53 protein-coding genes, 1 tRNA gene and 1 pseudogene (2 of these 55 cut by a window edge) are annotated in these 57,671 nt (G+C 41.0%); 24 read left to right on the forward strand and 31 right to left on the reverse strand.

Annotated features, from left to right (window positions below):
* Together M1F03_RS16085 and M1F03_RS16090 are read left to right on the forward strand one after the other, a co-directional pair.
* Positions 1–786, forward strand: the final stretch of a protein-coding gene (locus M1F03_RS16085) for a zinc/cadmium/mercury/lead-transporting ATPase (protein WP_251464692.1). The gene continues 1,647 nt to the left of window position 1, outside the view; only the last 786 of its 2,433 coding nucleotides appear in the window; its start codon lies beyond the left edge, outside the window; the stop codon is at positions 784–786.
* 271 nt (positions 787–1,057) lie between these two features.
* A complete protein-coding gene (locus M1F03_RS16090; RefSeq protein ID WP_251464693.1) occupies positions 1,058–1,990 on the forward strand; it encodes an Rpn family recombination-promoting nuclease/putative transposase in 933 nt (310 codons plus the stop codon).
* Between the two features lie 65 nt (positions 1,991–2,055).
* Here M1F03_RS16090 and tusA read toward each other — a convergent pair whose 3' ends face one another.
* Positions 2,056–2,310: a sulfurtransferase TusA gene (gene tusA / locus M1F03_RS16095; RefSeq protein WP_251464694.1), complete on the reverse strand. Its 255-nt coding sequence runs from the start codon at positions 2,308–2,310 to the stop codon at positions 2,056–2,058.
* Positions 2,311–2,481: 171 nt separating this feature from the next.
* Here tusA and M1F03_RS16100 point away from each other — a divergent pair, with 171 nt between their 5' ends.
* The 3 genes from M1F03_RS16100 (at position 2,482) to dhaL (ending at position 5,120) form a co-directional block, all read left to right on the forward strand.
* Positions 2,482–3,150, forward strand: coding sequence for a 7-cyano-7-deazaguanine/7-aminomethyl-7-deazaguanine transporter (locus tag M1F03_RS16100; RefSeq protein ID WP_154622028.1), 669 nt, complete (start codon positions 2,482–2,484; stop codon positions 3,148–3,150).
* Between the two features lie 218 nt (positions 3,151–3,368).
* Entirely contained in the window at positions 3,369–4,439 is a 1,071-nt protein-coding gene (dhaK, locus tag M1F03_RS16105; protein ID WP_318840006.1) for a dihydroxyacetone kinase subunit DhaK, read from the forward strand.
* Positions 4,440–4,499: 60 nt separating this feature from the next.
* Positions 4,500–5,120 (forward strand): dihydroxyacetone kinase subunit DhaL, encoded by a 621-nt coding sequence (gene dhaL, locus M1F03_RS16110; protein WP_163863055.1) that lies wholly within the window; start codon positions 4,500–4,502, stop codon positions 5,118–5,120.
* A 43-nt stretch (positions 5,121–5,163) separates the two neighbouring features.
* Here dhaL and M1F03_RS16115 read toward each other — a convergent pair whose 3' ends face one another.
* From M1F03_RS16115 to glpA, 4 genes are all read right to left on the reverse strand, one after another.
* Complete coding sequence (locus M1F03_RS16115) at positions 5,164–5,682, reverse strand: GNAT family N-acetyltransferase (protein ID WP_154622031.1); 519 nt, start codon at positions 5,680–5,682, stop codon at positions 5,164–5,166.
* A 130-nt stretch (positions 5,683–5,812) separates the two neighbouring features.
* Complete coding sequence (gene glpC, locus M1F03_RS16120) at positions 5,813–7,006, reverse strand: anaerobic glycerol-3-phosphate dehydrogenase subunit GlpC (RefSeq protein ID WP_154622032.1); 1,194 nt, start codon at positions 7,004–7,006, stop codon at positions 5,813–5,815.
* Complete coding sequence (glpB, locus tag M1F03_RS16125; protein ID WP_154622033.1) at positions 7,003–8,298, reverse strand: glycerol-3-phosphate dehydrogenase subunit GlpB; 1,296 nt, start codon at positions 8,296–8,298, stop codon at positions 7,003–7,005. The genes glpC and glpB overlap by 4 nt, the downstream gene beginning before the upstream one ends.
* Entirely contained in the window at positions 8,288–9,943 is a 1,656-nt protein-coding gene (gene glpA / locus M1F03_RS16130) for an anaerobic glycerol-3-phosphate dehydrogenase subunit A (protein WP_318840007.1), read from the reverse strand. The genes glpB and glpA overlap by 11 nt, the downstream gene beginning before the upstream one ends.
* A gap of 432 nt (positions 9,944–10,375) precedes the next feature.
* Here glpA and glpT point away from each other — a divergent pair, with 432 nt between their 5' ends.
* Together glpT and glpQ are read left to right on the forward strand one after the other, a co-directional pair.
* The gene (glpT, locus tag M1F03_RS16135; protein ID WP_163863061.1) at positions 10,376–11,725 is read left to right on the forward strand and encodes a glycerol-3-phosphate transporter; all 1,350 of its coding nucleotides are present in this window, start codon (positions 10,376–10,378) and stop codon (positions 11,723–11,725) included.
* A gap of 99 nt (positions 11,726–11,824) precedes the next feature.
* Complete coding sequence (glpQ, locus tag M1F03_RS16140) at positions 11,825–12,901, forward strand: glycerophosphodiester phosphodiesterase (RefSeq protein ID WP_154622036.1); 1,077 nt, start codon at positions 11,825–11,827, stop codon at positions 12,899–12,901.
* 212 nt (positions 12,902–13,113) lie between these two features.
* Here the strand turns inward: glpQ and epmA are convergent, their stop codons facing one another.
* Complete coding sequence (gene epmA, locus M1F03_RS16145) at positions 13,114–14,091, reverse strand: elongation factor P--(R)-beta-lysine ligase (RefSeq protein ID WP_163863651.1); 978 nt, start codon at positions 14,089–14,091, stop codon at positions 13,114–13,116.
* Positions 14,092–14,890: 799 nt separating this feature from the next.
* Here epmA and frdA point away from each other — a divergent pair.
* Genes frdA through frdD form a run of 4 tightly spaced genes read left to right on the forward strand, consistent with a single transcriptional unit; the run spans position 14,891 to position 18,193 of the window.
* Positions 14,891–16,687 carry a fumarate reductase (quinol) flavoprotein subunit gene (gene frdA / locus M1F03_RS16150; RefSeq protein ID WP_163863066.1) on the forward strand — a complete coding sequence of 599 codons (1,797 nt, stop codon included), beginning with the start codon at positions 14,891–14,893 and terminating at the stop codon, positions 16,685–16,687.
* Positions 16,680–17,414, forward strand: a complete 735-nt coding sequence (locus M1F03_RS16155) for a succinate dehydrogenase/fumarate reductase iron-sulfur subunit (protein ID WP_154624539.1) — start codon at positions 16,680–16,682, stop codon at positions 17,412–17,414. The genes frdA and M1F03_RS16155 overlap by 8 nt, the downstream gene beginning before the upstream one ends.
* 14 nt (positions 17,415–17,428) lie before the next feature.
* A complete protein-coding gene (gene frdC / locus M1F03_RS16160; protein WP_004925800.1) occupies positions 17,429–17,824 on the forward strand; it encodes a fumarate reductase subunit FrdC in 396 nt (131 codons plus the stop codon).
* 15 nt (positions 17,825–17,839) lie between these two features.
* The gene (gene frdD, locus M1F03_RS16165; protein WP_004925804.1) at positions 17,840–18,193 is read left to right on the forward strand and encodes a fumarate reductase subunit FrdD; all 354 of its coding nucleotides are present in this window, start codon (positions 17,840–17,842) and stop codon (positions 18,191–18,193) included.
* 580 nt (positions 18,194–18,773) lie between these two features.
* On the opposite strand, the gene M1F03_RS16170 is transcribed toward frdD, so the two are convergent.
* From M1F03_RS16170 to M1F03_RS16180, 3 genes are all read right to left on the reverse strand, one after another.
* Entirely contained in the window at positions 18,774–19,019 is a 246-nt protein-coding gene (locus tag M1F03_RS16170) for a cupin domain-containing protein (protein ID WP_231131814.1), read from the reverse strand.
* A 110-nt stretch (positions 19,020–19,129) separates the two neighbouring features.
* The gene (locus M1F03_RS16175; RefSeq protein ID WP_154624541.1) at positions 19,130–20,428 is read right to left on the reverse strand and encodes an MFS transporter; all 1,299 of its coding nucleotides are present in this window, start codon (positions 20,426–20,428) and stop codon (positions 19,130–19,132) included.
* Positions 20,429–20,498: 70 nt separating this feature from the next.
* The gene (locus M1F03_RS16180; RefSeq protein ID WP_318840008.1) at positions 20,499–21,659 is read right to left on the reverse strand and encodes a mandelate racemase/muconate lactonizing enzyme family protein; all 1,161 of its coding nucleotides are present in this window, start codon (positions 21,657–21,659) and stop codon (positions 20,499–20,501) included.
* A gap of 240 nt (positions 21,660–21,899) precedes the next feature.
* Here M1F03_RS16180 and M1F03_RS16185 point away from each other — a divergent pair, with 240 nt between their 5' ends.
* Positions 21,900–22,631, forward strand: coding sequence for a GntR family transcriptional regulator (locus tag M1F03_RS16185; protein ID WP_163863070.1), 732 nt, complete (start codon positions 21,900–21,902; stop codon positions 22,629–22,631).
* A 282-nt stretch (positions 22,632–22,913) separates the two neighbouring features.
* Here the strand turns inward: M1F03_RS16185 and sugE are convergent, their stop codons facing one another.
* Positions 22,914–23,228 (reverse strand): quaternary ammonium compound efflux SMR transporter SugE, encoded by a 315-nt coding sequence (gene sugE / locus M1F03_RS16190; RefSeq protein WP_154624543.1) that lies wholly within the window; start codon positions 23,226–23,228, stop codon positions 22,914–22,916.
* Positions 23,229–23,496: 268 nt separating this feature from the next.
* Between sugE and M1F03_RS16195 the strand changes: the two genes are divergently transcribed.
* The 3 genes from M1F03_RS16195 (at position 23,497) to M1F03_RS16205 (ending at position 27,359) form a co-directional block, all read left to right on the forward strand.
* Positions 23,497–24,405, forward strand: coding sequence for an EamA family transporter (locus M1F03_RS16195; protein ID WP_154624544.1), 909 nt, complete (start codon positions 23,497–23,499; stop codon positions 24,403–24,405).
* A gap of 344 nt (positions 24,406–24,749) precedes the next feature.
* Positions 24,750–26,843 carry a pyruvate/proton symporter CstA gene (cstA, locus tag M1F03_RS16200; RefSeq protein ID WP_154624545.1) on the forward strand — a complete coding sequence of 698 codons (2,094 nt, stop codon included), beginning with the start codon at positions 24,750–24,752 and terminating at the stop codon, positions 26,841–26,843.
* Positions 26,844–27,161: 318 nt separating this feature from the next.
* Positions 27,162–27,359, forward strand: coding sequence for a YbdD/YjiX family protein (locus tag M1F03_RS16205; protein ID WP_251464697.1), 198 nt, complete (start codon positions 27,162–27,164; stop codon positions 27,357–27,359).
* Positions 27,360–27,441: 82 nt separating this feature from the next.
* Here M1F03_RS16205 and efp read toward each other — a convergent pair whose 3' ends face one another.
* Entirely contained in the window at positions 27,442–28,008 is a 567-nt protein-coding gene (gene efp / locus M1F03_RS16210) for an elongation factor P (protein ID WP_154624547.1), read from the reverse strand.
* Positions 28,009–28,052: 44 nt separating this feature from the next.
* Here efp and epmB point away from each other — a divergent pair, with 44 nt between their 5' ends.
* Positions 28,053–29,081, forward strand: a complete 1,029-nt coding sequence (epmB, locus tag M1F03_RS16215; protein WP_196713648.1) for an EF-P beta-lysylation protein EpmB — start codon at positions 28,053–28,055, stop codon at positions 29,079–29,081.
* 48 nt (positions 29,082–29,129) lie between these two features.
* Here epmB and M1F03_RS16220 read toward each other — a convergent pair whose 3' ends face one another.
* From M1F03_RS16220 to M1F03_RS16235, 4 genes are all read right to left on the reverse strand, one after another.
* Positions 29,130–29,474, reverse strand: a complete 345-nt coding sequence (locus M1F03_RS16220; RefSeq protein WP_154624549.1) for a DUF4156 domain-containing protein — start codon at positions 29,472–29,474, stop codon at positions 29,130–29,132.
* Between the two features lie 638 nt (positions 29,475–30,112).
* Positions 30,113–31,756, reverse strand: coding sequence for a chaperonin GroEL (gene groL, locus M1F03_RS16225; protein ID WP_154624550.1), 1,644 nt, complete (start codon positions 31,754–31,756; stop codon positions 30,113–30,115).
* Positions 31,757–31,807: 51 nt separating this feature from the next.
* On the reverse strand, positions 31,808–32,101 hold the full coding sequence (locus M1F03_RS16230; protein WP_008914587.1) for a co-chaperone GroES: 294 nt from the start codon (positions 32,099–32,101) through the stop codon (positions 31,808–31,810).
* Between the two features lie 164 nt (positions 32,102–32,265).
* Complete coding sequence (locus M1F03_RS16235) at positions 32,266–32,778, reverse strand: FxsA family protein (protein WP_163863074.1); 513 nt, start codon at positions 32,776–32,778, stop codon at positions 32,266–32,268.
* Between the two features lie 531 nt (positions 32,779–33,309).
* Here M1F03_RS16235 and aspA point away from each other — a divergent pair.
* Positions 33,310–34,734: an aspartate ammonia-lyase gene (aspA, locus tag M1F03_RS16240; RefSeq protein WP_154624551.1), complete on the forward strand. Its 1,425-nt coding sequence runs from the start codon at positions 33,310–33,312 to the stop codon at positions 34,732–34,734.
* A gap of 145 nt (positions 34,735–34,879) precedes the next feature.
* Complete coding sequence (locus tag M1F03_RS16245; RefSeq protein WP_154624552.1) at positions 34,880–36,202, forward strand: anaerobic C4-dicarboxylate transporter; 1,323 nt, start codon at positions 34,880–34,882, stop codon at positions 36,200–36,202.
* Between the two features lie 138 nt (positions 36,203–36,340).
* Here the strand turns inward: M1F03_RS16245 and M1F03_RS16250 are convergent, their stop codons facing one another.
* The gene (locus M1F03_RS16250; protein ID WP_251464698.1) at positions 36,341–37,489 is read right to left on the reverse strand and encodes a glycerate kinase; all 1,149 of its coding nucleotides are present in this window, start codon (positions 37,487–37,489) and stop codon (positions 36,341–36,343) included.
* A 202-nt stretch (positions 37,490–37,691) separates the two neighbouring features.
* Here M1F03_RS16250 and dicD point away from each other — a divergent pair, with 202 nt between their 5' ends.
* The 5 genes and pseudogenes from dicD (at position 37,692) to M1F03_RS16275 (ending at position 41,201) form a co-directional block, all read left to right on the forward strand.
* Complete coding sequence (gene dicD / locus M1F03_RS16255; protein WP_318840009.1) at positions 37,692–38,270, forward strand: division control transcriptional repressor DicD; 579 nt, start codon at positions 37,692–37,694, stop codon at positions 38,268–38,270.
* Positions 38,271–38,396: 126 nt separating this feature from the next.
* A tRNA-Phe gene (locus tag M1F03_RS16260) sits at positions 38,397–38,472 on the forward strand.
* A gap of 195 nt (positions 38,473–38,667) precedes the next feature.
* Complete coding sequence (locus tag M1F03_RS16265) at positions 38,668–39,942, forward strand: tyrosine-type recombinase/integrase (protein WP_251464700.1); 1,275 nt, start codon at positions 38,668–38,670, stop codon at positions 39,940–39,942.
* A gap of 157 nt (positions 39,943–40,099) precedes the next feature.
* A pseudogene (locus M1F03_RS16270) lies at positions 40,100–40,279 on the forward strand (integrase); the annotation flags it as partial.
* 196 nt (positions 40,280–40,475) lie between these two features.
* Entirely contained in the window at positions 40,476–41,201 is a 726-nt protein-coding gene (locus tag M1F03_RS16275) for a DUF2157 domain-containing protein (RefSeq protein WP_251464701.1), read from the forward strand.
* Between the two features lie 372 nt (positions 41,202–41,573).
* Here the strand turns inward: M1F03_RS16275 and M1F03_RS16280 are convergent, their stop codons facing one another.
* The 11 genes from M1F03_RS16280 to hdeA form a co-directional block, all read right to left on the reverse strand.
* Positions 41,574–41,831, reverse strand: a complete 258-nt coding sequence (locus tag M1F03_RS16280) for a hypothetical protein (protein ID WP_251464702.1) — start codon at positions 41,829–41,831, stop codon at positions 41,574–41,576.
* A 182-nt stretch (positions 41,832–42,013) separates the two neighbouring features.
* Positions 42,014–42,733, reverse strand: a complete 720-nt coding sequence (locus tag M1F03_RS16285) for a hypothetical protein (protein ID WP_251464703.1) — start codon at positions 42,731–42,733, stop codon at positions 42,014–42,016.
* Positions 42,724–43,140, reverse strand: a complete 417-nt coding sequence (locus tag M1F03_RS16290; RefSeq protein ID WP_251464704.1) for a hypothetical protein — start codon at positions 43,138–43,140, stop codon at positions 42,724–42,726. Before M1F03_RS16290 ends, M1F03_RS16285 begins: the two co-directional genes overlap by 10 nt.
* Positions 43,137–43,400 carry a PAAR domain-containing protein gene (locus M1F03_RS16295; RefSeq protein ID WP_006662595.1) on the reverse strand — a complete coding sequence of 88 codons (264 nt, stop codon included), beginning with the start codon at positions 43,398–43,400 and terminating at the stop codon, positions 43,137–43,139. Before M1F03_RS16295 ends, M1F03_RS16290 begins: the two co-directional genes overlap by 4 nt.
* Positions 43,401–43,412: 12 nt before the next feature.
* Positions 43,413–44,375 (reverse strand): DUF6396 domain-containing protein, encoded by a 963-nt coding sequence (locus tag M1F03_RS16300; RefSeq protein WP_251464705.1) that lies wholly within the window; start codon positions 44,373–44,375, stop codon positions 43,413–43,415.
* The gene (locus M1F03_RS16305) at positions 44,357–46,156 is read right to left on the reverse strand and encodes a phospholipase D-like domain-containing protein (protein WP_318840010.1); all 1,800 of its coding nucleotides are present in this window, start codon (positions 46,154–46,156) and stop codon (positions 44,357–44,359) included. Before M1F03_RS16305 ends, M1F03_RS16300 begins: the two co-directional genes overlap by 19 nt.
* Positions 46,157–46,158: 2 nt before the next feature.
* Positions 46,159–48,885, reverse strand: a complete 2,727-nt coding sequence (locus tag M1F03_RS16310) for a DUF2345 domain-containing protein (RefSeq protein ID WP_251464707.1) — start codon at positions 48,883–48,885, stop codon at positions 46,159–46,161.
* Positions 48,886–49,115: 230 nt separating this feature from the next.
* Complete coding sequence (locus tag M1F03_RS16315; RefSeq protein WP_275258237.1) at positions 49,116–49,349, reverse strand: hypothetical protein; 234 nt, start codon at positions 49,347–49,349, stop codon at positions 49,116–49,118.
* A 95-nt stretch (positions 49,350–49,444) separates the two neighbouring features.
* Entirely contained in the window at positions 49,445–50,029 is a 585-nt protein-coding gene (locus M1F03_RS16320) for a zinc-ribbon domain-containing protein (RefSeq protein WP_272661268.1), read from the reverse strand.
* Positions 50,030–50,106: 77 nt separating this feature from the next.
* The gene (locus tag M1F03_RS16325) at positions 50,107–50,580 is read right to left on the reverse strand and encodes a nucleoside deaminase (protein ID WP_251464710.1); all 474 of its coding nucleotides are present in this window, start codon (positions 50,578–50,580) and stop codon (positions 50,107–50,109) included.
* 256 nt (positions 50,581–50,836) lie between these two features.
* Positions 50,837–51,139, reverse strand: a complete 303-nt coding sequence (gene hdeA / locus M1F03_RS16330) for an acid-activated periplasmic chaperone HdeA (protein WP_251464711.1) — start codon at positions 51,137–51,139, stop codon at positions 50,837–50,839.
* A gap of 265 nt (positions 51,140–51,404) precedes the next feature.
* On the opposite strand from hdeA, the gene M1F03_RS16335 reads away from it, so the two are divergent.
* Positions 51,405–52,241, forward strand: a complete 837-nt coding sequence (locus M1F03_RS16335) for a DUF932 domain-containing protein (protein ID WP_318840011.1) — start codon at positions 51,405–51,407, stop codon at positions 52,239–52,241.
* A gap of 843 nt (positions 52,242–53,084) precedes the next feature.
* Here M1F03_RS16335 and M1F03_RS16340 read toward each other — a convergent pair.
* The 4 genes from M1F03_RS16340 to M1F03_RS16355 all read right to left on the reverse strand — a co-directional run.
* Entirely contained in the window at positions 53,085–54,551 is a 1,467-nt protein-coding gene (locus M1F03_RS16340) for a glycoside hydrolase family 1 protein (protein WP_251464713.1), read from the reverse strand.
* A gap of 197 nt (positions 54,552–54,748) precedes the next feature.
* Positions 54,749–56,158, reverse strand: coding sequence for a PTS transporter subunit EIIC (locus M1F03_RS16345; protein ID WP_251464714.1), 1,410 nt, complete (start codon positions 56,156–56,158; stop codon positions 54,749–54,751).
* Between the two features lie 558 nt (positions 56,159–56,716).
* Positions 56,717–57,490, reverse strand: coding sequence for a DeoR/GlpR family DNA-binding transcription regulator (locus M1F03_RS16350; RefSeq protein WP_154623524.1), 774 nt, complete (start codon positions 57,488–57,490; stop codon positions 56,717–56,719).
* Positions 57,491–57,509: 19 nt separating this feature from the next.
* Positions 57,510–57,671, reverse strand: partial view of an epimerase gene (locus tag M1F03_RS16355; RefSeq protein ID WP_251465244.1) — the end only. Its footprint extends 468 nt past the window's final position; the window shows 162 of its 630 coding nt (coding positions 469–630); its start codon lies off the right edge, out of view; the stop codon is at positions 57,510–57,512.

Genomic DNA, 57,671 nt, shown 5'->3' on the forward strand with positions numbered 1-57,671 from the left:
GTACTCAATAAAGCTGAAGCTCTGTCCCTGACAATCGTTGAAGCCGATAATCGTAAAGCTTTAGCAGGAAAAGGAGTTGAAGGTTATCTGAATGGTAGACATATTTTAGTTAGTGCACCGAGTCGTTTAGATACTCCACTTGAGCCTTTTTGGCAAAACAAGGTGGAGTCACTGGAAGCTCAAGGTAAAACCGTTGTCGTTACAGTAGAAGATAATCGAGTCATTGGCTTAACCGCCTTACAAGATACATTGCGTCGTGATGCAATTGATGCGATGAGTATGTTGAAAACCTTGAACGTCAATGCAGTAATGTTGACCGGTGATAACCCTCGAGCCGCTGCGGCTATCGCTGGGCAACTCGGTATGGAATATCGTGCTGGCTTGCTTCCAGAAGATAAAGTGACTGCGGTTATGGCGCTAAATCGTAACCATAGCACCATGATGGTCGGTGATGGGATCAATGATGCCCCAGCCATGAAAGCGTCTAGTATTGGTGTTGCCATGGGAAGTGGAACCGATGTGGCTCTGGAAACCGCTGATGCGGCACTCACCCACAACCGTTTAACGGGTTTACCTGAAATCATTGCGTTATCACAGGCCACCCGTAAGATTATTCGCGAAAATATCACCATTGCTTTAGGGTTAAAGGCCGTATTCTTAGTCACAAGTTTACTCGGTATCACCGGATTATGGGTTGCAGTTCTTGCCGATTCAGGAGCAACAGCCTTAGTCACAGCTAATGCGGTGCGCTTACTGAAAGTAAAACTACCACAACTTAAAAAATAATATTGACTAAATCACTCAAGAAGCGCCGTCATGGCGCTTCTTTGCTATAAAGAGAGACCTCATTCATTAAACATTAATTAGCCATCATTTTTTTTCATTTTAATTTTTATTAGATAGCTAAAATAATTTTAAATATAACAGGTAATGATATGTAACTTATAAAAAAACAAATTATTTTTTCACACTAAATTAGGAGTAACTTTTTTCTATTTTGTCTCTATATTCGCTACTATCTTCATCACAATAAGGACATGGATGGGAGGTCGCGAGTATGATTCAAAAAAATCCTACAACACCACATGATGCCGCCTTTAAAGGTTTTTTAACCCAAATAGATAATGCCCGCGATTTTTTCGATATTCATTTGCCTAAACATATTCGCTCGTTATGTGACTTTAATACGTTAGCACTAACTAACTCCTCTTTTATCGATAAAAAACTACGCTCTCGCTTATCTGATGTCCTTTATACCGTACAAACAGAACTGGGTGATGGTTATCTTTATCTCCTCATAGAGCATCAATCAACGCCTGATAAATTAATGAGTTGGCGGTTAATGCATTATGCATTTTTGGCAATGAATCAACACCTTCAGCAAGGTCATAAAAGTTTACCGCTCGTCGTACCCATTTTATTTTATCATGGGAATAACTCCCCCTATCCTTATTTGAAAACATGGACTCACTGTTTTTCTTGGCCCGAACTCGCTGATGAGCTGTACTTTAATCCATTTCCATTGGTGGATATCACTGTTATTGATGATAATGAATTAGTTAATCATCGAAAAATTGCCGTAATGGAACTCGCACTGAAGCATAAAAATCTACGTGACGAATATCAGCAAGTGACGAGCCTACTCGCTCAAGCACTAAATAAGCACTATAATAGTGAGCAAGATATCAGCATCATTATTAACTATCTGTTCACTACGTTAGATTCATCTCAGTATTTTGAACAAATAATTCAACAGCTAATTGAACAAATTGAAAATCATCAAGGTGTTACTATGAATATCGCTCAACGTTTAAAAGATAAAGCCAAGCTAGAAGGTGAAATTGCAGGTATGCAAAAAGCGAGACACGAAAATGCGCTTTCATTACTAAAAAATGGTGTCAGCTTCGAACTCGTCATGAAGAGCTTAAATTTTAGCCATGAAGAATTACAGCTTATAATTCAAGAGAATAAGGATACTCGCCAGTCATAATATCCAGTTTGTGCGATAGCCTTTAAGCTGACCGCACGCAAGTATCCTATATCACGCAAAAGGTCTCACAGACCTTCCGGTTTTTTACGTAATAAATAGCGGTATGGCATTTGTTCAGTTTCAACAGCCAATAATTCATGCTCCATAAAACGGCAGAAACCCGGGATATCACGTGTAGTTGCAGGATCATCTGCAATGATGAGTAAAGTATCACCGGCATTCATACCACGAACCGTTTTACGAACTAACATCACTGGCTCAGGACAACGCAAACCTAGTGTATCAAGAGTTTTAGTCGCATTTAAAAATAAATCAGGCATAACAAGGCTTCTATAAATAATAAAAGATTCTTTGATTATATAATAAAAAATAGCGCGGCGGGCCTAACAGTTTTGCTTTTGTTGCGCAACAAGCGTATTATGCGCACTTCCCAATGTCGGGAGAATTTTTTATGGGTTCCCTCACCCCATTGCTACTTAAAAAGGTACAATATGTTTTCATTCACAGCACAGCAAAAAGCCAGTGCATTAATTTGGCTATCTTTGTTTCATATCTTAATTATTACTTCAAGTAATTACCTTGTGCAGTTACCGATTAATATATTCGGTTTTCATACCACATGGGGAGCTTTTACCTTTCCATTTATTTTTTTAGCAACCGACCTCACCGTGCGAATTTATGGTGCTCCCTTAGCTCGTCGGATCATTACTGCCGTAATGTTGCCTGCACTGCTCATTTCCTATGTCATTTCTGCGCTGTTTTTCCAAGGCGAATGGCAAGGGTTTACGACATTAACAACATTTAATTTATTTGTCGCCCGCATTGCCGCAGCGAGCTTTATGGCTTATGTTCTAGGCCAGATAATGGATGTCAGCGTATTCAATAAGTTACGTCAAAATAAACGTTGGTACGTTGCACCAGCATGTGCGATGTTTTTTGGCAACTTAATCGATACTATTGCCTTCTTCTTTATTGCATTCTATCGCAGTAGCGACCCTTTTATGGCGGCGAATTGGGTAGAAATCGCTTTAGTAGATTATGCCTTTAAGCTTTTCATTTGCATGCTATTTTTCCTTCCCGCTTATGGCGTGTTACTTAACTTTATTTTGAAAACCTTTTTTGCTCAAACAGCCGAGCAAAAACTTGCGAATCAGCATTAGAGTGAGAGTGAAGGGGGATGTCCTCCCCCCTTCTCTCCCCCCGAAAAATTACTGATCCAACTCTCATTTTATTGGTTTGATTCATCAATAATTTCACAGCCATGATAATCTGACGACATAATCGAAACGATTCGCGCCATTTCCATTTCGATTCCCACAAAAAAAGAACACAAACGAACAGAAATAACCATCGACCTCTATCTTTTGGAGTCTGTAAGATGAAAAAACTGATTAACCGTGTTGAAGATATTATCAGTGAAGTCAATCAAGGATTGACCTCAGCCCATCCTGAATTAATTCTGAATGTTGACCCAACTTATCTTGTCCATAAAAATGCCCCGATTAAAGGTAAAGTGGGACTCCTGTCCGGTGGCGGCAGCGGTCATGAGCCCATGCATAGCGGCTATATCGGTTTAGGTATGCTAGATGGCGCATGTCCTGGAGAAATGTTTACCTCGCCAACCCCCGACCAGATGATGGAATGCGCAATGGCTATTGATAGCGGGGAAGGCGTATTGATGATCATTAAAAACTATACTGGAGATGTGCTGAACTTTGAAACCGCTGCCGAGCTATTACACGATGCAGGAACGAAAATTGCCACAGTACTAGTCGATGATGATGTCGCTGTAAAAGATAGTTTATATACGGCAGGACGTAGAGGAGTGGCAAATACCGTTTTAATGGAAAAAATACTTGGTGCCGCGGCAAGCAAAGGCTATACACTCGATCAATTGGTAGAGTTGGGTCATAGAATCAATAATAACGGCTATAGTTTAGGTGTTGCCTTACAGGCATGTACAGTTCCTGCTGCCAGAAAACCTTCTTTTGCACTTCCTGATAATGAAATGGAATTTGGTGTTGGTATCCATGGAGAGCCAGGGATTGAGAGAAGAAGCTTTACGAATTTGAATGAGACTATCGATCAAATGTTTGAAACCCTGATCGAAAATGGTCACTATGAACGCATCATTCGTCAGTGGGATCGTGAAAACGGCAGCTGGCAAGAACACAAACACATCAAACAGCCTTTGCAAAAAGGTGATCGAGTCATTGCTCTCGTCAATAACCTTGGAGCAACACCATTATCAGAACTTTATGCCGCCTATCACCGTTTACAGACCTGCTGTGACAGCTTTGGTTTAACCATCGAACGCAGCCTTGTAGGCGCCTATTGTACCGCACTTGATATGCAAGGGATCTCAATCACACTACTCAAAGTAGACGACGAAGCTTTAATGTTATGGGATGAACCTGTCAATACCCCAGCTTTACGTTGGAAATGCTGATAACCCGATAACCTTTACGCTGAAGACAGTATAAATAGCGGTAAAATGGAGCAAAACACGATGAGTTTAACACAACAGCAGATCTATCATTGGTTAATTCAGTGCTCACAGACCTTTGCCCATGAGCAAAATAATCTTACTGAGCTTGATACCGCGATTGGTGATGGCGACCATGGCCTCAATATGAATCGAGGCTTTCAAAAAGTGGCAGAGAAGCTTCCCTCGGTTCAAGACAAGGATATCGCAACACTCCTCAAAACAACGGGAATGACACTATTATCCAGCGTTGGGGGAGCTAGCGGTCCACTATTCGGCACATTTTTTATTAAAGCATCACAAAGTGTAGTAGGTAAAGAAAGCTTAAATGTGGCGGATTTATCTGAACTCATCAAAGCAGGAACCGCAGGCATTGTTTCTCGTGGTAAAGCTGAGCCTAATGACAAAACGATGTGTGATGTTTGGTGGCCAGTTTGTGAATCGCTAGAAAAATCAGTATCACTCCCCTTAAACACAGCCATAGATGCCGCTGTCGAGGCTGCAAAACAAGGAGTTGCATCGACAATACCAATGCAGGCACGTAAAGGGCGAGCGAGCTATTTAGGCGAGCGAAGCATAGGGCATGCTGATCCGGGTGGTATGTCAGTATTACTCATGTTAGACACTCTCAAAAAATCAATTTGATGATATCTCACGTTGGTGAAGCTCCCATCACCAACGTGTCATTTTATCGATTTAATGCATAACAGATATCATCATAAATAACTCCATTAATTTCATAATTTTCTGTAATGACTTTCTGTTTGAAAAAACCATTCTTCAGCAACACTTTTTCTGAAGCCACGTTTCCTTCAGTCACTATCGCTATAAATGAACGGATCTGTGCATATTCTGGTGATGCCAACAGCATTTTCAGTGCTTGCGTAGCGATTCCTTTCCCCGCAAAAGTAGGATCAATCAAATAGCCAATTTCACCAACATATTGCTGCTGTTCTAATGACAAGCAAATACCGATCAACCCCATTGCTTGATAGGTCTGAGTATCTTCAATAACCAAGCATAACCAATGCTCTGAAGATAAGTTCCATTCAGGTAAACGGCTTTCAAAAGCGGCCAGAATGTCTTTTTCGGTTTTTGGATTAGAAACAAAACGTAGAACATCAAGGTTAGTATAGAGTTGGAAAAAGAACTCTTTATCTTCTAGGGTCAGTTTTCTAAGTTTGAAAGTAATACTCGTATCGAACATGTAATATCCATCGTCATCAAGCCACAGCGTAACTATAAACGACCATTGGCAGATAACAAAAGACATAAAAAAGGGAGACAGACGGTCATCTCTCTCCCAAACGGGTTAACTAAGTCATTTATAATATTGGCTATAATGCTTTGGCTAATAAACTAATCGGGTGCTCACATTTTTTACTGGTTGACATCTCTATCTGCCACTTACAGGTTTCACAATCCGTGATCACCATATCCGCCCCACTTTCTTCAATTTGACGGAATAGTCCCGCACCAATTCCTTGAGAAACCTCATAATTTTCTTTTTTAAAGCCATATGTGCCTGCGATACCACAGCATTGTGAATCAAGCACAATTAATTCAACACCGGGGACACGTTTAATCAATTCCAATGTATAAGATGTCCACCCCATTTTTTCCATGTGACAAGGTGTGTGATACGCCACTTTTAATGGTGTCTGTTTAAGCTTCAATTCACGTCCTTGCTCCAATAAGCGATAAATATAACGAGTCGCTAGCTCAATGTTATCGCGCATTTGAGAGGTATCGACATCTAAAACATGTGTATATTCATCACGAAGTGTGAAAGTGCAAGTCGATGACGTTGCAACAACAGGGATATGATTCTCAAGGATCGTTTCTTGTAATGACTCTAAGTTAACGTTCGCTTGACGCTTAGCTTGTTTCATAAACCCATTGGCAATTAACGCCACACCACAGCATTTTTCACGTTTGAGTAATTGAACCCCAATTCCCATGGCATTAAACACGTTGATTAAATCTTTACCTAACTGTGGATGGTTATAGTTGACATAACAACCATGAAAAAAAGCGACCTGCTCTGGGAATTTCTGTTGTTCAGCCGCTTGTTTTGCATACCAACGACGGAATGTACCGAACGAATATTTTGGTAATTCACGGCGATGATCGATTTTTAACGCTTTATCTAGAATTTGGCGAACAGGCTTCAAACCTGTAATGGTATTGACTACCGGTGCAAAAGGTGTCGATAAAGAGCCCATTAAATCGGTATGGCTGAGAATAGCATCACGCAATTTTGGTTTTTGCTGGCTGTAAGTGTTACGCGCACGCGCAATAATATCACCGATTTTAACATCGGATGGGCATGCAACTTCACAACGCTTACAGTTCGTGCAGTATTTTAATGCCTCATCATACAGCATGGGGTCTTTTAAGCGTAAACGCTCTCCATCTGGACCTGCCTGTTTTGGACCGGGATACAGAGGATTAACCTTAGCAACAGGACAATAGGTTGTGCAAACAGTACATTTAATACAACTTTCAAAACTCGCATCCTGAATACTCATTGCGCTACCTCCGCCTGCATGGCTCTTTGTCTTTCAAAATAACGCATAATTTCACCCGCAGCATGTAACCCACTAATGAGTGAAACCCCTGCTCCACAACCTTCTGTTAATGGGTCAAAACCACCTAAGACTGCACCAGCGACATACAAGTTTTCGATCGTTTGGCCATCTTTTTTCGCTCGTAATTGTTCATCTGTCTGAACACCAAATGTCATATAAGGCTGCGAAGCAAAAAACGCTTTATTGGTCCATTGAGCACGTTCAGGTATATGACACAAATCAAGATGCATTAATGGCTCATAGACGCGATCAAACTCAGCAACAAGCCCGTTATTAAAAAAGCTCCCTGTCGCTAACACAAATTGTGAGGCTTTCAGTGAAATATCGCCATGATTACGTGTTGTTACTGATTCAATTCGTGATCCAATACAATTCACTGACGTCACTTTATCTCCAGGCATCACGATCCCACCTTGGCGGCGAAACTGACGTAATAGCGTTTCATGTAATCGAATACCAAGTAATGACGGAGGTAATGTAGGTAATAAATAGATCGGCTTGCCTAGCTGTTTTTGTAGCTCCAATAAGGGCTGCTCGGTGTCTAACCCTATACAAGCAGGCATAAAAATAGTCTCTGCATCGGTAATTAATGGCTTAATTTCGGCTACTATCTCTGCCATATTTTCAGGCCTATCTAACCAACGCGCCACGTTGATCGCCCTAAATTCGCTGGGGTTTTCTCTGAGCCTATCAAGCAATGGCAAATGCACATAGTAAGGGCTCGCATTGAAACCTTCCCGTTGTAATTCATCCGAGACCATCTGAGGTTGAAAATCTAAAAAACCCTCTATACCGACCACTGCGATGTTACCCATATTCATTTTGCTATGCAGCGCCGCTGTCGGAACAGATTCAGGGCTTAACCAAGTGAGGCGCTTATGCCCTAATGGTGTTATACGATAATGATTTTCATCACTGGATCCTCGTAGCTTCATGCCACTTTGCTGCAATAATGCTTCAGCAAGATGCGTTAGCTTAATCACAGACAATTTACCAAGGCGGCTATATGGGTGCTCTGGTGACTGTTCACTGAGTTTATCTAGCGCATCCAACGGCTTTTCGACAACTTGTCCATCTGGAAGGTGGGTTAATAAATCCAAAGAGCCTGAAGAAAAATGTAATGCATTTTGTCCTGCACTGACGATGGCGCAAGATAAACCCGATTGTGTTAAACGGATACCACACATCAAGCCAGCAAGGCCTCCGCCCATTACGACTGCATCATATTTCATTATCAGCCTCCTTCTCAGGTGTGTTACCCAAGGTTTTTTCATTCATGCCACAGAGTCCATGGTAAACCCAGCTCGTAAATTCGCTCTCTCGCAGAGCATCGCCCCAAGCAATAGGCCTCACCCCTTTCCAACGTTCATTCAGGAAGTGTCCTAATTGCTGCTCGGTTTCATGCGGAGTCGTCACATTAAAACGATTTAAAAGACCCGCGGCTCGGCAAGCACATAGCTCACCTTGACAAGTTCCCATCCCAACACGAGTACGCCGTCTTAAATCAAGTAGGTTATTGACTGTTAATGAGTTTACGGCGTAACGAACCTCTCCAGCAGTGACGGCTTCACATTCGCACACGAGGCTTTTATCCAACCGATTGGTGCTCAGTATCGCAGATGCGCGATCCCCATGGCGGTATACTGCCGAGCCGCGAATCGGCGCTGGAATGGAAACAACATTACGCAACGCTTCTTCTGCACTATGCTGTGACCCTGGTAAAGGGGCATCCGCGGTTGTACATTTCGCCGTATGACCTAATTTCTCACAAACTTTATCTGTCGCCCACTCAGCCATTAACCGGTAACTCATTAATTTACCACCAGTAATTGTGATAAAGTTTTCAAGGCCATCACGTTTCGCATGGTCCAACAACACAATACCGCGACTCACATTACGACCAGAAGGATCATCATCGCTGGCAACTAATGGCCTAACCCCCGCATAAGCGCGCAATATGCGTGTTTTCGCTAATGCCGGTGAGAGCATTGAACCTTCGCGGATCAAAATATCGACCTCTTCCGGTGTCACATACATATTATCAATTTGATCATATTCAATATGCGTTGAGGTAGTACCAATCAATGAAATGGTGTCACCCGGTACCAAAATATCCGCATCCGCAGGCTTACGACAGCGATTAATAACCATGTTATTTAATCGATGACCAAGAATGAGCAAAGCCCCTTTTGCAGGGAACATTTTAACTCTCAAATCTGCATATTCAGCGATTCTTTGTCCCCAGATCCCCCCTGCATTGACGACTATTTCGGCATAAATATCATATTGTTGTTTAGCTTGGTGATCATAAACTGTCACACCGCGTACTTTATCGCCATCACGAATCAAACCAATAACTTCATGATAGGTAAGCACTTTAGCACCATGCTCCCGTGCGTCTAACATATTTGCAGCCGTTAACCGAAAAGGGTCTACAGTGCCATCGGGTACACGTACCGCACCTATTAATTGTGGGTTCACTGAAGGCTCTAGACGAATTGCTTCTGCGGGATCAATCGCATTAGCATCAATGCCCGCCGCTTGGCAGGCTTGAATAAATTGTTGTTGATATTCAAGTGAATCTTCAGGCAAGGTAATGAATAAACCATCGGTTTTTTCAATACAATGATGAGCAATACGTTTTAGTATCTTATTTTCTTCAATACACTCTCGTGCCGATTCTCCGTCCGTGACGGCATAGCGAGCACCGCTATGTAACAAACCGTGGTTGCGTCCTGTTGCGCCTGTTGCAATATCATGCCTTTCGAGTAAAACCGCTTTTAAGCCTCGGCGGGCGCAGTCACGAGCAACACCTGCACCTGTTGCGCCACCACCAATAATGATGACATCCGTTTCAGTCACAGATGAGCCATTCATGTCGCATTCCTCACATTAATCAACATTACTTTTAGTATGGTCTATTTTTATAATCTATAACTAAATATAGACAAGAAACGTGCTCGATGTTTGATAAGGAACAAAAACGAAAACAATTAAGTCAAAATAGGTAATAAAAAGCCAAAATTCGTGACACAAATCACAATAAATCATCTAAAGATGGTTTCTTTTCGTTCGTAAATAACATTAACTATGCCACCCATAAATAAAACAAATATTTGTGCAGTAGATTACAGATAAAATGTTTTTTTATGACTATCATAAGAGCACTTATGAAAGAAATTGCTCGATATGAAACTCGAATACTTTCGTTTTTGTCATTCTATCCATAAAAAATACTCAATACCCTTTATCTCGTATGAGATATAGAAGGTGAGAGGTAATAACTATTAGCATGCCATCGGAGGCTATATGTTAAGCATTTTTAAACCAGCACCTCATGCCCCGAGGTTGCCAGCAGAGAAGGTAGATCCAGTCTATCGTCGACTGCGCTGGCAAATCTTCATGGGAATTTTCTTTGGTTATGCAGCGTATTACTTGGTAAGAAAAAACTTCGCATTAGCGATGCCTTACCTTGTTGAGCAAGGCTTTTCCAAAGGGGATCTGGGTTTTGCATTGTCAGGGATCTCTATCGCGTACGGTTTCTCTAAATTTATTATGGGGTCAGTATCAGACCGCTCTAACCCGCGAGTATTCTTACCCGCCGGTCTGATCCTTGCCGCAGCCGTAATGCTTATCATGGGCTTTGTGCCATGGGCAACGTCTAGCATCATGATTATGTTCGTGTTGCTGTTCTTATGTGGTTGGTTCCAAGGAATGGGTTGGCCTCCTTGTGGTCGGACTATGGTGCACTGGTGGTCACAAAAAGAACGTGGTGGGATCGTTTCGGTTTGGAACTGTGCTCATAACGTAGGTGGCGGTATCCCTCCTCTCCTATTCATGCTCGGTATGGCATGGTTTAACGATTGGAAAGCGGCGCTGTATATGCCTGCATTCGCGGCGATTCTGGTTGCGATTATTGCTTTCGCTTTAATGCGTGATACACCACAATCATGTGGTTTACCACCAATCGAGGAATACAAAAACGACTACCCACCTGACTACAAAGAGTCAGATGAGCAAGAGTTAACAGCAAAAGAAATCTTCATGAAGTATGTGTTCCCGAACAAACTTTTATGGATGATCGCGATTGCTAACGTCTTCGTTTACTTACTACGTTACGGTGTACTTGATTGGTCACCTACCTATCTACGTGAAGTAAAACACTTCGCTATGGATAAATCCTCTTGGGCTTATTTCCTATACGAATATGCAGGTATTCCAGGTACATTGCTCTGTGGTTGGATGTCGGACAAAGTGTTCCGCGGTAATCGTGGGGCAACGGGTGTGTTCTTCATGATTCTCGTGACGATTGCCACCATTGTCTTCTGGATGAACCCTGCTGGTAATCCAAATGTTGATATGGCTTGTATGCTCATCATCGGCTTCTTAATTTACGGTCCTGTAATGTTGATTGGTCTACATGCTCTTGAGCTTGCACCGAAAAAAGCGGCAGGTACTGCGGCTGGCTTTACTGGGCTATTTGGTTACCTTGGTGGTTCTGTTGCCGCGAGTGCTATCGTTGGTTATACCGTCGACTACTTCGGTTGGGATGGTGGCTTTGCTGTCATGATTGGTGGTTCTGCACTTGCTGTCGTACTACTGTTTATTGTGATGGTTAGCGAATCTAAACACAAACGTGAATTAGCGAAAATGAACTAACACTTCATTAAAGATTCACGTTAGTGCACTAAGCTCTGGGCTATATCAAAAAACGATATAGCCCTTTTTTTACCAAAAAAGTGACAAGGAGATACAATCATGCACTTCCCATTAAAAACGTTGGTGGCAAGTATGGTTTTAGTGATGTCAGTTTCAGCAGTGGCACAAGCAACTGAAAAGGTCGTTATCGCGCACCGTGGCGCAAGTGGCTACTTACCCGAACACACGTTACCAGCAAAAGCGATGGCTTATGCACAGGGTGCTGACTTTCTTGAGCAAGATTTGGTGATGACCAAAGACAATGAGTTAGTGGTACTTCATGACCATTACCTTGACCGCGTCACGGACGTCGCTGAGCGTTTTCCCAACCGCGCTCGCAAAGATGGCCGCTATTACGCCATTGACTTTACGCTCGATGAAATCAAATCATTAAAATTCACTGAAGGTTTTGATATTGTTGATGGTAAACAGGTTCAGAGCTACCCAAACCGCTTCCCTATGGGAAAATCAGATTTTCGAGTTCATACTTTCCAAGAAGAAATTGAATTTATTCAGGGATTGAATAAATCAACAGGAAAAAACATTGGTATCTATCCTGAAATCAAAGCCCCTTGGTTCCACCAACAAGAGGGCAAAGATATTACGAAAAAAACACTCGAAGTCTTGAAACAGTATGGCTATACCGATAAAAACTCAAATGTTTACCTTCAGTGCTTTGATGCTAACGAACTAAAACGCATCAAAAATACCTTAATGCCAGAAATGGGTATGGATTTAAAGCTTGTCCAGTTAATTGCCTATACGGATTGGAACGAAACGCAAGAACAAAAACCAGATGGTACTTGGGTTAATTATAGCTACGATTGGATGTTTAAACCCGGCTCAATGAAAGAAGTCGCTCAATATGCCGATGGGATTGGCCCTGACTACCATATGTTAGTCAGTGAAGATTCAACCCCTGACAATATTAAGCTAACGGGTATGGTAAAAGATGCCCATGCCAACAATATGGCGGTACACCCTTACACTATTCGAGTCGATAAGCTTCCGAAATACGCTAAAGATGGTCAACAACTCTTTGATATTATCTACAATCAAGCTGATGTAGATGGTGTATTTACCGATTTCCCTGACCTAGGTGTGCAGTTTCTCCAAAAACAGAAACAGCATCCATAATCCCTAGAAAGCCGATTGCAGCCAAACGGCTGCAATCTCAGACTGCTGACAAACCTATTATATTTGGCGGCAAGTCGAATAGATTTTGAAAATAAACGAGGAAAATCAATTTATTGATTTTCGGCTGATAACACAAAGTGGGGAAAACCACGCTTTTATCCCACTTTGTCAACAACCTCCGATTGCAGCCAAACGGCTGCAATCTATCATCATTAAGCGATAGTCACAGGAAAAGCAATCACATCACTGATTCTTTCTGCATCTAATGCAATCATAATTAGGCGATCAACCCCTAATGCCACTCCCGAACATTCCGGTAATCCATGAGTTAACGCCGCTAATAAACGTTCATCAATAGGATGCACGGGTAGCCCCATAGCAGCACGCCGACGATTATCTTGTTCAAAACGCTGGCGTTGCTCATTCGCATCCGTTAATTCACGAAAGCCGTTTGCTAACTCCATCCCTTTAAAGTAAACCTCAAAGCGTTCTGCAACACGATGATCTTCAGTGCTGATTTCAGCTAAAGAAGCCTGAGTAGCAGGGAAGTGATAAACCACAACGGGTTTTTCTTTACCAATATGAGGTTCAACCCCCATCGTAAACAGTAACTGCAATAGGGTATCTTTATCTTCTTCTTGTTCGGCGACATTACTCAGATCCAAACGAGCAGCAACTTCCCTCAATTCACTTTTTTCTGCTGAAAGGGGATCAATGTCGAGATGACGCAAAAATGCTTGCTGATAAGACAATAATTCCGCACTGTCACAATCCAGTATTTGCTGTAGCAGATCATCAACTTCATTGATAAGGCGATACATATCATAATGTGGACGATACCATTCAAGCATCGTGAATTCAGGATTATGATGCCTGCCAGCTTCTTCATTACGGAAACTACGGCAGAGCTGATAGATAGGTCCACTCCCCGCAGCCAATAAGCGCTTCATATGGTATTCAGGGCTGGTCATCAAATAGAGATCTAACCCTTGTGCAGCACCGGGTCCCACAAAACGGGTATTAAAAGGGACAAGGTGAATATCCGTGATGGTCGCCTGACTCATCGCCGGAGTTTCAACCTCAAGTACACAGCGCTCCGTAAAAAAACGTCTAATCTCAGAGACGATTTTTGCTCGCTTTAACAGATTCGCGACAGGTGCACTTGGCTGCCAGTCCACTACTTCACTCATTAACATCACTCCAAAATAAACATAGTCGTGCAGTTTACTCACCTCTTGCGCGACAAACAATGCATTAACACGAATCAAATGCAATTGAGGTATCCGCTGCTATCATAATCATCCACGAACAGACTGAAATGTAACAAAGTGAGCAAAATAGCGTCGCTTATTCTTCAGCCAACACGATTGAGTAACGATCGTTTTATACCGCATCTAACCAGCTGCACAAAAAAGAAAAATCATGATTATTTCTAATGTAATGTTAAGGCCATGTTATCAATACTCTTCGTTAAACTTAATCAAATAAATGAGTATTTCAGACAATAAAAATGCGCAAATAGCACTTCAGATATTACCGATTTTATTTGCTATCGAATATTCGAGATGAATAAGTTTATTCAATAAAATTTTTGTTATTATTCGCTTTACGACAGGAAATACGCGATCTTTAAAGTAGATTTAAATCCTGAAACTGACGTTAAAAATAATGGTAATCATTTGAATTGTCGTTTTTTTAGGACTCATCAAACTTAAAATGCCGCTCATGAAAAAACAATTAATAAAAACTTGGTATAGATCACATTTTATAGTGGAAATCGCCTAAAACCCCCCTCTATATCAAATTTATCCTGAGGACTATTCGCTATAATTCACAGCATGATAAGTCATTATTAGCTATTATATTATTTACTATTAAAAAAGAGAGTTTGTGCGGTATCACTCAACGTGATGCAAACAAGCAGATAGCTAAGCATCAAAAGTATTTAAAAGAATTTATTAATTTACACTTGAACAATGGAGAAGCGCAGTGCAAACCTTCAATGCCGATCTAGCGATTATCGGGGCCGGGGGCGCAGGCTTACGTGCAGCGATAGCTGCCGCAGAAGCAAATCCCAATATCAAGATTGCTCTGATCTCAAAAGTTTACCCAATGCGTAGTCACACTGTGGCCGCAGAGGGGGGATCAGCCGCAGTGACTCAGGCCCATGACTCCTATGACTATCATTTTAATGATACGGTTGCCGGCGGTGACTGGCTGTGTGAGCAGGATGTCGTCGAATACTTTGTCGAACACTGTCCGACAGAAATGACTCAGTTGGAACTATGGGGATGCCCATGGAGCCGTAAACCAGATGGTTCAGTTAACGTTCGTCGTTTTGGCGGTATGAAAATTGAGCGCACTTGGTTCGCTGCCGATAAAACTGGCTTCCATATGCTTCATACCCTGTTCCAGACATCGCTTAAATACCCTCAAATCCAACGCTTTGATGAACATTTTGTTCTCGACATCATTGTTGATGAAGGCCAAGTTCGTGGTCTTGTTGCCCTCAATATGATGGAAGGTACAAAAGTTCAAATCCGAGCTAACTCTATCATCATGGCTACAGGCGGTGCTGGGCGCGTTTATCGCTACAACACTAACGGTGGTATCGTAACGGGTGATGGTATGGGTATGGCATTCCGCCATGGCGTCCCTCTACGGGATATGGAGTTTGTTCAATATCACCCAACGGGTCTTCCTGGATCGGGTATCCTAATGACTGAAGGCTGCCGTGGTGAAGGTGGTATCCTTGTTAATAAAGATGGCTACCGTTATCTACAAGATTACGGCATGGGACCAGAAACACCACTCGGTAAACCTGAAAACAAATATATGGAACTCGGTCCTCGTGACAAAGTTTCGCAAGCTTTCTGGCACGAATGGCGTGCAGGACGCACCATTAGCACCCATCGTGGTGATGTTGTGTATCTAGACTTACGTCACCTTGGCGCTGAAAAGCTGCATGAGCGTCTACCGTTTATTTGTGAGCTAGCAAAAGCGTATGTGGGTGTGGACCCCGTTACTGACCCCATTCCTGTTCGCCCTACTGCTCACTACACAATGGGGGGTATCGAAACAGATCAAAACTGTGAAACACGCATCAAAGGCTTGTTCGCTGTTGGTGAGTGTTCATCTGTAGGTCTGCACGGAGCCAACCGTTTAGGTTCTAACTCATTAGCTGAGCTTGTTGTCTTCGGCCGCCTAGCGGGTGAACAAGCGGCTAAACATGCAGCAGAAGCCACGCCTGCTAACGCAAATGCGATTGAAGCACGCACTCGCGATATCGAAGATAATCTGAACAAGCTTCTCAACCAAAAAGGGAAAGAAAGCTGGTCGAAAATCCGCGATGAGATGGGAATCTCAATGGAAGAAGGTTGTGGTATTTACCGTACACCTGAACTCATGCAGAAAACCGTTGATAAAATTGCGGAATTGAAAGAACGCTTTAAACATGTCGAAATTACCGACCATAGCAGCGTGTTCAACACCGATCTACTTTACACTATTGAACTTGGGTTTGGTTTAGATGTTGCCGAATGTATGGCACACTCCGCCTTTAATCGTAAAGAATCGCGTGGTGCACACCAACGTCTTGATGAAGGCTGTACAGAGCGTGATGATGTGAATTTCCTAAAACACACATTGGCATTCTATAACCCAGAAGGCGCACCTCGCCTCGAATACAGTGATGTGAAGATTACTAAATCTCAGCCAGCAAAACGTGTTTATGGTGCAGAAGCTGAAGCTCAAGATAAGGCAAAGAAGGAGCAAGCTAATGGATGATATGAAACACTTAAAAATGGAGATCATGCGCTACAATCCTGAAACGGATAATGAGCCCCATTTAGTGGCATATGATGTCCCTTATGATGAGCAAACCTCATTGCTGGACGCTTTAGGTTATATCAAAGATAACCTTGCACCTGACCTCTCTTATCGTTGGTCTTGCCGTATGGCAATTTGTGGTTCTTGCGGGATGATGGTTGATAAAGTGCCAAAACTGGCCTGTAAAACCTTCCTACGTGACTACCCCAATGGTCTAAAAGTTGAGCCATTAGGCAACTTTCCGATCGAACGTGATTTGGTGGTTGATATGACTCACTTTATTGAGCGCTTAGAAGCGATCAAACCTTATATTATTGGGAATGATCGCAAACCTTCTGAAGGGCCAAATAAGCAAACTCCCGCTCAAATGGCGAAATATCATCAATTTTCAGGCTGTATCAACTGTGGTCTCTGCTATGCCGCCTGCCCACAGTTTGGTTTGAATCCTGAGTTTGTTGGTCCTGCTGCAATTACCCTGGCTGAGCGCTACAACTTAGATAACCGTGACCACGGAGCAAAAGAACGCATGCCATTATTGAATGGTGATGATGGTGTCTGGAGCTGTACATTTGTAGGCTACTGCTCTGAAGTCTGTCCTAAGCATGTTGACCCAGCAGCTGCAATCCAGCAAGCGAAAGCAGCCAGCGCGCAAGACTTTATTATCGCCATGCTGAAGCCACGATAAGGAGAATTGAAGTCATGACTACAAAACGTAAACCCTATGTAAGGGAAATGAAGGGCGACTGGTGGCAAAAGTTAGGTTTCTACCGCTTTTACATCGTACGTGAAAGTACCTCCGTTCTTCAGCTATGGTTTAGCCTTTTAGTGTTATTCGGCGTATTCGCCTTAAAAGGTGGTCCAGAATCTTGGGCAAGCTTTGTTGGATTTTTAAGTAATCCAATCGTCATTATTATCAACATTATTACACTGGCTGCGACGCTACTTCATACCACAACATGGTTTAATCTAGCGCCAAAAGCCGTCAGTATTATCGTTGGTGATAAGAAAATGTCACAAGAACCGATTGTTAAAGGTTTTTGGGCATTAACGATCTTAGTGACGGCAGCGATTTTAGCAATCGCACTGCTATTTTAATCAACGGAGGATCTGATGAATCTAACGCCTAAACGTTCCGATGAACCAGTTTTCTGGGGATTATTTGGTGCCGGTGGTATGTGGAGTGCCATTGTTGGACCTGCTATCATCATTCTCTTGGGAATATTAATCCCATTAGGTGTTGCACCTGAAATGCTAAGCTATGAGCGTATTGTCGCATTCTGCCAAAGTTTTATCGGGCGTATTTTCTTACTGCTCATGATAATTCTACCAGTATGGTGTGCTATGCACCGTATTCACCACACACTGCACGACTTTAAAGTGCATGTCCCAGCATCAAAATGGGTATTTTATGGTGGTGCGGCGATTATTAGCGTGATCGCTATTATTGGTGTCATTGCTCTGTAACCGCGTTACTGATCCCTCATATGCCTCACCGCTATGAGGGATTTTTCATGATATTGCCTCTCATCTCCCTTACTATTTCCACGTTATTAAACAGCTCTAAGACGACTGTCATGGCAGCCTCTTGATCAAGGCTACGATTTCATTTCCTATCAATCCATCTGCGGTTATGACATGGCGATGACGCTAATGACGTCATCCGGGCTAGATTTGGTAGTGCCTGTATTACACATTAATCAATTAGATAGCGCATTTCCCTTGCGTTAATGGCAGCTTCTATGACTGAGGAGATGACTAAACTCTATTCGCTTTTTAGCGTTTATGCTTACCGTTTTATATTTGGTTTATTGTCTTTAATCCGTAACAATCAATACCGAAGAAAAATAAGGATGCGGTATCTGAGATATCACGCGAGTGTCTTTTCCTTAATTGATAAAATAGCTTTGATTATGACGGATTGCCTTGTTTATTATGCCATTCATGGCTCAGTTTTATTTATTGAAAAATAAAAGGGGATCTCAATTTTAGACGTCGAGATCCCCTCTATTTTATCAATAGATTTTTAATCATTTAGCAAAATGATTTAATTATCTAAAAAGTCTTTTCTCATTGGCACGAATATATCTAAGATTTCGCCATGAGATAAACATTCACAGCGATGTTTCTCATTAGAAGGAATATAGACAACATCACCTTCCCCAACTTCTTTAGAAACATCCCCGACTTGATATCTAAATTTACCTTTGAGTATATAACTCATTTGTTCATGTGGATGAGAGTGTAAGTCACCTAATGTACCCGCGGTGAAAGATAATCTTGCTATCATCATATTTTCACTACCGAGAAATAACTTACGTCGCGTATCTAGGGCAATATTTTTTGCCTCTGTTTCCTTATCGAAAATAAACATTACGACCTTAGTGTTAATATTATGGCTATTTAATTTGATTTTACTAATGGTTCATCATCCGGTGTAATTGGCTTAATATTTCTTAACATTACTAAATAAACCAATGCCCCAATTGCGCAAGCAATACCAGATACAATTAATGCCCAAATAAATGAACCCGTTGCCGCAATAATATAGCCAGTTACAATAGGACCTAAAATACCGCCACAATTAGAAACTGCACTTTGCATTCCACCTAAGACTGACGTCATATTACGTGGCGCAACATCCCCAGGTAATGACCATATTGCTGAGGCTGCAAAGGCAAGTGCTGCATAAGATAAACACAGTAAAAACATCATTAAGGTCACAGATTCAACTAACCCCGAAAATGCGATACTGGTTGCAATCAGCATACCGCCCACAATCGGTAATTTACGAGCAAGGTTGATATTATTATATTTAATATACAAATAATCCGTCGTCCAACCGCCAAGCCATTGACCTGCGATCCCACATAGTGGTGGCAACATGGCAGCAAATCCCATTTCTTCCAAACTCATACCTCGTTCCATCATTAAATAAGCAGGGAACCAAGTAATAAAGAAATAAATGGCGTAGTCCAACATAAAGAAACCGATACACATAGCTTGTACATTGCGGTAACGGATCAACTGATACCACTTCATCGGCTGAATATTATCAATACCATCTTTTTTAATTTGCCCATCACGAATATAAGCAAGCTCTTCAGCACTGATTTTTGGGTGTTGTTCCGGATCGTGATATACCTTTAACCATGCAAAAACCCAGAGAACCCCTAATGCACCGCAAATAATAAATGCCGATTCCCAGCCCCATTTCGCAATGATCCACACCACTAATGGCATGGCGAACGCGGTTCCAAATTTAGAGCCACTATCAAATAATGCCGTTATTCTGCCTCGTTCACGGTCTGGAAACCATTTTGCAGCGATACCACTATTACATGGATATGCCCCAGCTTCCCCCATGCCCATTAGAATTCGAGTGGAAATAAAACTCAGTGGCGTTTTGGCTAATGCGGTGGCAGCTGTTGCTAATGACCACCACAATACCGATCCTGCCAACGTTTTTCTTTGCCCATATTTATCTGCAATAAAACCCGCGGGTATTTGGCATAATGCATAGCTTAAGAAAAACGCTGACATTATCCATCCCATCATCTCTGGTGAAATTTGCAGTTCCTCTGAGATAGTCGGTGCCGCCGCAGACATAACAGTTCTATCTAAGTAATTAATAACAATCGCAAGCGTCATTAATATCGCTATCGAGAACCTTATTTTTGTACCTTTGTTCTTATTTTTCATCGTAACCATACCTTTTAATAAGGAGAGGAAACCAGATAGTGTGATCACTATCTGGCTTATGTAAATGAAGTTACTTAAACAAACGCTCTGGATTTACTGTGAATTTTGCTAACTTATCGATATCTAGTTCGATACCAAGTCCCGGTAATTTTGGAATCGTTAAATAACCCTGCTCATCCACTTTGAATGGTGTTTTAACAATGCCATCGATATATTGGCTACCACCAATAAACTCGACAAAGTCCACTTGTGGGAAAGCGGCCGCCATTTGTAAGTCAGCCGCCAGCCCCATTGCGGTATTCCAACCGTGTCCAACATACTTAACCCCAAACTCATCAGCGAGCCATGCGATTCGACGTTGCTCTGAGATGCCTCCCACTTTCGTCACATCAGGCTGAACGATATCGAATGCCCCTTGTGAGAGCCATGGTAAGAAAGATTGACGACGGGTTAATACTTCACCACCGGCAATAGGTACTGGGCTTTCTTTACGCAGCACTTTAAAGTCTTCAAGGTCATCAGGACGTAGCGCTTCTTCAAACCAACCAACTTGATATTCCGCTAACATATGCGATGTTTGGATTGCCCATTTCAAACCGTTTGGCCAATATGCATCACTTGCTCCCGCATCAACTAACAAGTGTGATTCGTACCCTGCCACATCTCTTGCCGCTTCCACAATTGCTCTATCTAATTTGGCATCGTTATTACGTCCAAATGGTCCCCAACCAATTTTAAATGCTTTAAAACCAAGCTTTTTATAATCAGAGATCACGTTGAACATTGTCTCTGGTTCTTCCATAAGTAAAGAGCAATACGGCTGTACCTTGGAACGATAATTACCGCCAAGTAACGTACTGACGGGTAGCCCTGTTGCTTTACCTAAAATATCCCACAAAGCAATATCAATACCGCTAATCGTATGTGTTAACGTTCCCCCACGCCCCATCCAGAATGTATTTTGTCTAAGTTTTTCAGACACTCTTTCTGGCTGCAATGCACTTTCACCAATACATAAAGATGCCAGTACAGGAATAGCGGCTTCAACTAAGCGACCATCGGTAAAGACGCTGCCGTACCCCGTGATGCCAGCATCGGTATGCACCGCAATAATGGCGTGGATCGAATCTTCTGGCTTGATTTCATTAGACCATCCCCCTTTTGGGCTCTCCCCAAATAAAGGCACGGCAACAATTTCAGTAATTTTTATGTCTTCAAGCATGTTGTTCATGTTTTTTCCTTCTCTTACTTAACTGTATTTGAGGCATTTAACAACATTGTAAGATTGTATACAATATTCAATTGTTGAATATGTGATCCATTCTGGGTTTATCCCCTCTCGAAAAAATATCGCGATAGTGGGTTTTTTATTGGTTTATTGCTAGCCAATGTGATAATTTTGATGCATTAAAGGCGCAATCAACTACCAATTAATTCTTTGATTAGTAACAAATTTAATAGGCTAAACATCATGACCGTTGGAAAAGGGAAACAATCGCAGAAAATCACCTCGCAAGAAGACTATTGGAAGCCAATCAAAGCAAGGACACTCACTGATGATGTGGTAGATAAAATTGTCGAGGCAGCAACGCGTGGATTTATCCTGCCTGGGGATCGTATTGTTGAAAAAGAAATTGCGGAAAAAATGAATGTCAGCCGTGTTCCAGTTAGAGAAGCCTTAAGAGTATTAGAAAGCCAAGGGATCGTGATTAATGAGCCATTTAAAGGCATACGAATGGCCCCCGTTTCAGAAGAGAGGCTGGATGAACTGATCGAAGTCAGAATTCTATTAGAACGACAAGCGATTAAAACCTTTATCGCTAAACACAAGCATTTAGACCCACAATCTATCGAACAGCTAAACCAGTGTATTGTGCAAATGGCGCGAGCAGCAAAATTAGCGGATAGCTATGAGTTCTCGCTTTGTGACGTGAATTTCCATCGGACATTATGCCAATTAAGCGGGAACAATACCCTAACCGCATTATGGGAAAACGTCTCTAAACAGTTGACAATTATTATTGGGATATCCACCTTTACCAAGCCTATGGAAGAAATTATTGATGAGCACAAAGTGCTATTAGATAAAATACGCTCAGGGGATCTCAATATTCTAGAAACAGAAATCAAAGAGCATATTCGCAATCAAAATAAAGAAATAAACTTTAATCAAGCTATTGATAAAAAAAGAGAGCCCAAATAAATAAACCTAACGTAGCCCTCGATAAAAAGGCCGTGTTAATGAACACGCAAGCGAAAACACTTAGCGCCTAACCTGCAAAGGAGCATCTTGGCTAATCATTACCTATCTCAGGGAAGTTTTTTCGATAGGATTTGCACATATCACGACGAATTTGAGCTTTCCAGCGTACTAAAGAACCCAAATATCGAGTCTCTATTTTCGGCGCATTTGCGTGGATTGAAACTTTATCATTATCCATCAATACGGGCGCCTATTGCGCCCGTATTAACGAGTATATTGATGTTAGCTTGAAACTTTTAGACCGATTAAACCGGTAATAATTAATGCCAAACTTAATAAACGAAATATATTGGCAGACTCACCAAGAAATATAATCCCAACTATCGCGGTTCCCACAGCGCCTATTCCAGTCCAAATCGCATAGGCTGTCCCTGCGGGCAGATCACGCATTGCATAGGCAAGCAGCCCCATACTGGCAATAATCGCGACAATTGTAACAATACTGGGGGTAAGACGAGTGAAACCGTGGGTGTATTTTAAACCAACCGCCCAAACAATTTCTAAAAGGCCTGCAAACAATAGGATTACCCAAGCCATTGCTGTAACTCCATAAACAATGCGGGGTCGTCCCCAAATTTTATGACGATCACTTAGGTCGTCCTAAGCGCGTATGATATGAGAGGGTATTATAAACATTCAATTTAAAGGTCTCAAGTAAGAAAATATAACAATTAAATCCAAATAAGTGATTTAAATTAACTTAATTGTACTGTAATGGCTTACAAGAGCATCTTTATTATCGCATATGAATATGTTCAAGAGTAAAGTGTTTTACTCTAAATAAAAAATCAACTGAGAAAATAACATGAAGTTCAAAGATGTATTGCTCGCTCTTTGTGTCGTCATCATTTGGGGTGTTAATTTTGTCATTATCAAATTAGGCGTTACCGCTCTACCGCCTTTGCTCTTAGGGGCTTTACGCTTTGTTTTTGTTGCGTTTCCAGCTATTTTCTTTTTCAGGCGTCCCCGTATCCCATTTAGACTACTTCTACTTTATGGATTAACCATCAGCTTTGGGCAATTTGCATTTCTATTTTGTGCAATTCGAGTGGGTATGCCAGCGGGGATCACTTCGGTTATTTTGCAATCACAAGCTTTTTTCACCTTGCTACTCGGTGCTGTCATTTTAAAAGAAAAATTACAATTAACTCATTATATCGGTATGTTTATTGCCGTGATTGGTTTAACCATATTAGCGAATGGCGGAACCAACAGTGGCCTTGATGATATTCCGTTACTTGGTTTAACTTTTACTTTGATCGCAGGACTTTCATGGGCTTGTGGCAATATTACGAACCGAATCATTATGCAGCATGAAGGCGAAGAAAAATGCAGCGCCCTCTCCTTAGTCAGTTGGAGTGCCCTTATCCCAATCATACCTTTCTTTGTCAGTTCATGGATTTTTGAAGGTGAAGAAGCGATTTTACACGGGTTAGCAGGCTTTGATTGGTCAGTATTCGGTACGATTATTTACCTTGCATATTTATCAACTTTTGTCGGTTATGGATTATGGGGTGTTTTACTCGGGCGTTATGAAGCGTGGCGTGTTGCACCATTTTCGCTGTTAGTTCCCTTGTTCGGGTTAAGTAGTAGTGCCGTATTCCTTGGTGAACAAATTAATAGGGTACAAATTGCTGGCCTGACTTTTATTATGTTTGGCTTAATTATCACCTTATTTGGTCGGAAACTCATTCAACGCGTTAGACAGATTTAATCACCATCATAAGCTACGCTGGAGAGGCTCTCTCTCCAGTTGCCTCCCCTTAATAAGTGAGTCACCTCCCCCTAGATAAATAACCATATGGAATATAATCCCAAAAGCCTACAATTTAATAGCATTAACACATCATCCTGATAATGTCCTTTAGCTTAAATCAAAATAAAATCCAGCCAGTCATCACAATTTAGTGATGTAAATTGCAGTTATGAAATTTATTTTCACCTCAGCATTGGTTTCACGTTTTAGCTATTTTGTCTTTTCGTCAACAGCGGCTATATGTGTCAGTAATCTACAAAGATAATTAATAACAGTTTGATAATAAGACGGATGGAAAGGCTATGGGTAAACAATTAATTTGGATTGTACTAGCAATACTCGGTGCTTTTGCTCTTGGTTATGTTGCATTAAACCGCGGAGAGCAGATCAATGCGCTATGGATCGTCATTGCCGCTGTTTGTATCTATTTAGTCGCCTATCGTTACTATGGGCTATTTATCGCCAAAAAAGTACTGCAAGTTGATGAAACACGCATGACACCATCAATTCGCCATAATGATGGTTTAGACTATGTTCCAACAGATAAAAAAATTCTATTCGGTCACCATTTTGCCGCTATTGCTGGTGCCGGCCCACTAGTTGGTCCTGTTCTTGCTGCACAAATGGGCTACTTACCCGGTATGTTATGGATCCTCGCGGGGGTTGTTCTAGCCGGCGCGGTTCAAGACTTTATGGTGCTATTTGTTTCAACTCGCCGAGATGGTCGTTCATTAGGAGAGCTCGTCAAAGAAGAGATGGGGAATACGGCGGGTATTATTGCTCTGATAGCCTGTTTTATGATTATGGTGATTATTCTTGCCGTACTTGCGATGATTGTTGTCAAAGCACTGACTCACAGCCCTTGGGGAACCTATACTGTTGCCTTCACTATCCCCCTCGCTATCTTTATGGGGATATATACTCGTTATATCCGTCCGGGGCGTATCGGAGAAGTTTCAATTATTGGTTTAGTATTCCTTATATTCGCTATTATTTCAGGGGGTTGGGTTGCTGAAAGTGAAACATGGGCACCTTACTTTGATTATACTGGAGTACAATTGACTTGGATGCTAGTCGGCTATGGCTTCGTGGCGGCAGTGCTACCCGTTTGGTTATTACTCGCTCCTCGTGACTATCTTTCTACCTTCTTAAAAATTGGAACCATTATCGGTTTAGCCATTGGGATTTTAATTTTAAATCCTAACTTGCAAATGCCATCATTGACAAAATTTGTTGATGGTACAGGCCCTGTGTGGGCAGGTGATCTGTTTCCATTCCTGTTTATTACCATTGCGTGTGGGGCCGTTTCAGGTTTCCATGCATTGATCTCTTCAGGCACCACACCCAAAATGCTGGCGAATGAAAACCAAGCCTGTTTTATTGGTTATGGCGGCATGCTGATGGAATCTTTCGTTGCTATCATGGCGCTGGTTGCAGCTTGTGTCATTGACCCTGGTGTCTATTTTGCAATGAACAGCCCTATCGCCATGCTGGCTCCAGCTGGTACAGAAGATGTTGTCGCGTCAGCTGCACAAGTGGTGAGCAGCTGGGGTTTCCAAATCACACCTGATCAGTTAACAAATATCGCAAATGAAGTTGGTGAAAACAGTATTATTTCCCGCGCGGGGGGAGCTCCGACACTCGCCGTTGGTATGGCTTATATTCTGCATGGTGCTCTCGGCGGCTTAATGAATGTCTCCTTCTGGTATCATTTCGCCATCCTGTTTGAAGCCTTGTTTATTTTAACCGCTGTCGATGCAGGAACCCGTGCTGCGCGCTTTATGCTACAAGATTTGCTAGGCGTTATTTCACCGTCATTAAAACGGACCGATTCGCTACCTGCAAACTTAGTGGCAACTGCATTATGTGTGCTTGCTTGGGGGTATTTCCTTCATCAAGGCGTTGTTGATCCTCTTGGTGGTATCAACACCTTATGGCCACTATTTGGTATTGCGAACCAAATGCTAGCCGGTATGGCATTGATGCTATGTGCCGTTGTCTTGTTCAAAATGAAGCGCCAAAAATATGCATGGGTGGCTTTAGTACCGACAGCATGGCTGTTAGTCTGTACTATGGTGGCTGGATGGGAAAAAACCTTCAGTGAGGATGCTCGTGTAGGCTTCTTAGCGGTTGCGAATAAATTCCAAGCAATGATTGATAGCGGAAACATTCCATCGCAATACACTGAATCTCAGTTGGTCCAATTGATTTTTAATAACCGCTTAGATGCGGGACTGACCATTTTCTTTATGATTGTCGTCGTCGTATTGGCCCTATTCTCAATTCGTACCGCAATGAAAGCGTTGAAATCTTCTGAACCAACGGCAAACGAAGTGCCATACCAACCGATGCCAGCTAACTATCAGGAGATCGTCGCCAATACCCGTCATCATTAACCAGATAAAGGTGACACGATGACGGCAAGTATGCCGCAGCTCTAACGCTAAGCCCCTTGTATAAGGGGCTCAGACTGCTCACAAACCTATGATGTTTGGCGGCAAGTCGAATAGGTTTTGAAAATAAACGAGGAAAATCAATTTATTGATTTTCGGCTGATAACACAAAGTGGGAAAAACCACGTTTTTATCCCACTTTGTCAACAACCTCAGCCCCTTGTATAAGGGGCTACCCCTCTAAAGGTCGCTCGTTAGAATGGTAAGCAACACGCATAAAAACGGTTAAACGATAATATAACGTTAAGTGAGGGAATAACCATGTTTGGTTCACTAGGTAATGCCGCAAAATATCTCGGGCAAGCAGCAAAAATGATGATTGGTGTGCCTGACTATGATAATTACGTTGCACATATGCAGCGGAATCATCCAGATCAAACACCCATGACGTATGAAGAGTTCTTTAAAGAACGTCAAGATGCTCGCTATGGTGGGAAAGGCGGCTTTAAGTGCTGCTAAGCTGCACTCTCAATTTTAAACGATAAAAAAAACCGTAATGCCATACAAACATTACGGTTTTTTAGTTTCATTCAAACAGGTATTATTTTACGCGTGAAACGTATTCGCCTGAACGAGTATCCACTTTGATCACTTCACCAATCTGAACGAATAGAGGTACTTTAACTACTGCACCTGTGCTCAGCGTAGCTGGCTTACCACCAGTACCCGCTGTGTCACCTTTCAGACCTGGGTCAGTATCGGTAATTTCTAACTCGACAAAGTTTGGCGGAGTCACTGCGATTGGGCGACCATTCCACAGAGTCAGAATACAATCGGCTTGGTCGATCAGCCACTTAGCGTTATCACCAACCGCTTTTTCGTCAGCTGCAAGCTGTTCGAAAGTTTCGTTGTTCATGAAATGCCAGAACTCACCATCGTTATAAAGGTAAGTTAAGTTCATATCCATGACATCTGCACCTTCGACAGAATCAGTAGACTTAAATGTTTTTTCCAACAGTTTGTTAGAAATCAGTTTACGAATACGAACACGTGCAAACGCTTGACCTTTACCCGGTTTAACGAATTCACTATCAAGAATTGCACAAGGTTCGCCATCTAACATGATTTTAAGACCTGAGCGGAATTCATTGGTACTATAAGTAGCCATGGAGATCCTCTAAATTTATACACTAAAAATGGCATAGCCAAAAAATGGTCGATATTGTAACTCAAAATACCTCATCCAGAGAAGTCTGGATACAACAACTTGCTGAAGCAATCACTAATCCTGATGAATTGCTACAAATACTGGGGCTAGAAAACCATCAAGCATCGAAAGATGGCAACGACGCACGCAAATTATTTCCATTGCGTGTGCCGAAGCCCTTTATTTCGCGCATGAAAAAAGGCGATCCTCAAGACCCTCTGCTATTGCAAGTATTAACCGCAAAAGCAGAATTTGATATCTATCCGGATTTTTCCACTGATCCATTAGCAGAACAAAATAATGAGATCCCCAGTTTACTACATAAATATCACAACCGAGCATTGATGTTGGTGAAAGGAGGCTGTGCGGTAAACTGTCGTTACTGCTTTCGCCGACATTTTCCTTATGAAGATAACAAAGGAAACAAAAATAATTGGTTGATAGCTGTGGATTATATAAAAAACCACACTGAACTCAATGAAATCATCTTCTCGGGTGGGGATCCCTTAATGGCAAAGGATAGTGAACTCGATTGGTTAATCAGCCAACTGGAAGCGATCCCACATATTAAGCGACTCCGGATCCACTCTCGTCTCCCTGTCGTGATTCCTGAACGCATTACCGATAATTTATGTAACAGGCTTGCTAGCTCGCGCTTTCAAGTCATCATGGTGACACACCTGAACCATGCTAATGAAATCGATGATAGTTTTAGAAATGCCATGCAGAAACTCAAAAACTCAGGTGTGACATTACTCAACCAAAGCGTGCTATTACGCGGAGTTAATGATAATTCAGATACATTGGCTGATTTAAGTAACGCATTATTTGATGCAGGCATTCTCCCCTATTACCTACATGTTTTAGATAAAGTACAAGGTGCCGCACATTTCTTAGTGAGTGATCAAGAGGCTAGATTACTCATACAACAGCTACTTGGAAAAGTTTCTGGCTACTTAGTACCTAAATTGGCACGGGAGATTGGCGGAGAGCCGAGTAAAACGTTACTCGACCTAAATCTGAAGCAGTGCTGAAATGAAAACGCCCGATAAGTCATCGCTATCGGGCGTTACATGTTCATTTTAGGGACACTTATAAACTTGCCCGATCATCTTGCTATCAACTGGAATGAAGCTTGAAAGAATAGTTTCACTTGGGCTAGTCGCACCAAAAATGACGTTTCCGCCCATAGCGCCAGCTTTGTTGCGTAGATCATTAGCTGCACCACGCATAGAACTTGAATCACTATTGACACCGCTCAACCAGTTGCTTTGAGTTCCTGTTACTTGACCAAGGAGCTGGCAATCACTTCCAGGTTGGTTTTCAACAAAACGAACTTGTGAGCCTGCGGCAGTTAAATTAGTTGTTGTCGAACAGCCTGCTAAAAGTAGTAATGCAGCAGCACCAAGCAATACTTTAATTCGCATGTTTTCCCTCATTTATCATCATGTTTTTGCAGCTGGTTTGAGAACCCTCATTCCCTTCTTTATTCAACTGACTGTCACCATCAACAGCACCATTGAACTGATCTTCACGAGTGCCACCAAATTATAACCACTCAGGCACCTGTTTACAGCCAAAATTCGCCAGATCTATATTGAGAGATATGGATTACGGTTCAAAGTATCAGCAAAGGCAGAATCCTAAAAAATTAGGCCATCCCTATCAGCCAACGCAGCTTACCATAAAACGCGTATACTCTAAATAATTCGCAGCACGTTTCAACTATACCGAGTATTTAACACGTTGGGTTTTCTGTTACTGACCAAACCAATTTGCCTTACTCCAAATATAACCTGTTGCATGTCCTTTTCGCAAAAATAAATATGTAATATCTCATTTGAGAGCCTAGCGGCTAACACACTTAATCAGACTGACGGCCTCTTTATCAATGTCTTTAGAGACTCTCTACATGTTCATTTAGCGACCAAACTCATCACTCATTGAAGTACAGCCATAGACGAATGATATAAAAAAACCGGTACTGCCAGCCAATACTCGCAATACCGGTTTAAAAGGCTTAACAGTGATTATTCACTGTTTGAGCGTGATGTCGCCAAATGGCTTACATCATACCGCCCATTCCACCCATTCCGCCCATTCCAGCAGCACCTAAATCAGGGCCGTCTTCTTTAGGCATTTCAGTGATCATTGCTTCAGTCGTAATCATCAGACCTGCAATTGATGCAGCAAATTGCAGTGCAGAACGAGTAACTTTAGTTGGGTCCAAAATACCCATCTCAATCATGTCACCGTAAGTATCTGTTGCTGCGTTGTAACCTTCGTTACCTGTCGCTGCTTTAACCGTATTAACAACAACAGACGCTTCTTCACCTGCGTTAGTGACGATTTGACGCATTGGTGCTTCCATCGCGCGTAGTGCAACACGAATACCTACGTTTTGCTCTTCGTTATCACCTTTCAGTGAAGCCAATTTCGCAGCAACACGTACTAGTGCGGTACCACCACCAGCAACAACACCTTCTTCAACAGCAGCGCGAGTTGCATGCAGAGCATCGTCAACACGAGCACGTTTTTCTTTCATTTCAACTTCAGTTGCAGCACCGACTTTAATCACCGCAACACCGCCAGCTAATTTAGCGACACGCTCTTGCAGTTTTTCACGGTCATAATCAGAAGTTGATTCTTCGATTTGTTGGCGAATTTGAGCCACACGACCTGAAATAGCAGACTCATCACCGACACCATCAATAATAGTGGTAGTGTCTTTGTTGATAACGATACGTTTTGCTTGACCCAGATCTTCTAATGTTGCTTTCTCAAGCTCCATACCGATCTCTTCAGAGATAACAGTACCATTAGTTAGAATCGCGATATCTTGTAACATCGCTTTACGGCGATCACCAAAACCAGGTGCTTTAACCGCAGCAACTTTAACGATACCACGCATAGTGTTAACAACCAGAGTTGCCAGCGCTTCACCTTCAACATCTTCAGCGATGATCAGTAGCGGCTTGCTCGCTTTCGCAACACCTTCTAATACAGGTAGCAATTCACGGATGTTAGACACTTTTTTGTCAACTAACAGGATGAATGGGTTTTCCAGTTCAACAACACCGGTTTCTGGCTTATTGATGAAATAAGGAGACAGGTAACCACGGTCGAACTGCATACCTTCAACAACATCCAGCTCATCTTCCAGACCAGTACCTTCTTCAACCGTGATAACGCCTTCTTTACCGACTTTATCCATGGCTTCTGCAATCAGCTTACCAACAGTTTCATCTGAGTTTGCAGAGATAGTACCAACCTGCGCAATTGCTTTAGAGTCTGAACATGGAACAGACAGTGCTTTTAGCTCTTCAACCGCGGCAACAACTGCTTTATCGATACCACGTTTCAGATCCATTGGGTTCATACCCGCAGCAACGGCTTTTAGACCTTCAGTAACAATAGCTTGTGCCAGTACAGTCGCAGTAGTCGTACCGTCACCTGCTGCATCGTTAGCTTTAGATGCAACTTCTTTAACCATTTGTGCACCCATGTTTTCGAATTTATCTTCTAATTCGATTTCACGAGCAACTGAAACACCGTCTTTAGTGATAACCGGTGAACCAAATGATTTATCCAGAACCACGTTACGACCTTTTGGTCCTAAAGTGACTTTCACTGCATCTGCTAGAATATTCACACCACGAAGCATTTTTACGCGTGCGTCATTACCAAATTTAACGTCTTTAGCTGCCATTATTTCTTTCCTTTAAATTCTTTTCGTTAGTTGAGAAGATCTAAGTGAAAATTACGCTTCAACAATTGCGAGAATGTCACTCTCTGACATGATCAGCACTTCTTCGTTGTCGATTTTTTCAGCTTTCACGCCATAACCGTCGTTAAAAATAACGATGTCGCCGACTTTCACATCCAAAGCTTTAATTTCACCATTTTCAAGGATGCGACCGTTACCAACGGCGAGAACTTCACCACGCGTAGATTTACCTGCTGCTGTGCCAGTCAGAACGATGCCGCCAGCAGATTTAGATTCAACTTCTTTACGCTTGACGATAACACGGTCATGCAATGGACGAATTTTCATTAATAGTTCTCCTATAAATAAAGTCCACACTAGGTAAAAGGACGATACCAGTATGTCTAAATAAACCAGTACCATGTTTTTCCAGATTGGGGCGAGTTGGAGTGACTTCAAGGGGGGGAAGATAAAATTTTTTTGTTTTTACCTTCCCCGTATTAGAGGGATAACTACTTAGGACGGTTATCTTTTTCAGATTCGCTAGATTCTTCAGATTTATCGATCGTATAGGATGGATCATCCTGTTTACGTTGAAATTCTCCCTCAAATGTATCGCCTTGTTGGAATGGGTTATGACGCCCTGCACTGAAGCCATTTCCCGTCTGAGAAAAACGAATATGGGGGATCAAACGCATCACAAATAATTTTTGAACTGGTGGCAACAATAAAAGTAAGCCAATAAAATCAGTAAAGAAGCCCGGTACGATTAATAAAAAGCCAGCAAGTACCAGAGCAACACTTTTAATCATTTCTGCGGCAGGGCTTTCACCAGCTGCTATTTTTTGTTGAATTTGCATGACATTTTTCATTCCCTGATTTTTGACCAGCGAAATCCCTAAACAGGATGTCAATACAACCAAAATAAGTGTCGCCAACACACCAATCTCTGAGGCAACACGGACGAATATGACAGACTCAATATAAATGAGAAGGCATATAAATATGAGTGGTAACCAGCGCACAAGTTCTCCTTTGTTTCAATTCGCTTTATTCCCGCCATTCTTTAAATTGCATAGGAATTCACCTCGTTAGCATCTTGAGACATATCATTGACCTAGCTGTCTTCAAGGGGATTACAGGCTATCTACCTACAACTTAGAGTCTGTCAGGTATAAATGAGTTCTCGCCTCTTGGAAAACCTTTGTGAACTGTATCTAAGAGACAAACAACAACATTCGCTTTTTTACATAGTATAGACATAATGATGGAGGTCACTATAACGCTTTTCAACTCATGGAGATTTCTCATTTTTTTATTTTCATCTGTGAGCACTCTCACATATTTTGAAAACAGTTTCATAAATCAAACTATATAGTGATCTAGGTTCAAGGCAATGATTTAAGAACAGCATATCATCTACCTATAAATCAGTAGATCATCATGCTGATAACGGAGTAACAAGGGTTTAACACCTATAATATTTTGTTTCACGGTATATATATTTTTAAAAGCGCATAATAGACAGTAACTGTAATCTAATTAAGAAGGTTCTCATGTCAAACAATACTCGTATCGAAGAAGACCTGTTAGGTCAGAAAGAAGTCCCATCTGATGCCTATTACGGTGTTCATACTCTGCGTGCGATTGAAAACTTTTATATCAGCGACCGCACCATTAACGATGTGCCAGAATTTATTCGCGGCATGGTAATGGTTAAAAAAGCGGCAGCAATGGCGAACAAAGAACTTCATACTATCCCACGTAACATCGCTGATACCATCATCAAAGCTTGCGATGTTGTTCTGGATACTGGCAAATGCATGGATCAGTTCCCTGTTGATGTATTCCAAGGTGGTGCAGGTACATCACTGAACATGAATACTAACGAAGTCCTTGCCAACATCGGTCTTGAACTGATGGGTCATCAGAAAGGTGAATATGAATACCTAAATCCGAATGACCATTTAAATAAGAGCCAATCAACCAATGATGCATACCCAACAGGTTTCCGCATCGCGGTCTACAATTCAGTTATCAAATTGATTGACTCCGTTGAATACCTGAAAAAAGGCTTTGAGAAAAAAGCGGAAGAATTTAAAGACATTCTGAAAATGGGTCGTACCCAATTACAGGATGCTGTGCCAATGACCGTAGGACAAGAGTTCCACGCATTTGCAACTCTTTTAAAAGAAGAAGAGAAAAACCTGAAACGTAGCATTGAGTTACTGCTAGAAGTTAACTTAGGTGCTACTGCCATCGGTACAGGTTTAAATACCGCGCCAGGTTACCAAAAACTGGCTGTTGAAAAATTAGCTGAAGTGACTGGCTTACCATGTGTACCAGCAGAAGACCTGATTGAAGCGACTTCTGACTGTGGTGCATACATCACCGTTCACGCTGGCCTAAAACGCCTTGCGGTTAAGCTATCCAAAATCTGTAATGACTTACGTTTACTCTCTTCAGGTCCTCGCGCTGGTCTTAAAGAAATCAATCTGCCTGAACTGCAAGCAGGTTCTTCAATTATGCCAGCAAAAGTTAACCCAGTTATTCCTGAAGTTGTTAACCAAGCTTGCTTCAAAGTTATCGGTAACGATATCTGTGTTACAATGGCAGCTGAAGCGGGTCAGCTACAGTTAAACGTCATGGAACCAGCTATCGGTCAAGCAATGTTTGAATCCATTTCATTGATGAGCAATGCTTGCCGTAACTTAGTTGAAAAATGCGTCAACGGTATCACAGTCAACAAAGAAATCTGTGAAGCGTTCGTCTTTAATTCTATCGGTATCGTCACTTATCTGAACCCATTCATTGGCCACCATAATGGTGACATCGTAGGTAAGATCTGTGCAGAAACAGGTAAGAGTGTCCGCGAGGTCGTTCTGGAGCGTGGCTTACTGACCGAAGAGCAGTTGGATGATATCTTCTCTGTTGAGAACCTAAAACATCCAGCTTATAAAGCGAAAAGATTTGATGACTAATCATTTATGTTAACCATAAATAATACTTAAAAATCAAGGCACGCCTCTCCTTCGGAAAGCGTGCCTTTTTAGTTTTATACACACACAAAAAATTAACACTACAGTTTCATATTTTTAATTTTAATTTTGTCGAGGAGTAAACACTATGCTAGCCGTAGAATTTATTATTGTTCTGCTGGCCATATTTCTGGGGGCCCGTCTTGGTGGGATAGGTATCGGTTTTGCCGGTGGCCTAGGTGTCTTGGTACTCGCTGCAATTGGCGTGAAACCAGGCACCATTCCATTTGACGTTATCTCCATTATCATGGCCGTAATCGCAGCTATTTCAGCAATGCAAATTGCTGGTGGCCTTGATTACTTAGTTGCTCAAACAGAAAAACTACTGCGCCGTAATCCTAAATACATCACCATCCTTGCGCCAATCGTGACCTATTTCCTAACCCTATTTGCGGGGACAGGTAATATCTCTTTAGCAACTTTGCCCGTTATTGCCGAAGTCGCAAAAGAGCAAGGCGTAAAACCTTGTCGTCCACTTTCAACTGCCGTTGTGGCTGCTCAAATCGGTATTACCGCTTCACCTATTTCTGCGGCTGTTGTGTATATGGCTTCCGTTATGGAAAACCCAGCGATGGTTGGGGCTGGTAACACCGTTAGCTATATCACACTATTAGGTATCCTGTTGCCATCGACTTTCCTTGCTATCATCCTAATGTCTTTCATTATCTCTTGGACATTCAACTCTAAACTATCGGATGACCCTATTTACCAGAAACGTTTGGCTGAAGGCCTCGTTGAGCTGCGTGGTAGCCAAGTTAAAGATATCAAAGCAGGTGCAAAATCATCGGTTCTGTTGTTCTTACTGGGCGTTGTGGGTGTGGTCATTTATGCCATCATCAACAGCCCAAGCTTAGGTATCGTCAAGACACCATTGATGAACACCACCAATGCTATTCTGATCATTATGCTGAGTGTGGCAACCCTAATCACAATTCTCTGCCGTGTGAGTACTGACTCTATCCTTAACTCAAGCACCTTTAAAGCAGGTATGAGTGCCTGTATCTGTATTCTGGGTGTTGCTTGGTTAGGTGATACTTTCGTACAACATAATATTGATTGGATTAAAGCAACTGCTGGCGACTTAATTCATGAGCATTCTTGGATGCTAGCTGTGATCTTCTTCTTCTGTTCAGCACTGCTGTATTCACAAGCTGCGACAGCAAAAGCGTTAATGCCAATGGCGTTAGCATTACATGTTAGCCCATTGACGGCTATCGCATCATTCTCTGCGGTATCTGGCTTATTCATTCTGCCAACTTACCCAACGCTCGTTGCTGCGGTACAAATGGATGATACAGGGACAACACGCATCGGTCGTTTTGTCTTTAACCACCCATTCTTCATTCCAGGCACGATTGCCGTCATCTTAGCCGTCACCTTCGGTTTCCTATTTGGCGGTATGATGTTGTAGTCATTTAATCTTTAAAATAAAACCCCCAAACGTTGTTATCCAACGCTTGGGGGTTATTTATTTTCGCTTATCAAAATCAATCACTATAGCGAAACACATCGAACACCCATTAAAATGCCTCAAGCAAGGTCAGTCATATTATCTATTCTTTAACTGTTGCCCTAACTGTAAGACTTTCGCGACGTTATAGGCAGCTTGTTGCAAGTTAGCCGCCCCTTCAGATAAGGCCTCTTCGAGTGAACATAAGCGGGGGACAATACTAAAAAAGGCATCAATACCTTCTTGATGTAATGCTTCAACACCTTTCCCTAAAACACCACTCAACGCAATCACCGGAACCTGGTGTTTAGCCGCTACTTTAGCAATACCAATTGGTGCTTTGCCGCCAGCCGTTTGTCCATCCATACTCCCTTCACCAACGATCACTAGGTCGGTATCAATCATTTCTTTTTCTAAATTGACCGCTTGAACGACAATCTCTATCCCAGGTTTTAAATTAGCCTTCATAAACGCGGCAGCAGCAACAGATATTCCGCCCGCCGCACCGCCTCCCGCCAAATGACGATAATCGATGCCTACCGTGCTCTCTATCACATCCGCCAGTTGATTAAGACCTTGTTCAAGCGTCGCTACCATCTCTGCGGTAGCACCTTTCTGAGGGCCAAATATTGCTGCTGCACCGCGCTCACCAACTAACGGGTTATCCACATCACATGCCACTTCGATATCACAGTCTTTTAATCGCGGGTCTAGGCCTGATACATCGATGTAAGCGATCTTATTTAATATTTCACCACCCAGTCCAAGCTGTTGGTTTTGTGCATCATAAAAGATAGCGCCTAACGCTTGCAGCATACCGACGCCGCCATCGACAGTCGCACTCCCCCCAATCCCCAAAATAATCTGTGTTACGCCTTTATCTAAAGCATCTTTAATCAACTGGCCAGTACCAAAACTACTCGCCAGCATCGGGTTACGTTGTTTAGGAGCAACTAGCATTAATCCACTTGCAGCAGCCATTTCAATAACGGCGGTTTTTCCTTGATGAAGTAAGCCATAAGTCGCCATCACGGGTTTATTCAATGGCCCTGAGACTTCAAGTGTCACATGCTCTCCTCCGATTGCGGCGATCAACGCATCAACAGTACCTTCCCCCCCATCGGCAATCGGTAAACAGAGATAAGTCGCATCCGGAAAGATAGCGTGAAATCCTTGCTTCACGGCATGAGCAGCAACTTCTGCACTGATACTTTCCTTAAATGAATCAGGTGCGATGATAATTTTCATAATAGAGAACCCTGTGAAAAACTGAGCCGATTTTCTAATTATATCATGTTGATATCTACCCTACTGCAAATTGCTATCGCCACTTGAATGGTGTGGGTTCACAGAATAGAGTCACTGTTGTGCATAAAGCAAACTGCTATAAATACATAATGAACATTGCTATGATGCTAGGTAGTAGAACAATATTGTGACGGAGCTAACAATGTCAGTACAGCGCGAAGAAATTTTGAGTCATGCTCTTAACCAGTTAGAAAAAAAAGGTCTATCCGCATCCACCGAGCATCTCCTCCATGAGATTGCGCCTGATTTTAGCGTGATCCGCCAATTTTGGCCTGACGATGAAGCTTTGGTGTACGATTGCTTACGCTACCATGGACAACAAATTGAAATTTGGCAGCGTCAAACACGATTAGATGACGCTCTCAATCCTCAGCAGAAATTATCTGCTCGTTATCAACAACTCTATCAGCGCGTCAGTGAAGAGCGCTTTCCGGGTTGTCTATTTGTTTCGGCTTGCAACCACTACCCCGATCCACAACATCCTATTCACCAATTAAGTCGTATACAAAAAGATAACTCTTTCCTGTATACCAAAGAGTTGTTGGATGAGCTAGACATCGAAGATTCCGAACTGGTCGCTAATCAAATGGAGTTAGTTTTAGAAGGTTGCCTAAATCGCCTATTGATTCAACGAGACATTAAGGATGTTGAAATCGCTCAACACCTGTCAGAAGATATTTTAGCGATTGCGTTATGCCGAAAAAAAGGCGCTCTAAGCTAAAAAAAGTACGATCGCGCGTTAAACCGTCACTTTTTGCTGAAAAAGAAAACACTCAGTTAAAAATTACGTTTTTTTAGAAAAAACTCGTTGACGCAAACCGCCTAATACGGTTTAATGCGCCCCGTTGCCCGGATAGCTCAGTCGGTAGAGCAGGGGATTGAAAATCCCCGTGTCCTTGGTTCGATTCCGAGTCCGGGCACCACCTTATTATCAACAGACGTCAACCGACGTCTGTTTTTGTTTGTAAAGCCCGCTAAAATCAACACTCTCCCAAAGTTTCAACTCAACTGAATTCTACTCGATTCTACCCACATCAACCCTATTATGCGGGTACAATTGCGGGTATACACTAGTTCGATAGAATTTTGTACCCATTTTATCTTTCAGGAAGCTCACTATGGCACTGACTGACGCTAAAATTCGGGCGGCCAAACCCGATGTGAAATCCTATAAATTAACCGATGGTGCAGGTCTGCACTTATTGGTTCACACCAACGGTTCTAAATACTGGCGGTTACGCTACCGCCATTTAGGTAAAGAGAAAACCTTAGCATTGGGTTTATACCCTGATGTCTCCTTATCAGAGGCGCGTTTAAAACGTGATGAAGCAAGAAAATTGATTGCTGACGGTATTGACCCGTGCGAACAAAAACGTGTGGCTAAAGCAGCTTCTGATGCTAATCTCTCTTTTGAAACCATCGCAAGACAATGGCATGCCAGCAATAAAAAATGGTCTGAATCACACAGTGAAAAGGTTTTAAAGAGTTTGGAGTCGCATGTATTTCCTTATATTGGATTACGCGATATCACTACCCTCAAAACCCCTGACCTGCTTATTCCTATCCGTGCAACAGAAAGTAAAGAGATTTATGAGATAGCTGCGCGTTTACAGCAACGTATCGCTGCTGTTATGCGTTATGCGGTGCAATCAGGTATTATTGGCTATAACCCTGCTATTGATACCGCAGGGGCTGTAACGACTGTACAACGCCAACACCGTCCAGCTCTTAATCTTGACCGTCTACCTGAACTCATTGCCCGTATCGATACTTATAAAGGGCAACCCGTCACTCGCCTAGCCGTGATGCTAAATTTATTAGTGTTTATTCGGTCAAGCGAACTTCGCTATGCGCGTTGGTCTGAAATTGACTTCGATAAAGCCTTATGGACTATTCCTGCTCAGCGAAAGCCTATACCCGGCGTTAAATTCTCACATCGCGGAGCAAAAATGCGCTCTCCGCATTTAGTTCCCCTTAGCCACCAAGCCATCACTATACTGAAAGAAATTTGGACATGGACAGGTGAACATGAATTAATCTTAACAGGCGCTCATAATTCCTTTAAACCCATGAGCGAGAATACGGTGAATAAAGCCTTACGTGTGATGGGTTACGATACCAAGACTGAAATCTGCGGGCACGGTTTTCGAACTATGGCATGCAGTTCATTGGTTGAATCAGGATTATGGTCGAAGGATGCCGTAGAAAGGCAAATGAGCCACCAAGAGCGTAACTCTGTCAGAGCGGCTTATATTCATAAAGCAGAGCATATTGAGGAAAGGCGATTGATGGTACAGTGGTGGGCGGATTATTTGGATGCTAATCGAGAGCAAACAATATCACCTTTCGACTTTGCCAAATTGAATAACCCAATGATTAATACTAGCGGTTAAAAATCAAACAAAAAACAGTTTAATTCTGTCATCTGGGGGCCTATTTGGGGGCCTCTGTATTCGATATAGGCAAGAGCCCCCAAACAGTCTAAAAAACACTATAAATTAAAAGGTTAATCAAGATTAACCTACAAATTGCATCTATTTCTACGATTTGACTATGAGTCCGATCTTACATGAGAAAGGATTTAATTCAGCGTGGATTGAAATACAATTAGCGCACAGGGATAAAAACTCTATTCGGGGTACATATAACCATGCACAATATTTGGAAGGAAGATGTGAAATGATGCAGTGGTATGCGGATTACATAGATAAGTTAGAAATACATTATTAATTAGATCCCCCCTTGTGATCTTCATAAGGGGTTTACGCTTAGTTAGTTAAAAAATAACATTAAAATCAAATAATTACCATAATTCAAAAAATACAACCTTATTTTTATTTAAATCTCCGTAACTATTTCACTAATATTTTTAGCATTGTATAATCAGCAAAATGATCATTCATTACAATCAATAAGGAAAATAAGCATGGGGAAATTTGCGAATATAAAAAATAATACTGATAACCTTCATATTACTCAAAATAACGTTGGTAATAATAACACTCAAAATACCCAAGTTATTAATAATACTATTCATAACAATAATACTTCAAGAAAAAATGATGAGCAGTCTTCTGCTATTGCTTTTATTTCTTGTGCTTTTTTAGGTATCGCTTTTTTAGTGTGGGCTTTTTTTAGCTACCATGATGAAGTTCACATTATCCTTAATTATAGCTCAATAGCCTTGCCTTTACTCTCGATATTAGCCCTACTCATCCTTTTTATAAAAAAAGAAAATGAAACCCCCGATATAGTTAGATGTATATTGTTATTGACAATAGGTGCGACTAGTTATTGCTTGACTAATTATATTAACACTTGTATTCCTCTAAATTTATTAGAACATGCAAAGAAGGCAACTTCAGCTACAAATTTCTGGAAAGAATTAACTCCCTATGGAAAAGAATTAGCTATATCCATAATAACTTCTAGTATACTTTTAATGTTATCTATAGTTCTAGGACATCTTTCATCATTAAGAGAACTTTCATATGCCTTAGCGAACAAAAATAGAATAGGGCTCTGGTTTTATGTGTATAAATTAACAAATATTTTTAAATTAAAAGCATTTGGTACAGGAGGAATTATTCTAACTTTAACTATACTTAGTGGCTTAGTCATAAGTGGATATATTATTAAATTGATAAAATAATCACATAAAAAAATACAGTATGTATGAAAATATATATTAGCAAGGTTCTAGAAACTTCCATTAAATTTTAAAATATTTTAGCTAGTTACAGCATTTTCATAATCCAGCCATATATCGATAAAGAAATTCAATTTCTATTGAAGGTATTTTGAGGAAGGAAAAAGGAAATGATGTAGTGGTATGCTGATTACTTAGATGAATTAGAGCACGCTTAAATGTGCTGAGTTGAATATCTATGTGGGTTTCCGCATAGACATTCTGAATTCATGTGTTTTATTTTTTAGGAGGGTACCTTTTTACTCGGCTCTGAATTAAGAAGGTCATTGATGCACCTATTTTTAATAAAAAAAACATTACAATAGTTTTGTCAATTTATCGTCCGCTTTTTATTCTAGCTAGATATATTTTTATTTTTGAAACAATTTTATTTATGTTTTTCTCCGAAGGAAAGAAAGCCGTAATGAGTGCAAGCATGAGAAATATCAAGCTTGTGGTTTCTAGTGATGATATATTTTCCATACAACCTTTCCCACATCCAGAGCCGCTAGCAGAAATTCCCGGTGCAATAAGTGCTATAAAACCATTAAATATACCTATCGCAATAAAGATTAAAACCAATAATATTTTCATAACACCTATTCCCCTCACTGATAAAAATCTAGCATATTCAATAGAATCAATGAAATATTGTTTTTATTTATCTGTTAATCGTATTTAATCTAATAGATTTTATTTTGCAGTTGTTATTTTATTAAAACGACAATTCGCATTTCTTTTTATCACTAATTTAATAGTCTTCTCATAACTAAGCTTTAAACCTGAATTTGTTGCAACAAAAGTTGCATCCCCTTTTGATGGGTAATAAGGCTGTAATGTGAATATTCATACACCAGTGACAAAGCCACCACATGACGCGCGATACCGCCTTTGCCTAAAAGGGCATCAATGTCATAAAGGCGTTCTGATAAATGAGACACATTCTGTCGGGCATAGTTTTCGATACACTTTCCTTTATTATCATTATCCTCTACGCCACTGTGCCAAATTCCATCTAATTGTTCGCCTGAATACTGGAATTCACACTGTGTTTTTAATGCGTCAGGGAATGACTCTATATCCGTGGATATAGGGCGCAGGAGCTTCGCTTTAATAGGCGCGCGTAAACGCTCGTAGAACCCTTGGGGTGCAAGTAATAGACTCCCGGCTTCTTCACTCGTCGTTGAGTCTAACTGAAAAGCTAAAATAGCGTATAACTTAGGTTCAAAGGGATTTTCATACAGTGCTAACAACCATTCACTTAATGAGTCATATGGTAATGTTTCAATAGATTCAAGCTCTAATGATAAGCGCATAGCTTCCTCCTGAATGAGAGCTTGCCAACTAGCCTCATTATCTTCAGCTTGCCAATATAGAGTAATTGGCTGAGTAAGAGCATGTTGGTGGTAATATTCAGCAATGGGGGCAAGTAACTTTCTCACCACCATTTCTTGTTTTTCCCATGAAGGAAGTGATTTGAAGGCGCTTAATTGCAATATATTGCCTTTATTAGGCGGCAGTGAAGACAAAACAACGTTTGTTTTTTTTCTTCATCAAATTGTGTCAATCGTGTATACGCTAAAATTCCTAGATGCTTCCTAGCCCAATATCCCCATTCTTGACGTGCATCATCAAGCATATCAGTAAACTGCCGATGATCATATGACACTATCGAATAGGCCAATAAACGAATAAACAAAATAACAATCACGGGAAGAACAACAAATAAAGCGATTATTTGGTTGTTACTAACGTCACTAGACAATACCCCAATTGAAGAGAAATAAACACCTATGCCAAATCCGATAAAACCAATAATCGCGACTAAAAAGAACCAAAGCATCAAGCGAGGTAATTTAGGCTTAGGAGGGTGTTCTAAAGAGGGAATTTTCCAGCTTATCATGATTGCTCACCCGACGATGACAGACTAGCAATAAGCGTACAGCCACATTCGGTTTGAAAACCATTGAGTGCTGCCTGACGACCAGATATTAAAATACGCGTTGAACCGGGTAAAATAGCATTAACACCGTGTCCTTTTTTAGGGCAACTGACTTTATCTCCCACTAAAGCTATCGGTTTGCCGTACATCACCGAACCAGACGCGGAGATCACTTCGCCGCCATGAGTAGTTTTGTCACCTAATCGAACAAGTGCGCGCATGATAAAATCCTTTTATTGATTATCTGGTTGTTTTTTATATTCAAACGTACCATCCCATTCAGGGAGCTCGGCAGGTGGAAGAGGAACGATTTTATCGATATCGGGGAATTTGGCTCTAGGATTACGTCTCAACTCATTTTCTATCATTTCATAGCGACGAACTCTTTCTAGGTCAACCTGTTGCCCCATATAATTGAGCCTATCTTGATTATCTGATGTATTAAATACTTTTGCTAATTTGTATGCTGATTGCTCGTGACCATAACGAATAGCTAATTGAAAATAACGAACAGCTAGTACATATTGCTTTTCTAGAACTTTATAGTGCATAGCTAAAGAATATGCAGCATCAGTATTTCCTTGCTGGGCAGCACAATCAAGCATACTTTTTCCTAAAGAGGGTTGATATAAAGAAGTTTTTCCATCAAGGAATAATTCACCAATTGCAAGTTGACCATCTGGGTTTCCCATTACCGCGGCCTTTAAAAAATAACGCATCGCTGCATCTGAGTCTTGTTTTACTCCGTAACCTCTTTGGAGATAAGTACCCATAATGTAATAGCCAAATGGAATATCCATTTGTATCAGTTGCTCAACTAAATCAATCACCTCTTCAGAACGTTTTTTGCCCATCATAGGTTCAGCTTGGCCTGTTGCTATCATATTCTGTAAGTTACCGATCGCTTTATAATGTTTTTTTTCAGCCGCTTGACGATATAGCATTGTGATACGTTTAAAATCCTTGGATCCTTTTTGTATTTGTAGCTGACGAGCTCCCTTAAACCAAATATCGGCTTCAGAATCAAGAGGTGGTAAATTCTCCATTTCATGAGTACACGTAAATTGAAAATTTTTTAAAGTGTCATTCATCTCACTCACATCCTTTTTTTCGCATCCAATTAATAACAATAGAAATAACATGGAAAAGTACAGATTTATCTTCTCCGCTTTTATTGTTAATCCATATTTTTCCATTTTTTATTTCCATCAAAAAACTCAATTAAAGATGCAACTGGAGTTGCAGGAATACTACTGTTACTTAATTTCTTATTTTCACTAATAATATCAAACCAATGATTAAACTCTTTGCTCATATCATCACTAGACTGTTTTGTATGCATTTTCCATAAATGCTGTCGGATAGGCGGTATAATATTTGTCACATCAGTATCTTGAATGACGATATTAAATTCGCTGTCAAATAACATGCTGCGCAAATTCACATTACTAGATCCCAATGTCATAAAGGTGTCATCAATCATTAGCACTTTGCTATGAACATAAACAGATTTCCAATGCGGTGTTGTTGAATCAGGTGAAACCAATGTGCAAATATGCGATTTTATTCCAGGAATTGAGCCTGCGGCTATTGGTTCCTCATCACCCAATTTATGCTCTTTGCGATGATAATTTGGCACCATATCTGGGCGTTGTAACGCTTCAATCATTTTATACGTTTGATAACTTCCGGAATGGATCGCTGCATCATTAGAACTATTAGTGACAACAAAGAGGTGGAGCGGATTTTGTTCTATATCATAACCTTCTTTAACTCGCTCATTGATAGCGTCTTGCAATAACTTAACGAAAGGAGGATAGCGAAAATATTGATTTTCAATATAAATATATTTTCTTGCTCTCACTAATGTATGCTTATATAAGCGTAAAACATCGAACTCCTTATATTGAGGTTGGGTACGGCAGATTTGAGCCATCACTTTTTTTAATGGGATCATTCCATCTACAGTGACTGAATGAATCAACCTGTTATTAATTTTATCCATACGCTGTTGGGTGAATTGATGGTCTTCCTCGGTAAAAGATGACCGTTGACTCAGTTCAGCATCTTCCCCAACATTTTTTTCCCATGCTTCGACAAAATTGTGATTGATATACGCCAAAACGGCACCACAAACACATGATGAGTTATCTTGCCATGCAGTATCAGCATCTCGACCAATAGCTGCTGAAAACTGGTGTTCAGAATGAGAATCCTTATCCCAATAGGTGGAGAGGGAATTGTGCCCCATGACAAATCCGACTGCATCATCTGGCACTTCATAATCAACCAGAATCACTTTTTGATGGTGAGTTGGGTATAAAGCAAGTAGCCGCCCTTGAACATAACCAATATCGCCATATTCTTTTACGTGATGGCTTGTTTGTCGTTCAGTCGCTTCTTGAATATCATTGGTCCAATTTAATTCTCGATGTCTGACAAGGATATTCCCTTTTCCTCTTTTCTTGATTGAAATCTCCCAATGCCACTGACAGTCATATTCATAATCTTCAGGTGTTTGGTATGGTAACTGGTTACCGGAAGCACTGTAAACAGCAGGCGTAGATGGTGTATAAACAGCAAAATTACCATAACCAAAGTTTTTAGGAGTAGCTTTCCATCCCGGAAAGTTAGGATCTTGACTATCCCCCCCTAATGTATACCAGACTAATATACGCACCTTAACACCGCGATCTGCCGCTTCAACAAGTAGATCTCCCACTCTTTTGGCTTCGTCTTTACTCCCCCGTGTAAAATACATGGATGATTGAAATCCCCATGTAATAATATCAATACTTTTTTGTGCCTGTTCAATCGCTTTAGCTATTGTGGCAAAAGCACGTTCACCATTAATTAAAGGGGCAAAACCTGCAGCAACAGGCGCATATTTACCACTGATAAACCATTGCGGTGTTAGTATCGCGCTATTATTTTCACCTAACACGAGATTGATGGTTTGTTCCGTTGCATCACTCATGACTATTTTTCCTCTTGATTATCTTTCAGTACTTCAGTCATCAATAATTTTTTGAAAATATCTCTATGTGTCATACCTGAAAGTTTTTTACCTTCCATACCCGGTATTGGTCTGAGAGCACGAAATCCCTCCCTTGAAACCTCATCATCTTGAGTATTTTCTGAGCCTGCTTTTAAAAGATTGATGGTGAATTTTTCACCATTCAATAACTCAACGAGATATTTTTCTACCGAGACATCATGTTCAATTTGAATGTTGCCATTTTCATCAGTGAATCCTTTCGTAAGTAGAGTCCCATTACCATATAAAGTATACGGCTCAAACGCACGCGCCTTCATTGGGCTTTGCGGCGACGAACTCAGTTGAAAACGCAAGGTTTGTTTAGGCATCGATTGCGGAAATTGTGGATGAGTGATATCCATTGAGGCTGGGCCTTCAACCACCCAATTTGTGGCTTTCACCGTTTGGTTGCTGGGGCTGCCGTACTCTATCTGCCCACCTTTTAAGCGAATATAGGCACCGCCACAGGTCAGTAGCAGTTCGTCTTTGGCCGCAACTATGGTTTTGCCACCTGTACTCGTGACCGTCATATCTTTTAGGGAGGTGAGGTGCATCTCATCACTTTGTGCTTGAATTTCTACCTTGCCTTTTGCGGCAAAAGCTTTAATTCCTAGAGTGTGAGCAAATAAACTGATGGCTTTTCCTGCTGCTAAGGTGATTTTTTTACCGACTGAGATATCGGCCTGTTTATTAGCCGTCAAGGTAATGTTTTCACCGCTGTTCACCTGTACGGTTTTGGGTGAGGTTAAGGCAATCCCCGCAGGGGCACTGAGTAATAGCGCCGCTTGTTGCAGTTCGTGAATCGATTGGGTCAGTAAAGTTTGTTGGGCGTTTAAATCGGCCAACTCCGCTTTTGCCACTTCAGCAGCTTCTCGTAAAGAACTCACGAGGTTCAGTGCATCATCCAATTGCTGCTTGGCTTCGCGCATATCCAGTTGTTCTGAAGAGGCTTTCGTGCGTAAATCGGTACTGATAAACAACCCTTTCCCTGCTCGTATCGCCCCCCAACTGTCGGTACGCAGTTCAAAACCATCCCCACGTTTTTCACGCCCTTGGTTAACCAAATGCCCTAAATTAAGTTGGGATTTACCGCCGTATTCCGTGCTGAGCTTGATATGCTCTTCCTCTCGCTTATCTTCCATGCGAAGCTTATTATTCGCCGGAGTGCGAATGACGTTACGGGTATTATTTTTGTCAGTGATGTGGTCGGGGCGATGGGAATCATGCAACGCATGAGCGATATACGGTCTATCCGGGTCGCCCTCATGGAACGCGACTGCAATCTCTGTCCCTTGGATTAACGGAAAGTGCATCCCGTAGGTATCACCCGCATAAGGTTTCGCTAGCCGCAAAGGCATGCTTTCATACCCCGTGGGTTTTTCATCACGGTCGGCATCGAATTTCACCCAGTAAAAGCCGTGTTCATTTTGATGGGCGTAAATATCGTGGGATTTGGCACTGGTAATGCGCGCCATCAAAGTCCCTGCAATTACCGGGCGCGGCTTCAAGGCCGGTCGCCAACACAAGGCTTCAGTATATGGCGCGGCATCAAACTGAATCACTAACGCGCTGCTGCGACTACCTGAAAAACGTAAGCTCGTGATTAAGATTTCGGATTGAAAGTCCGTGGGTAAGGTTGACGGTAACTGACTATCAATCACTTTAAAAATCATCAACGGCGTCAGGCGCGGGGAATTGCTTTTTCCTCGCAGCAGAATTTGACGAGCGAGAAAGCGTTCATGGTCAAGTCGTGACCAGAAATGTGCCGTTTCGGTTTCCGGTTGGTATTTTTCACCGCGCTCAAGGTGACGAGGTTTGTAGTGGTAGACATCCCCATAGTTGATGTCCTCCCCTTCACCTCGCGTCATGTCCGTTTCAATGGATTGCACGGTTTGCATCGCTTGGCGGTGATTATAATCTTTGGTGGTCACACTGCGCTCAACCACTTGGTGACGTAGCGATAACCCCCATACACTCTCCACGCCATTGTCATTCATGTCGGAAGGGCTATTGAGTGGCAGTTGTAAATCATACACATAGGCGCTCTGGCTATCGCCAAAATGAATAATTTCCGTCTTGGTATCGGTTTGCAGACTAAAGGAATAGAAAATGCCCACTTCACTGAGCAAACGCTCAATAAATTGCCAGTCACTTTCATTGATTTGGTTGATTTGCTCCCGCTTGGGATATTGTCGTTGCAGGTGAAACTCAAACTCCCAGCCCTGAATTTTGTGTTCACGCAAGATAAACTCAATCACTTCCGGTACAGATTTATTGAGGAAAAAGCGATGGGAACGCATCTGATGACGCAGCAACGAGACAAACGGCTCAATCACAATTTGGTACTGGGCTTCATCTGCTGAACCAGATAACCGCTTAAAATGTGTGACGACCCCATGAATTCGCTTTTGAGGTTCATTCAGTGAATGTAACTCGGCCAATGGAATAGTGGGTGATGAAAACGTAAAGTGCGCGGTACGGCGAAGAAACTGGGAGGCTTGCAGATTTTGGGCTGAAGAGGTGAACGTTATCTGATAACGATAAGTTTCGCTAATCGCTTCTCGCCCAATGAAAGATTCAACATCCAATAGCGCATCGCATGCTTGAACTACCAATTGATAGCGATTGTGGGATAAAAAAGGCGCTTTGAGGGGCTTTATCAGACTCATCGAATGTCCTTTTGAGGTTATTCCATGGGTTACGCCCGATAATCAAATCTCAAGCGTGACCAAGATAAATAGCATTTATTTCGGTTACGCTAACATTAACACTCAACAAAAAACATACTAAACATGAAATAAATTGACGAATTCCACATAAAAAAGATTAATCCGAAAGTAACAACTCGTATGATGATTAAATCGTCACAACGCCCGTTTACAACTGGCGACGCTCGTAACTATTTCTTTTGAGGTAAATATTTTTTCCGAGTTTTATCACTTCGACACAATGATAAGTAAACACACTCAGGGCACCAAGTACCGTCTTTCACATGTGCTGCCGTGGTATACCAAACATGCCCCCGTGCACATAGCCAACCCACCTTATCATTCGCTGTCGTATAAACTGTTGCCAAACACTGTCCGCCTCGCTCGGCGGCAATAGACTGCAACTCTGCCAATGAGCCTCGCATCGCCTCAATCGGGCAAACAGGACACCATGAGCCTTGAGCATTACGCGTAATATGCGGCGAGGTTTCCCATTCATGACCGTGAGCACAACGGAATTTTAGTTTACTTTTAGTATGAATGTATTTATCGGATAAACATTCCCCCCACGCGCTTTCGCCATGGCCTTTATCTCTGCAAGATATTGCGCTTGCTGTTGAACGCGTAAGCACTGAGGACACCACCGTCCCATCTTGACCGAATCCGCCGAAGCCTCCCAAGTGTGGCCCTGTTCGCATTGCCAAGTGAGTTTTGAGTTGGAATTAATGTACGCCGTTGACAGGCAGATTCCCTGACGCTGAGCCGCCCATGTCTGCATCATGGCAATCGAATACCGCTTACTGTCAATATAGCATTGCGCGCACCATACACCTTGCCGTAAAGAGAATGGGCGAGTGTTAATCAGGTGGCCTTGTGCGCATTGTAGTTTCAGTTTTAGATTACCGTCTTCAGGGTTAAGCCATACACCACCCCAGACCGCTACAATTTGTGCAATTTTGGCTCTAAGCTGCGCAGAATAGGATTGGGTACTTTGCCCCACATTGCTAGGCCAATGCGCAATTACAGCAAGAAAAGTGCGTTGTTGTTCCGGTGGTGCATGGCGCAGGGCAAAGCCGGCTTTTTCAGGTAATTTAATCAATGTCATCATTGACCTGTTAAGAGTGATTCGTTATCTTATTAGTCAACTTAACCGATATTTTCATTATTGACCGACGTTTGATGTTAAGTCGTCGGTTGAAAATATTGTGTATAAATTAACATTGCCTTTTCTTTTAAAACACCGTGAGTCACCTCAGGCTTAAAAGGGCTTTTAGCGAAAATCTCACCACTGCCTAACATGATGTTAAACCCCGCAATCTCAGCTAGCTCATCATGAGAAAGGCTATAAACCATCCGACCTAATTGACTCCACACCATCGCACCGGAGCGCATACAACAAGGCTCACAGCTGGTATACAGCGTGTACTCAGATAAATTCATGATTTTATGCTCAGAACAATACTGGCGAATAAGGCCAAGCTCTGCATGATAGGTTGGGTCACTTTCAGTGTGTATGTGATTTTCACCTGTCATTACGACTTGATTGTCTTTAACGAGTACGGCGCCAAAGGGCTCATTACCTTTCTTTGTTGCCTCAGCGGCTAACTCAAGTGCCTGTGCCATAAATTGTATATCTAGCTCACGCTGTTTTTCCATATATCACTTCCATTATGTATTCATTTTGCTTATTTCAAGATTTATTACTGATTGGTAATTGTCTGTTAGCATTATTTTTAGGACGATTAACAGATTTTTTAATAAATAGGATGATTGTTTTTTTGCACTCACTGGACTCTTACTGCTAAAAAATAAACGGACTAAGTCTAAAACAAAGCTCAATCCTTGAAAAATAATTCACTTATATCATCTAATTATTTATTTTTACTGTCTGATTGCCCCAGCGCTTTTTACCTCACCATTTTTTCAAATATTCTTCGACTTTTTGAATAAATGACTCTTTAGGGGATTTTTTACACGCATCAACAATCAGGGGAGTTACCGTTTCGATACTACTAATATTTAAAGTAGGATCTTCTACTTTTCCTTTTTGTGTCACAATCTCTGCTGCACCAATGGCAGTTGGATAAAAGTTATCATCGATGACCAAAAAATCTTCACACTTCCATTGCGATACAGGTTTAGTGTCTGTTGTTGCGAAAGCGGAAGTCGCCATTAAATACATTGCAATAATACCTGCAAATAAAGCTTTATTCATAAATATCACCTCATTATATGTAATATTCGTACCAAACATAAATTTAAATATAACTGATTATTTAAAAAGAAAAACAGTCAAAATCAGATTACCTTATCAACATATTAAGTCTTACAAGTGTGCTCATAGCATAATATTCCGCTGTCACATAATACCTTTGATTTTTATAGTGGTAACTAATGCCGTTTAAATAGAATAACTCTATAAGCAAGAAAAGCTCGCAATGCGAGCTTTTTAATTATTGAGGATAATAAGGAAATTTACTATGACTCGCTTAGCGTCCCGCTTTGGTGCGGCGAATAGCATTCGCCGTGACCGCCCATTAACTATCGAAGAACTGTTCCGTACTGTACCCAGCGTGTTCTCTGAAGAAAAACATGAGTCACGCAGCGAAAAATACACCTACATCCCGACTATTACCTTATTGGACAGCCTACAAAAAGAAGGTTTTTATCCGTTCTTTGCGTGCCAAACACGCGTGCGTGATGAAAGCCGTCGCGATCATACTAAGCATATGTTGCGCCTCAGACGCCATGATCAAATTACAGGTAGCCAAGTGCCGGAAATCATCTTACTTAATAGCCATGATGGATCGAGTAGCTATCAAATGTTACCCGGCTTCTTTAGAGCCATTTGCTGTAATGGCCTCGTTTGCGGTGACGCGTTTGGTGAAGTAAGAGTGCCGCACAAGGGCGATGTGGTGAATAAAGTCATTGAAGGGGCTTATGAAGTATTAGGCACCTTCGATGCCATCGCAGATAAACGCGAAGAAATGCAAAGCTTGATATTACCGCCACCCGCACAACACATCTTTGCTCAATCTGCTCTCACGTATCGTTATGGTGAAGCGCATCAGCCGATCACTGAAACCCAAGTTTTACAGCCACGCCGTGTAGAAGATAAGAAGGACGATCTTTGGACGGTGTACCAACGTTTGCAAGAAAATTTAATTAAAGGGGGATTATCAGGCAGAAATGCGAAAGGTAAACGCGCTCGCACGCGTTCCGTGAATGGGATTGATGGGGATATTAAGCTCAATAAAGCGTTATGGGTACTGACAGAACAAATGCACGCCCACTTTTCTGGACGCGAACGACTATAGCCACAGTACACGTTAAATAATTGGATCTTATGGTGAACGCGATGAAACTATCAGAACGGCAACTAAAAACCTTGAGTAATGTGAAACTCAATTATGGCTCACTCTGTAACAAAAGGACGCTCGATTCGCTGGAGAAAAAAGACTTGATTCAATGGCACATATCAAACCGTTGGATCTTAACTGAATTAGGCATTGAGGAATTAAACAAAAATGACACAATAAGACATCATTAAACATGTCAAATTAGCAATACCATGATTCATACTAGAAACAATTAACATGAACATGATCCCCATTAAATGTATACTTATGAAGGATTCGAATACGTTATAATTACACCTGTCATCTGTGCAAAAAAAACAATCTATTTGTTGCGCTCTATCGCCCCAACCGTGCTCAACAAAACCCACCAAACGGACTGAGGGCACAAAAGAGGGTATAAATTAAATCAAATTCAATTAATTAATTTAAATACATGATGTTATGATGAGAAGTCGATTCCTAGTCCGGCACCACTTTCTCTTCTACAGTGGTTCCTTCAAGTTACGATATCCTCTTGTATAATTAGCTAGTCTAAGATTAAATCACCTAACAATGAATATCAGCTTCTCGTTATTAATTCAATTTTATTATAATGTTAGTATCTTCTAACAACCCTTTCTTATTGAACCTAACCAATAAACATTATTCTATCTAATGCATAATAGTCATCTCTATATTTGCATACCAAGATGACTATCATGCTTGTTTATTTTATTAGATTAATTCTTATTCACTAAAATGTTTTATTGTTATTATCTTAATAAACAACACCCTGCCATGTAGTCGCTACTTTTTTGCAATCTAACGAATGTCTTCTCCATTTGTTTCACACACTTTTTGATACCAATAAAAAGAGTCTTTGCGCAACCGGTTCAAGGTACCATTTCCTTCATCGTCTTGGTCAACATAAATAAACCCATAACGTTTTGTCATTTGTGAGGTGCCCGCGCTGATAATATCGATAGTTCCCCAACTTGTGTATCCCATTAAATCAACACCTTCATTCACCGCTTCTTTCATCTGCTCAAAATGCGCCCTGAAATAATCAATTCGGTAGCTATCATGTATTTTGCCATCCTCTACAATATCTTTTGCTCCAATCCCATTTTCTACAATAAATAATGGCTTTTGGTAGCGATCATAAAGCTCAATTAATGAAATCTTCAGGCCGATAGGGTCGATTTGCCATCCCCATTCAGATGTCGATAAATAGGGGTTTTTTACACCAAACACCGTATTTCCTGGTGTCCTCTCTGCATTATCTTGAACAGACTCAGTTACTGACATGTAATAACTGAAGGAGATAAAATCAACAGTATGTTGACGGATAATTTCTAAGTCATCAGGTTCCATTTGAATGGTAATGCCTCGTAGTTCAAAACTACGCAATATAAGTGGTGGATAATATCCACGAACCTGAACATCTGAATAAAAATAATTTTCCAGATTTTTTCTTAATGTAATTTCAACATCGCTTGGATGACAAGTTCTTGGATATGTCGTCACCTTCGTTAACATACAACCGACTTGGCTTTGTGGAATAATTTGATGGCAATCGCGAGTTACAATCGCTGAAGCCACAAATTGGTGGTGTAGTGCCTGATAAATGTCCTGTTCATAACGCTCTGGTGTCGATTTTTGTTCACGAAACCCTAAAGTCGTAAAGGGATGACGCATGACACTGTCTATTTCATTAAATGTCAGCCAATACTTAACTAATGTCTTATAACGCTGGAAACAAACATTACAATATTTCACAAATGCATCAATCACATTTCTATGAGTCCAACCATTATATTTTTCACTCAATATTAATGGCATTTCATAGTGAGATAACGTCACTAAAGGTTCAATATTATATTTATGCATTTCCATGAATAGATCTTCATAATACTTCAAACCTATTTCATTAGGCTCACTATCTTCTCCGGTAGGAAATATACGAGTCCATGCAATGGAAACCCGCATCACTTTAATTCCCATTTCACCAAATAAGGCCATATCATCTTTATAACGGTGATAGAAATCAATTCCTCTACGTTTAGGATATGCAATATTATTAACCCCATTAAGAGCTGACTGAATATCTTCGTCTGATACTGCGTTGTGCCCATTATAGTCAGTCACTCTAAGATTTGATTTTATTGGTATCGCATCGGCAACAGAAGGCCCCTTTCCATCTAAATTCCAAGCACCTTCTGCTTGATTTGCTGCAATTGCAGCTCCCCATAAAAAACCATGCTTAAATGTTCTTTTTTCTATTCCCATACGATTCCCTTTATTATCCTAATATTTAAATTATTATTCACTAAAAACAAAAAATCACATATAAACGTTCTGTTCTTATAAACTAACAATAATTAAAGCCAAAAATATTTTATTTTAAATATCAAAAACAATGTGTAACCTTATAAAGTCAGCATTAAATATATGATCAATACTTACAAACTATTATTTTGATATATTTATTTATTTGATAAAAATGGTGTAGAGGTCAACTTTTCGTTTTCTATTTTTTTATTTTGCTTCTCATTATTTTTTTCATGCCAGAATATAAATGTGATTAGGAAGGTGATACTAAACGAAATACTGGCTCCAATCAGAGCATAAATAATATTTTTAGGAAAGTCGCTAGAAGCAAAAATAGAGATACTGACTAAACTTGGACTAGCTGAAGCAAAAGATGAGACAGACATATACCCTAAGAAGCTACCACCAATTGCGGAGCCAGCAATCACAGCGTAGAGTACTACTTTATTAACAAAGGTAACGCCATAAAGTGCGGGTTCTGTAATACCGCATAATGCAGATATGCCCGCAGAAAATACAATTGGCTTGGTTGATTTATTCTTACTTTTGACTAGAACAGCAAAACAAGCCCCCGCTTCTGCGATGTTATGAGCTAATGACGCTGGCATATAAAGTGTCTCTTTACCATGTTGTGCTAAAGTTGAAATCGCATAAGGTAGCAGAGGTTTATGCATTCCTGTAGCAACAAGGAAAGGTAAAGTGCAAGCTACCATACTCGTAGCAATGAACCCTAAATGACTATGTAACCAAATCATTGCTGTTGTTATTGCAACTCCTAGCTGATACCCCATTGGACCTAAAATAAGTAGCGTAATAGGCACTGTCACTATAAATGACAACATAGGTGTTAGAAAACTTTGTAAGAGAGTGGGTACATAACGCGTAAATAACTTTTCTGTTTGGGAATAGAAAAGAACACACAGTATTGCAGGAAATACTTGGGTCGCATATTGAATATTTTCAAGTTTAAAATCTAAAAATGAAGTTCCTTCTGTCATTATTCTTATCATTTCAGGTAATATAAGAACAGAGACACAAGAAACAGCTATCACTACATTGACTTTAAGCCTAACCGCTGTCGTAATTGCAACTAATATTGGTAGAAAATAAATAGGGCTACTGCCAATACAGTCTAAAACTTGATAAGTAGGGGTACCCTTTTTTAACCAACCTAACATATCCAATATGATTAAGATTGATTTCAGAATTCCTCCTCCAGCGATAGCCGGTAAGATGGGTTGAAACACACTAATAATAAAACCAATAAGTAAAGGGCCTAATCGTTTTTTTGTCTTTATTGTATTATTTACAGGACCTTTTTGAGCGATTAATAAATTATTAATCACATTGTAGACATTAACTATCTCTTTACCAATCACAATTTGGCACTGGATATTAATAATAACAGCAATAACGCCAGGAATTTTTTCCAATTCTTCTCGGTCAATATTATTATTATCATAAAGATTTATTCTAAGTCGAGTAGAGCAATGAGTTAGATACTCAATGTTACTTACTCCACCAATAAACCTTAAAATGTCCAATCCTGTTTTTTCATAATCCATCTGTTTTCTCCGATGTGGAAAATGCCTGATATATTATTTATATCAGACACCTATTGCCAAACAGCAATACTTAAGTGGCATTACGTAAGGACATTATTCAGGCTCATTAGATAAAAAATCAATCTTCCAAATTCCTTTTTTTATTTTATGTGATCCATGGTTTGTATTTCACTAAGTTTTAATTGATTTTATTTTATAATTACCTTGTATGATTTAATTTATCAATAGAATTTAAATGCAGCACTCATTTTATAGCGTAAAACTATCAATAAAATCAAGCTACGAGTGCATTGAGTCGATGACTAAGCAAGAGGTGAAAAATAAAAAACAAAAAACATTTACGGATAAATATATTCTATCGTAATGATAATTGACAGAATAAATACCAAATATTGATTTAGTGAGCTGGCTCGCTATTTTCAATCTTATATAGAAATATTTCCTCTTTGAGGAATTGGTTTAAACATTAACACTCCATTTTATTAATAAACCCCATCATAATTTTATTTTAGAACTTAATATACATATTAATGAAATACCATTTTCCACATACCATCGCTAATAGCTGCATTTTAATTCACATCCCGCTTGACGATACCGTTGCTGAATTTCATTGGTAAGCCCACTATCGCTAATAATAGTTTTAATACATGATAACGTTGCTACTGCATGGGGTTCAAACATATCAAACTTGCTATGGTCAGCTAACAAAATAACCTCAGGCGAGCGAGCGATAAGTTTACGCTTAACGCCTACTTCAAACATGGTGGCATTCGTTATTCCCATTTCAATCGATAATGCATCGCATGACATAAAGACACGATCAACGGCAAACGCATTTAGCATCTCTAAGGCTAAACTCTCTCCCACCGTAAAATACCCTGGTCTAATTAATCCACCAATAATATAACTTTCTACATTTGGAAATGCCCCAAGCTGATTCGCAATTTTGATGTCATTACAAATCACTTTCACTCGAATATCCCCCAAACATTTTGCTAACTCTAAACAAGTAGAGCCGGAATCAAGAAAGAAACAATCACCTTCATGAATAAATTTACGGGCTATCAGTGCAATTTCACGTTTAGAGGCACAATTTAAAGAACGCCTAACATCGAACTGAGATTCTTTATCTGTCGTACTATCATCGAAATTTAAGCGGCCATGCGTTCTGGTCATCCCTGGATAGTGTTCAGCGATATACTGAAAGTCACGACGAATTGTCGCTTCAGCACAACCGAATAACTCAACGGCTTGTTGTGTAGACAATTCTCGGCATTTCCAAAGATAGTGCAACATCTGTTGGATCCGATCAGATTTATACAGACTCATAAGCGACCTCTCTCCGAATTTAATCACTGAATTGTTTTATCGTTTTTTCGTAATCATCAGTTGTAAAAAGAGCCCTTCCTAAGACAATATTATTAATTCCCATTTTTTTTAAAAAAGGCATTTTATCTGCACTTATTCCACCATCAACCCAGCATTCCAGTGGGTGAAATAAAGACGACAC

Source organism: Providencia sp. PROV080 (assembly GCF_033688105.1).
Lineage (GTDB): Bacteria > Pseudomonadota > Gammaproteobacteria > Enterobacterales > Enterobacteriaceae > Providencia > Providencia zhejiangensis.

Coding starts and splice junctions, on each gene's coding strand:
- M1F03_RS16090 (WP_251464693.1), top strand. CDS start 1,058: ATGATTCAAAAAAATCCTACAACACCACATGATGCCGCCTTTAAAGGT.
- tusA (WP_251464694.1), bottom strand. CDS start 2,310: ATGCCTGATTTATTTTTAAATGCGACTAAAACTCTTGATACACTAGGT.
- M1F03_RS16100 (WP_154622028.1), top strand. CDS start 2,482: ATGTTTTCATTCACAGCACAGCAAAAAGCCAGTGCATTAATTTGGCTA.
- dhaK (WP_318840006.1), top strand. CDS start 3,369: ATGAAAAAACTGATTAACCGTGTTGAAGATATTATCAGTGAAGTCAAT.
- dhaL (WP_163863055.1), top strand. CDS start 4,500: ATGAGTTTAACACAACAGCAGATCTATCATTGGTTAATTCAGTGCTCA.
- M1F03_RS16115 (WP_154622031.1), bottom strand. CDS start 5,682: ATGTTCGATACGAGTATTACTTTCAAACTTAGAAAACTGACCCTAGAA.
- glpC (WP_154622032.1), bottom strand. CDS start 7,006: ATGAGTATTCAGGATGCGAGTTTTGAAAGTTGTATTAAATGTACTGTT.
- glpB (WP_154622033.1), bottom strand. CDS start 8,298: ATGAAATATGATGCAGTCGTAATGGGCGGAGGCCTTGCTGGCTTGATG.
- glpA (WP_318840007.1), bottom strand. CDS start 9,943: ATGAATGGCTCATCTGTGACTGAAACGGATGTCATCATTATTGGTGGT.
- glpT (WP_163863061.1), top strand. CDS start 10,376: ATGTTAAGCATTTTTAAACCAGCACCTCATGCCCCGAGGTTGCCAGCA.
- glpQ (WP_154622036.1), top strand. CDS start 11,825: ATGCACTTCCCATTAAAAACGTTGGTGGCAAGTATGGTTTTAGTGATG.
- epmA (WP_163863651.1), bottom strand. CDS start 14,091: ATGAGTGAAGTAGTGGACTGGCAGCCAAGTGCACCTGTCGCGAATCTG.
- M1F03_RS16155 (WP_154624539.1), top strand. CDS start 16,680: ATGGATGATATGAAACACTTAAAAATGGAGATCATGCGCTACAATCCT.
- frdC (WP_004925800.1), top strand. CDS start 17,429: ATGACTACAAAACGTAAACCCTATGTAAGGGAAATGAAGGGCGACTGG.
- frdD (WP_004925804.1), top strand. CDS start 17,840: ATGAATCTAACGCCTAAACGTTCCGATGAACCAGTTTTCTGGGGATTA.
- M1F03_RS16170 (WP_231131814.1), bottom strand. CDS start 19,019: ATGATGATAGCAAGATTATCTTTCACCGCGGGTACATTAGGTGACTTA.
- M1F03_RS16175 (WP_154624541.1), bottom strand. CDS start 20,428: ATGAAAAATAAGAACAAAGGTACAAAAATAAGGTTCTCGATAGCGATA.
- M1F03_RS16180 (WP_318840008.1), bottom strand. CDS start 21,659: ATGAACAACATGCTTGAAGACATAAAAATTACTGAAATTGTTGCCGTG.
- M1F03_RS16185 (WP_163863070.1), top strand. CDS start 21,900: ATGACCGTTGGAAAAGGGAAACAATCGCAGAAAATCACCTCGCAAGAA.
- sugE (WP_154624543.1), bottom strand. CDS start 23,228: ATGGCTTGGGTAATCCTATTGTTTGCAGGCCTTTTAGAAATTGTTTGG.
- M1F03_RS16195 (WP_154624544.1), top strand. CDS start 23,497: ATGAAGTTCAAAGATGTATTGCTCGCTCTTTGTGTCGTCATCATTTGG.
- cstA (WP_154624545.1), top strand. CDS start 24,750: ATGGGTAAACAATTAATTTGGATTGTACTAGCAATACTCGGTGCTTTT.
- M1F03_RS16205 (WP_251464697.1), top strand. CDS start 27,162: ATGTTTGGTTCACTAGGTAATGCCGCAAAATATCTCGGGCAAGCAGCA.
- efp (WP_154624547.1), bottom strand. CDS start 28,008: ATGGCTACTTATAGTACCAATGAATTCCGCTCAGGTCTTAAAATCATG.
- epmB (WP_196713648.1), top strand. CDS start 28,053: ATGGTCGATATTGTAACTCAAAATACCTCATCCAGAGAAGTCTGGATA.
- M1F03_RS16220 (WP_154624549.1), bottom strand. CDS start 29,474: ATGCGAATTAAAGTATTGCTTGGTGCTGCTGCATTACTACTTTTAGCA.
- groL (WP_154624550.1), bottom strand. CDS start 31,756: ATGGCAGCTAAAGACGTTAAATTTGGTAATGACGCACGCGTAAAAATG.
- M1F03_RS16230 (WP_008914587.1), bottom strand. CDS start 32,101: ATGAAAATTCGTCCATTGCATGACCGTGTTATCGTCAAGCGTAAAGAA.
- aspA (WP_154624551.1), top strand. CDS start 33,310: ATGTCAAACAATACTCGTATCGAAGAAGACCTGTTAGGTCAGAAAGAA.
- M1F03_RS16245 (WP_154624552.1), top strand. CDS start 34,880: ATGCTAGCCGTAGAATTTATTATTGTTCTGCTGGCCATATTTCTGGGG.
- M1F03_RS16250 (WP_251464698.1), bottom strand. CDS start 37,489: ATGAAAATTATCATCGCACCTGATTCATTTAAGGAAAGTATCAGTGCA.
- dicD (WP_318840009.1), top strand. CDS start 37,692: ATGTCAGTACAGCGCGAAGAAATTTTGAGTCATGCTCTTAACCAGTTA.
- M1F03_RS16265 (WP_251464700.1), top strand. CDS start 38,668: ATGGCACTGACTGACGCTAAAATTCGGGCGGCCAAACCCGATGTGAAA.
- M1F03_RS16275 (WP_251464701.1), top strand. CDS start 40,476: ATGGGGAAATTTGCGAATATAAAAAATAATACTGATAACCTTCATATT.
- M1F03_RS16280 (WP_251464702.1), bottom strand. CDS start 41,831: ATGAAAATATTATTGGTTTTAATCTTTATTGCGATAGGTATATTTAAT.
- M1F03_RS16290 (WP_251464704.1), bottom strand. CDS start 43,140: ATGATAAGCTGGAAAATTCCCTCTTTAGAACACCCTCCTAAGCCTAAA.
- M1F03_RS16295 (WP_006662595.1), bottom strand. CDS start 43,400: ATGCGCGCACTTGTTCGATTAGGTGACAAAACTACTCATGGCGGCGAA.
- M1F03_RS16300 (WP_251464705.1), bottom strand. CDS start 44,375: ATGGAAAAATATGGATTAACAATAAAAGCGGAGAAGATAAATCTGTAC.
- M1F03_RS16305 (WP_318840010.1), bottom strand. CDS start 46,156: ATGAGTGATGCAACGGAACAAACCATCAATCTCGTGTTAGGTGAAAAT.
- M1F03_RS16310 (WP_251464707.1), bottom strand. CDS start 48,885: ATGAGTCTGATAAAGCCCCTCAAAGCGCCTTTTTTATCCCACAATCGC.
- M1F03_RS16315 (WP_275258237.1), bottom strand. CDS start 49,349: ATGCGAGGCTCATTGGCAGAGTTGCAGTCTATTGCCGCCGAGCGAGGC.
- M1F03_RS16320 (WP_272661268.1), bottom strand. CDS start 50,029: ATGACATTGATTAAATTACCTGAAAAAGCCGGCTTTGCCCTGCGCCAT.
- M1F03_RS16325 (WP_251464710.1), bottom strand. CDS start 50,580: ATGGAAAAACAGCGTGAGCTAGATATACAATTTATGGCACAGGCACTT.
- hdeA (WP_251464711.1), bottom strand. CDS start 51,139: ATGAATAAAGCTTTATTTGCAGGTATTATTGCAATGTATTTAATGGCG.
- M1F03_RS16335 (WP_318840011.1), top strand. CDS start 51,405: ATGACTCGCTTAGCGTCCCGCTTTGGTGCGGCGAATAGCATTCGCCGT.
- M1F03_RS16340 (WP_251464713.1), bottom strand. CDS start 54,551: ATGGGAATAGAAAAAAGAACATTTAAGCATGGTTTTTTATGGGGAGCT.
- M1F03_RS16345 (WP_251464714.1), bottom strand. CDS start 56,158: ATGGATTATGAAAAAACAGGATTGGACATTTTAAGGTTTATTGGTGGA.
- M1F03_RS16350 (WP_154623524.1), bottom strand. CDS start 57,490: ATGAGTCTGTATAAATCTGATCGGATCCAACAGATGTTGCACTATCTT.